Consider the following 56,189-nt stretch of genomic DNA (forward strand, 5'->3'; position numbering starts at 1 on the left):
TTGGGCGAGCGGCGTTGACCTGAAGACTGGCAAGCCGATCGAGACCGACGTTGTCAAGGATGCCCGCGACGGCAAGAAGGTCACCGTCTATCCGTCGATCCTCGGCGGCAAGAACTGGGAGCCGATGTCGTTCAACCCGCAGACCGGCCTTGCCTACGCCAACACGCTCGCCTTCGGCGGCAAGTACAAGTCGGAGCCAGCCACCTTCAAACAGGGTGAATGGTATCTCGGCATGGACCTGACCGATCCCTGGGAGTGGGGCACCGGACCGCGCGGCCATCTGAAGGCGATCGATCCGATGACCGGCAAGGCCAAGTGGGAAGCGGCCAGCGACATCCCGCGCTTCTCCGGCGTGCTGTCGACCGCGGGCGGCGTCGTCTTCACAGGCGCACTGACCGGCGAGTTCGAGGCCTTCGACGCCGACACCGGCAAGAAGCTCTGGCAGTTCCAGACCGGTTCCGGCATCGAGGGACAGCCGGTGACCTGGCAGCAGGACGGCGTGCAGTACGTCGCCGTCACGAGCGGCTATGGCGGCGTGTACTCGCTGTTCTCCGGCGACGAACGGCTGGCCAAGGTGCCGCCCGGCGGCTCGCTCTGGGTCTTTGCGGTGAAGCAGTAACGGCAAGACATTTTGAGGCACATATCTCACAAGACGGTGGCGATCCTCGCCACCGTCGCGGTGCTGACGGTCGCGCTTGCGGCGACCGTCCGTGCCGCGGATGATTCGAACGGCAATCCGTTGCAGGCGCAGATCGACCATGGCAAGTCGACCTATGCCGAAAAATGCTCGCACTGCCACGGCCCCAATTTGATGAACTCCGGCACCATCACGCCGGACCTGCGCGCCTTCCCTGACGACAGGACGCGTTTCGTCACCACCGTGAAGAACGGCAAGAACAACAAGATGCCGCCCTGGGGCGATGTTCTGAGCGACGATGACATCGGCAATCTCTGGGCCTTCATCTCGAGCCGGAGGAAGCCATGAAGGACCGGTTTGCGGCGGTCGCGCTGCTGACGATGCTCGCAGCTCCGGCGACGGCAGCCTGGACGTCGGCTTGGGCAGCCGATCCCCTCGCTATCTGTCTCGACGAGGACCGTCCGCCACTCTCGGCGCATCACAAGGGCAAGCCGGACTCGGGCTTCGACGTGCTGCTGGCGCAGGCGATCGCGGACCGGATGGGACGGCCGCTCAAAATCCAATGGTTTGAGAGCAAGCTGGATGAGGATTCGAGCCCGCAGCTCGAGGCCAATGCGCTGCTCTCCGATGGACGCTGCTCGCTGATCGGCGGCTACGCGCTGACGACGGATTCGCTCGTCAAGCCAGGCGTGCAAACGGCGCGGCTGCCGGATTTTGCCGGCGCCACGCGCGACGATCGGCGCCGCCGCGTTGCGCTCGGCATGCTCGCGCCGACCAGGCCTTACGTTTACTCACCGATGACCGTCGTCCTCGGCTCGAAGGCGCGCGAGCGCAGGATTGCCGATATCGGCGATCTCGCCGGGCTTCGCCTCGCGATCGAGAGCGGCTCTCTCGGCGACGCCATCCTCATGACCTTCGACAAGGGAAAGCTGATCGACAACATCACCCATCTCGTCCCCGGCCGCGACGATCTCCTCGGCGCGCTCAATCGCGGTGACTATGACGCGACCCTGATTGACCTTGCTCGCTACGACGCCCATCGCGCCGCGCATCCTGATACGGCCATCACCGCCTCCGGCTATTATTATCCGATCGGTGCCAACCGCGGCTACGTCGGACTCGGCAGCGATCCTGCCTTGATCGAGGCCGTCAACAAGGCGCTGGCGGATCTTGTCACCGAGGGCAGGATCGCCGAACTCGGCAAACAGGCCGGCCTCACCTATCTGCCGCCACGCGAGCCCGCGATCCTTGGCGATGTCTGGACGAAAATCATTCAGCGGTGACCAAGAACGTTCCTGTGTCCCGGACGGGCTGCAACGCCCCTTAGCGTTGTTGCGCGGAGCGCAGGGACCCATGCTGCGTCGTGCACCTCGCTGCGTGGGCCCCGGCTCTGCAGCGCACCGCTGAAGTAGCGCTCCGCTGCGTCCGGGGTACAAGCAAGGATCGCATCCGACCAACGCCTAGTGTTACAAGCACATGGGCCGGCTATAATCACGCGCTGTCGCCCCGGACGAGAAAGGCCGAGCGCATGAAACCCGATGCCGTCGCCGTCACAGCCCTGGTCATCCTGCTTTTTCCGATGGGCTATTTCCTGCTGGCCTCGCCCGCATTCCTGCTGGTGAAGCTGGACATTCCGCCCGTCACGCAATTGCTGCGCGGGATGTTCAACATCCAGTTCAGAATGATTGCCGTGACCGGTGTCCTTGCGACCATGGCTTTCCTCGTCGCAGGTCGGCCGCTTTTCGCCATGGGCATCGGCTTGATCGCGGCCCTCGCGATCCAGGGACGCGGCTGGTTCATGCAACGGATGGACGATGAGCTCAGCGCCAGGGATGCGGGTGACATTGATGCCGTGCGCCGGCTACGCCGGCTGCATTGGAGCGGAATGCTCTGCAACGCCACGCTGGTCGCGGCGCTGGTGACCAGCATTCCCTACGTCGCCACGTCGAATTGAGCGGGCCGGGCCTAGGTTTCGTCCACCGCGACGGCACCCTGCTGGGCCTTGTGGATCGAGGACGGCACCACGCCGAAATACTTCCGGAACACGCGGCTGAAATGCGATGAGCTGGAGAAGCCCCAGGAGAACGCGACATCGGTGATGGTCTTGCCACCGTGGGCCTCGAGCTCCTGGCGGCAGTTCTGCAGGCGCGCTTGCCAGATGTAGTCGCTCACCGTGGTGCCGCGCTCCGAGAACAGCATGTGCAGATAACGCTTGGAGCAGCCCAGCTCGGCGGAGATCTGGTCGATGCACAGATCCGGATCACGCAGATGTTCGCGGATGAAAAATTGTGCACGTACGTACATCGCCTCGGGCCCGACCCGATCGAACATCGTATCGGCCTCGCGCAGCGGCAGCAGCAACAGGTCGATCAGCGAATCGGCAACGCCGACCGCACTGTTGGCCGACAGCTTCGCCGCCTCGTCGAACGTGGCATGGACGAAATCATGGGCAATCCGCCCTGTTCCCGTCTTCGCCGACAGCTTGCAGGCCGGCATGCGCTGTGACGGGAAGCCGCGATCGCGCAAAAGCGCCTTCGGTACGATCACCACGTCGTGGCGCGTGAAGGCGGGGCTGACGATCAAGTGCGGACAGGAAACGTCATAGGCGATGATGTCGCCCGGATTCAGCTCGATGTGGCGGCCTTCCTGCTCGAAGTAAGACACGCCATAGGTCTGGAAGTGAATCTTGATGTACGGGTGTTCATTGGCCTTGGCGCGCGCGAGCGTGTGCGCGATGCGATGCTGGCTGACTTCGATCTGACAAAGCTTCAGCCGCGAGACCGTGGTGTAGTCGATGCGCCCTTCGAGCGAGGATGCCTCCAGCGGATCGACATCGAAGTGACCACACAGACTCGTCAGTCCGTCGACCCAGCTCTGGATCTGACGCTTGGGCGTCAGACCCGTCGTCGAGAGCGTGTGAATTGTGTCGGACATTAATCCAGCCACTGGTGATACCCGGAGATCCGACGCGAATCGCGGCCAGCGCCTGCTGAAGCCCTCAGCCATGATTGCGTGACGTTTACCTCAAATTTGGGCGGTCTTTTGAAACGAGCGCCAGCGTTCCATTGCCACCCTTGACGGTTAATCCTCCGCCTTAGTTGCACCGCCGTCAAGGGGAACCTGAGCGTTGAGCACGGCACCGCGCCGCGCCGAAGCCGCTGAATTCGCTACCGCAAAATCAAAAACTTTGCGTTCGTGCGCTGTCGAGCAAAGCGGGTTCACTCTTGGGCAAGTTTCCCGTTGGCGAAGTCGTTAGGGATTGCAGCAGGAACAAAAAGAACGGGCCGCTCCTGCACGTGGACCCGTAGCTCTCATCAGGAGGAGGAAACAGCACAGCATCGTTTCTGGTCCCCAAAGTGACCGCCCTGCACGAGCAGACGCCGGACGAGAAGCCCGGTGATTAAGCAATGCTTCGGAAATAATAAACGAGACCAACGGAGGAATGACTATGCGCAAGGTGCTACTGGCGACCTTTCTTGGCTCCGCGGCGGCTCTCGCCGTCGGGACCGCGTCGGCCAATGACGAGCTGAACAAGATGTCGCAGAACCCGAAAGATTGGGTGATGCCGACCGGCGACTACGCCAACAACCGCTACTCCAAGCTCAATCAGATCAACGCTCAAAATGTCGGCAAGCTCCAAGTTGCCTGGACCTTCTCGACCGGTGTGCTGCGCGGCCACGAAGGCGGCCCGCTGATCATCGGCAACATGATGTACGTCCATACGCCTTTCCCGAACAAGGTCTACGCCATTGACCTTTCAAACGAGAACAAGATCGTCTGGAAGTACGAGCCGAAGCAGGATCCGAACGTCATCCCAGTGATGTGCTGCGACACGGTTAACCGCGGCCTCGCATTCGGCGACGGCAAGATCTTCCTGCACCAGGCCGACACGACCCTCGTCGCGCTCGACGCCAAGACCGGTCAGGTCGCATGGACCGCCAAGAACGGCGATCCGAGCAAGGGCGAGACCGGCACCTCGGCACCGATGGTCGTCAAGGACAAGGTGCTGATCGGCATCTCCGGTGGCGAGTTCGGCGTTCAGGCCCATATGAGCGCCTACGACATCAAGACCGGCAAGCTGGCCTGGCGCGGCTACTCGGAAGGTCCGGATGACCAGATCCTGGTCAACGACAGCACCACCGCACTCGGCAAGCCGATCGGCAAGGATTCGAGCCTCAAGACCTGGCAAGGCGATCAGTGGAAGATCGGCGGCGGCGCCACCTGGGGCTGGATCTCCTACGATCCCGAGCTGAACCTGATCTACTACGGGTCGGGCAACCCCTCGACCTGGAATCCGAAGCAGCGTCCCGGCGACAACAAATGGTCGATGACGATCTGGGCACGTAACCCGGACACCGGCGCGGCCAAGTGGGTCTATCAGATGACGCCCCATGACGAATGGGACTATGACGGCGTCAACGAGATGATCCTCTCGGATCAGTCGATCAACGGCCAGGCACGCAAGCTGCTGACGCATTTCGATCGTAACGGTCTCGGCTATACGCTCGATCGCGCAACCGGCGAGCTTCTGGTCGCCGAGAAGTACGATCCGAAGGTGAACTGGACCTCCGGCGTCGACATGGACAAGAACTCGCCGACCTATGGTCGTCCGAAGGTGCTCGACGCAGCTTCGACCGACAAGGCGGGTGAAGACCACAACGTGAAGGGCATCTGCCCGGCCGCGCTCGGCACCAAGGACGAGCAGCCGGCAGCCTACTCGCCGGACACGCAGCTGTTCTACGTCCCGACCAACCACGTCTGCATGGACTACGAACCGTTCAAGGTGAGCTATACCGCGGGCCAGCCCTATGTGGGTGCGACGCTCTCGATGTATCCGCCGCAGGGCGATACCAACATGGGTAACTTCATCGCCTGGGACGGCAAGACCGGCAAGATCGTGTGGTCGAACAAGGAGCAGTTCTCGGTCTGGTCGGGTGCGCTCGCAACCGCCGGCGGCGTGGTGTTCTACGGCACGCTCGAAGGCTACCTGAAGGCGGTCGACGCCAAGACCGGCAAGGAGCTCTACAAGTTCAAGACTCCCTCCGGCATCATCGGCAACGTCACCACCTATGAGAACGGCGGCAAGCAGTATGTCGCAGTGCTCTCCGGCGTCGGCGGCTGGGCCGGTATCGGTCTGGCAGCAGGTCTGACTGATCCGACCGCGGGCCTCGGCGCGGTGGGTGGCTACGCGGCGCTCAGCAACTACACGGCCCTCGGCGGCACGCTGACCGTGTTCTCGCTGCCCAACTAGCCTCTGTTCAGAATCGCTCCGGCGCGTGGATCAGATCCACGCGCCGGCTCGTCTCCATCTGACGCCTTCGAGGAACAGCTCTTGCGTAAAATCTGCTCTGTCATTGCTACTATGATCTTCGTTGCGTCCGGGGGAATTGCTGTTGCGGACGGCTCGGGCGATCCGACTGCCGTCAAGCAGAACGAAACTGGCGAATGGCTCGATAAGGACGGAAATCCGACCTACAAGATCAACGGCGACTCCGTCGACTGGTATACCTATTCCGGATACCGCCGCTATCACTCGGACTGCCATGTCTGTCATGGCCCCGACGGCATGGGCTCGACCTATGCGCCCGCGTTGAAGGATTCGCTCAAGACGATGAGCTATGCCGACTTTCTCGGCGTCGTCGCCTCCGGTCGCAAGAACATCTCGACCGCCTCGGAGAACGTGATGCCGGCCTTCGGCGATAACCCGAACGTCGCCTGCTACATGGACGATCTCTACGTCTATCTGCGCGCCCGCTCCAACGAGGCCTGGGGCCGTGCCCGCCCGGGCAAGCACGAGGACAAGAACGACGCCTATACCAAGAATGAAGATTCGTGCATGGGCAAGAAGTGAACGTTTGCAGCCCGGCCGAGACTTACGTCTTGGCATCCTGCGAGAATTTGAGGAGTTACCGATGAAGACACGTGCCGCCGTCGCTTTCGAAGCCAAAAAACCGCTCGAAATCGTCGAAGTCGATCTGGAAGGACCGAAGGCCGGCGAGGTCCTGGTCGAGATCAAGGCGACCGGCATCTGCCATACCGACGCCTACACACTCGACGGTTTCGACAGCGAAGGAATCTTCCCGTCGATCCTCGGCCACGAGGGCGCCGGGATCATCCGCGAGATTGGCGCGGGCGTCACCTCGGTGAAGCCGGGCGATCACGTCATTCCGCTCTACACGCCGGAATGCCGGCAGTGCAAAAGCTGCCTGAGCCAGAAGACCAATCTCTGCACCGCGATCCGCGCGACGCAAGGAAAGGGCGTGATGCCCGACGGCACCAGCCGTTTCTCCTACAAGGGCAAGCCGATCTACCACTATATGGGCTGCTCGACCTTCTCCAACTTCACGGTGCTGCCGGAAATCGCGGTGGCGAAGATCCGCGAGGACGCCCCCTTCGACAAGAGCTGCTACATCGGCTGCGGCGTCACCACCGGCGTCGGCGCCGTCGTCAACACCGCGAAGGTTACGCCCGGCTCCAACGTCGTGGTGTTCGGTCTCGGCGGTATTGGGCTGAACGTGATCCAGGGCGCCAAGATGGCCGGCGCCGACAAGATCATCGGTGTCGACATCAACGACTCCAAGGAGGAATGGGGCCGCCGGTTCGGCATGACCGACTTCGTCAATCCCAAGAAACTCACCGGCGACATCGTCCCGCATCTCGTCACGCTGACCGACGGTGGCGCCGATTACACCTTCGACTGCACCGGCAACACCACGGTGATGCGCCAGGCACTGGAAGCCTGCCATCGCGGCTGGGGCACCTCGATCATCATTGGCGTTGCCGAAGCCGGCAAGGAAATCGCCACCCGTCCGTTCCAGCTCGTCACCGGCCGCAACTGGCGCGGCACCGCCTTCGGCGGGGCCCGCGGCCGCACCGACGTGCCGAAGATCGTCGACTGGTACATGAACGGAAAGATCCAGATCGATCCGATGATCACCCACACGCTCAAGCTCGAAGATATCAACAAGGGCTTCGACCTGATGCATGAGGGCAAATCAATTCGTTCAGTCGTCGTGTTCTAGCTCAAGCGTCACCCCCAAGGAGGATCGGCCATGACTGTTGCACTCCACCCATCGATCGATAACGGCCTCAAACAAGGTACCGGGCACTTTGCCGGCGGCACGCTCGCCTGCAAATGCAGGGATCATCAGGTCAAGGTCGGCATCAAGGGCGACGTGGCGCACAACCACGCCTGCGGCTGCACCAAGTGCTGGAAGCCGCAGGGCGCGACCTTCTCGGTCGTGGCCGTCGTCCCGCGCCAGAACCTCACCGTGCTCGAGAACGGCGACAAGCTCCAGATCGTCGATGCCTCCGCGGTGATCCAGCGCCACGCCTGCAAGGCCTGCGGCACCCACATGTTCGGCCGCATCGAGAACAAGAACCATCCGTTCTACGGTCTCGACTTCATCCATCCCGAGCTGTTCCAGGAACAGGGCTCGCAGGCGCCGCAATTCGCCGCCTTCGTTTCCTCTGTCATCGAATCCGGCGTGAAGCCCGAGCAGATGGCTGGCATCCGGTCGCGGCTGAAGGAAATCGGCCTCGAGCCCTATGACTGCCTGTCGCCCGCGCTGATGGATGCGATCGCGACCCACGTGGCGAAGGCCAAGGCCGCCTGAGCAACGTTGCCTGACAAGGCTGAGTGACAAGCCGCTTGACGATGTCCCGTCCGCTCGCTGGTTCGCCAGCGGGCAGGATGGGTGCGGCTCTCGAATGATCGCGGCCATCCTGCCGCCAGTGCACCATGCGTATGCGAGCGCGTTCCGCTCCCTCAGTCCTGGTCTTTGAATGACTGCGCAGTGTCGCCCTCTTCCGTCTTGAAGTCAGCGCGGCCTAGCGATTCTCCCTCCCTCGACTGAGGACTACTGCTTCGTCCGCTCAGTCCCTCTGGCGGACGAAGCTTTTTTGTCTTTCGATTTTACGACCGTCCGTCGCGCGACCTCATGCTGCGCCCTGCTTTTGACAAACCCAGGATGCAATCTGTTCACGTCAAGAACACCCGGCTGTGAACGCCGGTTCGACACGATCTCTGCTAGGGTCGCGTCGTCACGATGCCGCGCGAGTTCAATCAAATAAGAACAAAACGGGAGGTATCGAGCACATCCGGACATCACGATTCGCATTCCAGCTTCCTGCCGGGACCTGCCCGTGTGGGACGACGGGTTGGCGTGCGGTCACACGACGCTACGGACATTGCGCCGACCGAAATCGGCAATGTTGAAATCAGCAAGCTTATGAAGAGCGAGGGACGATCATGATCAAGGTGAAGATCAACGGCCAGGAACAGAGCTGGGATGGCGACCCGGATCTCCCGCTACTCTGGTTCCTGCGCGACGAAGCCGGGCTGACCGGCACAAAGTTCGGCTGCGGCCAGGCCCTGTGCGGTGCGTGCACCGTCATCGTCGACAAGGAGGCGGTGCGCTCCTGCATCACCTCGATCAACGACGTCGCGGGGCGCGAGGTTACCACGATCGAGGGGCTGCATCCGGACGGCGATCATCCGGTCCAGAAGGCCTGGCGCGAGGTCAACGTTCCCCAATGCGGCTTCTGCCAAGCCGGCCAGATCATGCAGGCGGCAGCGCTGCTGATGGACAATCCCAAGCCGTCACACGACCAGATCCGCGAGGCGATGTCCGGCAACATCTGCCGCTGCGGTTGCTACCAGCGCATCGAGAATGCCGTCCATCTCGCATCGACGGGAGTGTGACATGAATTTCATCGACAATCCCGGCAAGCTCCGTGGCTTCGAAAAGAACATTAAGGTCGAGAAGGTCTCGCGCCGCAGCATCCTGAAGGGGCTCGGCATCACCGGTGGCTTCGTGCTCGCGGCCCCCGTGATGACGCGCCAGGCCTTTGCCTATGAGACCGGCGCCGGCAAGATGCCGCATGGCGTCGTGGTTGATCCGCGCGTCTTCGTTGCGGTCGCGCCTGACGGCACCGTCACCATCCTCGCCCACCGCTCGGAGATGGGCACCGGCGTGCGCACCAGCCTGCCGCTCATCGTGGCCGAGGAGATGGAGGCCGACTGGTCCAAGGTCAAGGTCGAGCAAGCTCATGGCGACGAGGTCAAGTTCGGTAATCAAGACACCGACGGCTCGCGCAGTACGCGGCACTATCTGATTCCGATGCGCCAGATCGGCGCCTCCGCCCGCACCATGCTGGAGCAGGCCGCGGCCAAGCGCTGGAACGTGCCGGCGACCGAGGTGAAGGCGGTCAATCACGAGGTCGTCCACAGCACCAGCGGACGCAAGCTCGGCTTCGGCGAGTTGGCTGCCGATGCCGCCAAGGAATCGGTGCCTGCCATCGAAGGGCTCAAGCTGAAAGACCCCAAGGACTTCCGCTATCTCGGCAAGGGTCAGGTCAGCATCGTCGATCTCCACGACATTACCACCGGCAAGGCCCGCTACGGCGCCGACGTGCGCCTGCCGGGCATGAAATACGCCGTGATCGCGCGCCCGCCGGTGACCGGCGGCAAGCTCACCTCGTTCGATCCGGACGCGGCACTGAAAGTGCCCGGCGTCGAAAAGGTGATGAAAGTTCAAGGCTGGCCGTGGCCATCGAAATTCCAGCCGCTCGGCGGCGTTGCCGTGATCGCGCGCAACACCGGCGCAGCGATCAAGGGCCGCGACGCGCTGAAGCTGGTCTGGGACGACGGCGCCAACGGCAAATACGACTCGGTCGCCTACCGCAAGGACCTCGAGGAGGCCTCACGCAAGCCGGGCCTGGTCGTACGCCAGGAGGGCGATGCGGATGCTGCGCTCAAGACGGCCGCCAAGGTCGTCGTCGGCGAATATTATTTGCCGCATCTCGCCCATGTCAGCATGGAGCCGCCGGTCGCGGTGGCCGACGTCAAGGGCGACAAGGCTGAGATCTGGGCGCCTGTGCAGAGCCCCGGCGGCACGCGTGAGGACGTCGCCAAGACGCTCGGCATTCCCGAGGGCAATGTCACCGTCAATGTCACGCTGCTCGGCGGCGGCTTCGGCCGCAAATCGAAATGCGACTTTGCGCTGGAGGCTGCGCTGCTGTCGAAGGAGCTCGGCGTGCCCGTGAAGGTACAATGGACGCGCGAGGACGACCTCCACCACGACTTCCTGCATACCGTCTCGGTGGAACGGATCGAGGCTGGCCTCGACAAGGACGGCAAGGTGATCGCCTGGCGCCATCGCAGCGTGGCGCCGACCATCGCCTCGACTTTCGCGGCCGGTGCCAACCATGCGGCATCGTTCGAGCTCGGCATGGGGCTCGTCGACATGCCGTTCGAGATCGCCAACATCTCCTGCGAGAACCCCGAGGCCGCGGCGTTCACCCGCATCGGCTGGTTCCGCTCGGTCTCGAATATCCCGCGCGCCTTCGCGGTGCAGTCCATGGTCGGCGAAATCGCGAATGCGACCGGGCGCGACCAGAAGGAGACGCTGCTGGCGTTGATCGGCAGCCCACGCATCGTCAAGCCCAACGTCAAGGACCTCTGGAACTACGGCGAGCCCTATGACAGCTACCCGATCGACACCGCGCGCCTGCGCAAGGTGGTCGAGCTGGTCGCCGAGAAGGGCGAGTGGGGGCGGACGGTGCCGAAGGGCCACGGCCTCGGCATCGCCGTGCACCGCAGCTTCGTCAGCTATATCGCGACCATCGTCGAGGTGGCCGTGGACGAAAAGGGCAAGCTGACGGTGCCACGGGTCGACACCGCGATCGACTGCGGCACCTATGTCAACCCGGAGCGCATCGCCTCGCAGATCGAGGGCGCGGCGATCATGGGCCTGAGCCTCGCCAAATACGGCGAGATCAGCTTCAAGAACGGCAAGGTCGAGCAGAAGAATTTTGACGGCTTCCAGGTCGTCAGGATCGACGAGGCCCCGCTGGTGACCAATGTCCACATCGTGCCGCCCGGGCCTGATACGCCGCCGAGTGGCGTCGGCGAGCCCGGCGTGCCGCCCTTCGCGCCGGCACTGATGAACGCGATCTTCGCGGCGACCGGCAAGCGCATCCGCGCGCTTCCGATCGGGAAGCAATTGGAGGCGTAAAGGAACAGACGCGGCCTCGCGCCGTTTCTCTTCGATCTGACAGGAGCAGATCGATGACCAATATCTCAAGGGCGCTCGCAGTCTCGCTGCTGTCGAGCGCCTTTCTTTTGACTGTTACGGCCGCGTTCGCGCAAAGCAGCACCACCACGCCGCCGACCACGGCGACGCGCCCCACCACGCCGGACCAGAGCTCGCTTCCCAACACCAGCGCCCCGCCCGCCTCGACCACCCAGACAACCGGGCAGAGCAGCACCGATCCGAAGATTCGGGAGATGAATCAGACGGAGAAGGACAAGGTGGACAGGCAGGGGAAGTAGGTCCGGTCGCACACGCAAAATGCGGCGGACGTTGCCGTCCGCCGCATTTGCCCCCTGTCGCTCCGCCGTCTTCGATCCGCCTGCGGAGCTTATTTCTTCAGCGCGAACACCCAGACCACGCCGCCTTGCGGCACGTTGGACTCGATGCCGATATTGTTGGTCGCGAGCGCATCCTGGATGCGCTGCGCGTCGACGCCCCAGCCCGACTGGATCGCGATGTATTGCGTCCCGTCGATCTCATAGGACATCGGCATGCCCATGATGCCGGAGTTGGTCTTCTGCTGCCAGAGCAGCTCGCCGGTCTTGGCGTTGAAGGCGCGGAAGTTGCGGTCGTTGGTGCCGCCGGCGAAGACGAGATCGCCTGCGGTTGCCGTGACCGATCCAAACATCTGCGACTTCGGGAAGTCGTGCTGCCACACCTTCTTGCCGGTCGCGGGATCCCAAGCCTGGATCTCGCCGAAATGATCGGCGCCGGGCTTGGTCTTCAGGCCGATGTCCTCAGGCTTGGTGCCGAGCCAGAGCTCGCCTGGCTTGAGCGGGATCTTCTCGCCGGTGAAGCCGCCGCAGAAATTCTCGTTGGCGGGCACGTAGACGAGGCCGGTCTTCTGGCTGTAGGCCGCCGATGGCCAATCCTTTCCGCCCCATAGCGACGGGCAGAACTCCACGCGCTTGCCGACCGCAGGCTTGTGCGCGGGATCGACGATCGGCTTGCCGTTTTCGTCGATGCCCTTCCAGACATCGGTCGAGACGAACGGCCAGCCGGCGACGTAGTTGATCTTAGTCGGCGTGCGCTCGAGCACCCAGAAGATCGCATCGCGGCCGGGATGGACCAGGCTCTTGATGCTGCGGCCGTCACGCTGCAGGTCGATCAGCATCGGCGCGTCGACCTCGTCCCAGTCCCAGGAATCGTTCTGGTGATACTGGTGATAGGTCTTGATCTTGCCGTTGCCGGGATCGAGCGCGAGCACCGACGAGGTGTAGAGATTGTCGCCGGGATGCATCTCGCCGGGCCACGGCGCGGCGTTGCCGACGCCCCAATAGATCGTCTTGGTGTCCTTGTCGTAGGTGCCGGTCATCCAGGCCGAGCCGCCGCCGTTCTTCCAGTCGTCGCCCTGCCAGGTGTCGTGGCCGGGCTCACCCTCGCCGGGAATGGTGAAGGTGCGCCACAGCTCCTTGCCGTCCTTGGCATCGTAGGCGGCGACATAGCCGCGCACGCCGAACTCGCCGCCGGAGCCGCCGACGATGACCTTGCCATCGACGATCAGCGGCATCAGGGTCATGTACTGACCCTTCTTGTAATCCTGCACCTTGGTGTCCCACACCACCTTGCCGGTCTTGGCATCGAGCGCGACGACATGGTCGTCGGTGGTGGCGAGATAGAGCTTGTCTTCCCACAAGCCGACGCCGCGGCTGGTCGGATGCAGCTGGAACAGATCGTCGGGGAGCTGCCGCTTGTAGCGCCAATATTCGTCGCCGGTTTTCGCATTCAGCGCGATCACCTGCCCCATCGGTGTTGCCACGAACATCACGCCGTTATTGACGATCGGCGGCGCCTCATGGCCCTCGACGACGCCGGTGGCGAATGTCCAGACCGGCGTGAGGTCTTTCACATTCGCGGTGTTGATCTGGTCGAGCGGGCTGTAGCCCTGCCCGTCATAGGTGCGCCGATAGAGCATCCAATTGCCGGGTTCCGGATTCTCCAGGCGCTGCTGGGTAACGGGCGCGTAATTCTCGATCGGGCCGGCGATTGCGGCGGTCGAGACGACACATGTGAAGGCGACGAAGCCGGACAGCAGTAATTGCTTTCTGGTCATGTACGTTTTCATGGACGTTCCCCTTTTCATCCGATTGAATTCTTCTTTTGAATTCTTGTCGTTCGTCCCGAAATCCGCCCCTCGGCGGATGCGGCCTCTCGTGAGGCGGGCCCATCCCCGCACCGTCCGTCATCCCGGCTGCGCGCCACCTACCTTTCCGACGAAGCCGCCCGCGACGCTGAGCGAACCGTCAGCGAGTGCCAGCGGCAGCGCGGCGAGCCGCCGCGGCGCCGGGCCGTACACCACCTGCGCGCCTTCGCGCGGGTCGTATTCGGAGTTGTGGCACATGCATTTGAAAACATCTTTGTCGCCGACATCGCTCTTGACCCAGGCGGTGACGGGACAACCGGCATGGGCGCAGATCGCCGAATAAGCGAGGATGCCATCGACGGCACGCGCTTTGGTTTGCTCGTCGAGCTCGGCGGGATCGAGCTTGATGATCAGGAGCTCGTTGAGCCGCGAGGCGCTGCGCACCACCGATGTCTTGGGATCCTGCGGCCAGGCATGCACCGGCGGACCGCCGAGCGTCAGGTCAGCTGCCTTGATCAGCTTTCCTTCGCTGTCACCTTCGGAGAAGACGAGAAGGTCGCCCTTCTGCGGCCGCTCGTCCGAGCCGGGCGCATCTTCGCCCGCGCGCACCGGTGCGGAACAGCCGAGACACGCCGTGGTGGCGAGCGCACCGAGCAGCAGCGTTCGCCGCGTCTGCTCGGCGCAGGATTCGAGTTCCGCAATGTTGTCGGAGGATGACGATGCGATGTTGGTTGGTGCATTCGACATGCACAGTAGCAGGCGCTGGAACTCTGCCGAAATGAAGGCGAAGAATTGGCGCCGCAGTGCATCAATAAGGCTTTACTCGCTTTGATTGAACACGATTGCACGCATTCAAACGCGTTTTTGCCATTTCAACATCATGTCGCGCGATCGGCATGATGATTTTGCAGATCAGGTCGATGCTGTAAGAATTGGTGCAGCGCGTTTTCGCCACGCGATGCAACCGTGGAGCGATTCAACTGCACGTTATAAAGTCAGCTTCGCACGTTCAAGACCGTAGAACGTGGCGCGGCGACGCAATGCGACCAGCGATGGTGGCCGATGCCATCTCAAAACTGTCAGCGATGCGACGTGCCCTATCGATGAACAGGCTGGCCGCCGGCGGCGGGCAGACCTCGCGCGCAGTCTGTTCGAACAGGTCGAGCCAGCGGTCGAAATGATCGCCAATCAGGCTGAGCGGCATATGCGCTCGCATCGGCGAGCCGTGATAGCGGCCGCTCATCAACACCACCGAAGACCAGAAGTCTTTGAGCTTCGCCAGATGCTCGTCCCAATTCTGGACGATAGCAAAGACAGGCCCAAGCAGCGCGTCCTCGCGGACGCGGCCGTAGAAGCGGCTGACGAGTTCCCCGATCATCTCCTCGGTAATCCCGGTACGCTCGATCGCATCCTGGGTCAGCAGGTTCCGCCGCGCGGCCGCCGCCTCGCGCTCGGCCTTCAGTCGATCCGACATGTCCTTCGTTTTCCGTTTCGTTGTTCCCGCGAGCCGCCCGCTCAACACTGTCGGGCCAAATGCGCACGACGTCTTTGTCATGGCGCAAATTGCGGGATTGGGCGGGGCGGGCGTTTTAAGCCCGCCTGCCTGCCCTATGATCAGCATCATAGGGTGGCAAAGGCGCACTTGCGCCGTACCCACCATCTCTCTCGATCGCGACAAATGCGTGGGCACGCTCCGCTTTGCCCACCCTACGGCACCGTCATTGTAGCGATTACTGGATCAGGCGCCATAAGAGTAAAAGCCCTGCCCGGTCTTGCGGCCGAGATGGCCGGCATCGACCATTTCCTTGAGCAAGGGGGCTGGACGATATTTAGGATCGTTGAAGCCCTTATAAAAGACCTCCATCACCGACAGCATGGTGTCGAGACCGACCAGATCAGCCAGCGCCAGCGGCCCGATCGGATGGTTGCAGCCGAGCTTCATGCCGGCGTCGATTTCCTCGGCGGTCGCGATGCCCTCCTGGAGCGCGAAGATCGCCTCGTTGATCATCGGGCACAGGATGCGGTTGACCGCGAAGCCGGGGCTGTTCTTGGCCGTGATCGCCACCTTGCCGACGCGCTGGGCGAAATCGAGCGCCTTGGCGTGGGTCTCGTCGGACGTCTGCAGGCCGCGGATGAGTTCCAGCAGCTGCATGACCGGAACCGGGTTGAAGAAATGCATGCCGATGAATCGATCCGGGCGATCGGTCGCTGCGGCAAGCTTGGTGATCGAGATCGACGAGGTGTTGGTGGCAACCAGCGTGCGCGGCGACAGCGTGGCGCAGAGATCCTTCAGGATCTTGACCTTCAGCTCCTCGTTCTCGGTTGCGGCCTCGATGACGAGATCGCAGTCGGCAAGCTTCGCCCGATCAGTGGTGCCGGTGATGCGCTTGAGCGCCGCCTCGCGATCGGCCGCCGAGATCTTCTCCTTCTTGACCAGGCGCTCGAGGCTGCCGCCGACGGTCGAGATGCCGCGGTTCACCGCCGCATCGGAGATGTCGACCATCACGACCGACAGCCCGGCCGCGGCGCAGATCTGGGCGATGCCGTTGCCCATGGTCCCAGCTCCGATGATGCCAACGGTATTGATCATGGAATGACGTCCTTCTCGTTGAACGGGCCGGCCTTGAGCGGTAGCGTGCCCGGTTTGACCTGAATTTCGAGCCGCGGCGCCTTACGTGCTGCACCGCATCCAGGCTCTTCCTTAGCGCATCCGTGGCGAGAATAAAGCTGCCTTTCCGCTCGAAAAGGACATGATTTGGCGACCCCGCGGCCTGATCGGCCCGAGTTTTGCGGCTCTTTCCAGCCCCTGGAATGCCGAGATTAAAGTTGACGCGCCACCGTTATTTCAATAATCGTTGAAATATGGAAAAGACAGATGCCGTCACGGCGCTCGCCGCGCTGGCGCAGGACAATCGGCTCGACGTATTCCGCCTGCTGGTGCGGTCCGGCCCTGAAGGCATGACCGCAGGTGCGATCGCGGACGCGCTGGATCTGGCGCCAAACACGTTGACGTTTCACTTCGACCGGCTGCGGATGGCCGGGCTTGCCACTGTCCGGCGCGAGGGACGCTCGATGATCTATGCGGCGCGGTTCGAGACCATGAACTCGCTGGTCGGCTTCCTCACGGAAAACTGCTGCGGCGGCGTATCATGCGCACCCGCCTCGTCTTCGAAACCCGCGCGAAAGCGCAACAAGGCTCCAGCCTGAAAGGACAGACCATGAAACGCCTGCACGTTCATCTGTCCCTCCGAAAGTATCGGCCATGGACGTGATCATCTACCACAATCCCGCCTGCGGCACCTCGCGCAACACGCTCGCCCTGATCCGCAACGCCGGCATCGAGCCGCACGTGATCGAATATCTCAAGACGCCGCCATCGCGCGCGCTGCTCCAACAGCTTGCCGCACGCATGGGGCTTTCGGTGCGCGAATTGCTGCGCGAAAAGGGCACGCCCTATGCCGAGCTTGCGCTCGACAACGCCGAACTGACCGACAACCAACTGCTCGACGCCATGATGGCGCATCCGATCCTGATCAACAGGCCGATCGTGGTTACGCCAAAAGGCGTCAAGCTGTGCCGGCCCTCCGAAGAGGTGCTGGATCTTCTGCCTCCGCAGCAGGGTGAATTCGTCAAGGAAGACGGCGAGCGTATCAGGCTCGACCGCGGCGTCTGACGATGCCAAGCCTTGTACAGCCAAGCCTTGCAAAGCGCGCATTTGCCGAATGGCTCGGAACGGCGTTCCTCCTCGCCGCGGTGGTCGGCTCGGGGATCATGGCCCAGAAGCTCGCCGGTGGAAACATCGCGTTGGCGCTCCTTTGCAACACGCTTCCCACCGGCGCCATCCTCGTGGTGCTGATCCTGATGTTTGCTCCCATATCGGGTGCGCATTTCAATCCGGCGGTAACGCTGGCCTTTGCCCTGCGCGGCGAGACCGCCTGGATTGATGCGGCGATCTATATCGCAGCGCAGATTTCGGGTGCGATCATCGGCGTGTGGATTGCGCATCTGATGTTCGAGCTTCCCGTCCTCGAGGTCTCGCTGACCGAGCGCAGCGGCGCGGGACAATGGCTCGCCGAGGCCGTGGCTACCTTCGGCCTGCTGCTGACGATCTTTGGCGTCGCATCGAAAGCCTCGGCTGCCGTCCCCTACGCCGTCGGCCTGTACATCACATCGGCCTATTGGTTCACGGCCTCGACCTCGTTCGCCAATCCCGCCGTCACCATCGCCCGATCGCTGTCCGACACATTTGCAGGTATCGCGCCACACGGCGTGCCGGCCTTCATTGCCGCGCAGCTCATCGGGGCGATCGTTGCCCTTCCGCTTGCGAGCTGGCTGTGGGGCGGAGCAAGCCTGAAGCACGCTCCTGCCCACGAATGAAAGGAGTGCCCAAGCCGCTCCTCCCCTGTATTCTCCGACAGTCGTCACAACGGCAGGGGGCGGGTTTTGAAGCGAGATCGCGGCCACGACAGTGACCATCCCTTGACATCAGGCCTGGCGCTGAGACATCACGCCGGATGAACGATTTCGCGCGATCCATCGCTGCCGCATTCACGCTGATTGGCCAAGCCGATCCCGAACTTCTCGGCATCGTCGCGCTGTCGGTGCGCGTCAGCCTGACGGCCAGCATCATCGCGCTGCTGATCGGCGCGCCGTTCGGCGCTTTGCTGGCGATCACGCGCTTTCGCGCGCGACAGGTCATCATCGTGCTGACCAACGCGCTGCTCGGCCTGCCGCCGGTTGTGGTCGGACTCGCGCTTTATCTTTTGCTGTCGCGCTCCGGCCCGCTCGGCGCGGCCGGCCTGTTGTTCACGCCGGCGGCCATGGTGATCGCGCAGACGTTGCTGGCAACCCCGATCGTGGTTGCGCTGGTGCACCGGCCCGCAACCCTGTTGTGGGCCGAATATGGCGACCTTGCACGGATTGACGGACTATCGACGCTGCGCAGCATCGGCCTGTTGTTCGCGCTCGGCCGGACCTCGCTGCTGACGGCGTTCCTGGCCGCGTTCGGGCGCGCCATCGCCGAGGTCGGCGCCATCATCATCGTCGGTGGCAACATCCGCGGCTTTACCCGCACGATGACGACGGCCATTGCGCTGGAGACCAGCAAGGGCGACCTGCCGCTGGCGCTCGGCCTCGGCTTGATCCTGCTCGCACTCAGCGTCGCCGTGTCGACCGTCGCCTTCCTGCTAGTGGGACGCGTTGGGGAAAAATAGCTGCTCGCTGCCGACCTTGTAGCCGGCAATCGCATCCTGGCCCTTTGGCGAGATCAGCCAGTCGATGAAGGCCTGCCCGTCCCTGGCCTTCACGTTGGGATGCTTGTCCGGATTGACCAGCATGACGCCATATTGGTTGAACAGGCGCTTGTCGCCCTCGGTCAGGATCGCAAGCTCGCCCCGATTCCTAAACGACAGCCAGGTGCCGCGGTCCGACAACAAATACGCATTCGACGACGACGCCATGTTCAACGCCGGGCCCATGCCCTGGCCAATCTCGCGATACCAGCCGTCTTTGCCGTTGGCGGGCTCGATGCCTGCTTCTTTCCAGAGCCGCAGCTCGGCGGCATGTGTGCCGGACTTGTCGCCGCGCGAGATGAACGTCGCTTTTGCAGCAGAAATCTTGCGCAAGGCATCGGCGACGTCCTTGTCGCCCGCGATCTTTGCGGGGTCGCTCTTCGGGCCGACGATGATGAAGTCGTTGTACATGACGTCGAAGCGCTTCACGCCCTGCCCTTCCGACATGAACTTGTCCTCGGCCGGCCTGTCATGGACGAACACAACGTCGGCATCACCGCGCCGCCCGATGTCGAGCGCCTGGCCGGTGCCGACCGCGACGACCTTCACCTCGATCCCCTCCGCCTTCGTGAACAGCGGCAGCAGATAGCCGAACAGGCCGGACTGCTCCGTCGACGTCGTGGAAGCCACGGTGATGCTGCGATCCTGCGCCCATGCGCCCGTCGACAAGATTAGAACCGCTGCGATGGCGGCAAGCTTCTTCATGACATCTTCCTCATTCCCAGATGATTCAAATTAGGCGGAGACAATGACGTGGGAAAGCCCGACGTTGGGCGCGTTCGCCCCATAGGCGCCAGCGCTATCATGAAGGCGGAGTGCTTGGCAGCCGTGTTGGTGGGCGCTTCACGCCGGCCTCACGGCTATTGAACCTCGCGTGATCTGTCCCGCGATCACGTGGCGGCGCGGAATATCGCACGTTCCGATCGATCCCTAGGGATAGAACGGTTTGGAGCCTCCCATGACAAAAACGAACATCATCGCCACCTTGCGGATCGTGTTGTCGCTGGCGATTGCGGGCCCGGCGCGGGCCTGGCCGGGACAGTCCTCAAGCATCGACTGCGCCTGGGGCGGCGAAGCCGGGGACTGCGAAGCACTGACCATGGCGCTCCTCCGCAAGCACGCGCTGGCGCATGCGCGCAGCCACAAAGCAGAGCACTCCGTCGTGCCGTTTGCGTCGTCGCATCTGCCCGATCACGACGAGGATCCGCTTGCGTCGATGCATTTCGAATGAACGCAGTGGCGCGCAGGTCTGTGCAGATGTTCTGCAATTGGTCCCGCCTCAATTGACAGGGGCGTAACAGCCGGGGCAGTTTTTCACATTGCTGGCGAATCAGCGATTGCCCACGGCCCAGAGTACCTCTTGGACAACTCCCAGTGCTTTCGAGACTGATATCGTTGCTGAACCGCATTCCTGCGGTGAAATGGGCGTTCAATCGGCTTCGGCCCCTGCCGCACAGCGGCAGCATCGACGTGACGCCGAGCGCCGCGGATGAGCAGCCCGTCGTCGCAGCGATCACAGAAGCCGCTCCGACCGTCGATACGAGCGCCAGCGAGGATTCATTCCCGGAAACGTCGGCTGAAGCTGAGCCCGCCGCCGTCGAAGCGAGTTCAGTCCCTTCGGTTGAGGTCGCGAGCGAGCCGATTGCTGCGCCCGAACTCATCAGCAGCAATCCACCGGTGGAACTCTTGGCGAATGTTGAGCCCGACCTCGTGGAAGAGGTTCCGGTCTCTTCTGCCGAAGTCGAAGCGATCGAACCTCAAGAGCCTGTCATCAGCAGCGGTGCATCATCGGATGATGACGCGGAGGTTGCACCTGATGTTGCAGAGCAGGCCTTTGTTTCGCCGGTCGAGGTCGAGACCGTCGCGGTCTCCGAGTCCGCCATTGAAGACGAACCCGCCTCTATCGTTTCCGAGGAGATCGAAACTGTCGACGAGACGCCCGCTGTTGTGCACGACAACGACATCGCGGCGCCTGCGGTCGCCGAGGTCAAGATCGACAACGAGCCCGCGCCTGATGTCGTGATGGAGATCGAGCCGGTCGTCGCAAGCGATCCAGCGCCGGTCGCTGCCGACGTCGCTGAGGATACGATCACCGACGCACCTGTCGTCGCAGCAGAGATTGAGCCTCCGCCAGCGCCCGCGCCGAAGAAGATCCGCCCAAAGGTCGTCGAGCCTGCCGATCGCGCCGCGCTGATCCGGCAGCGCTGGGCCGAGACCGGGATCAGGATGTGGAATCCGCGGCTGCATGGCACCGGCGAAGCCACTCTGAACATCCAGGGCCGCATCGGGCTGCTGCCGCCCGAGCCCGGCGAGACCATGCCGCGCTACGACAAGCTGGAATTCAGGATGCTCGGCGGGCAAGTCGCCTGCGAAGGCGTCATCGTCGAGGCGCCCGTGCACGCCGGCCAGCGCAGCTTCACCCGGCTCGCCGAACCGCGCAGCGCCGATCGCAGCCGCGAGCCGGTGCGGGAACGCCAGGCCGCCCTCGCCTGATCCTTGTCCTCACGCGATGACGCAACGAGCCTGCGCGGCGCCATGCGCTCGACCGCCGCGATGACGATCGGGCGCCGAACATCTCTCGCACTCACGGAATTGGATAGCCCTTCCAGAGCCATTCCAGCGCAGCCGGCAGCGTTTGCGCGATGGTCGGGCGATCGACGTGCTTGGCGTTGCGCACGAACAGGAACTGATAGTGATAGCCCTTCTCGGCGAGCACCTTTGCCATCAACTCGTTCGATAAGGTCCAGTCGTGCATGCCATCTGGAATGGTGGGGTTGGGATAGTACAGATCCTGGTCGCCGCCAAAGTACCAGAAGCGGATCGGCTTGGTCGGCGCGGCGACGATCAGCGGCACGCCAGGTGGATCGGCCGGCGTCAACACACCCGCCTTTGAGATGAGATTGGGCGTGGCCGGCCCCGTCCATGCGCTGTGATATTCCCAGGCGCCGCCGCGCAGCGACGGATCGTGCGGCCATTGCTGATTGACCATGGTCGGCGAGAACGCCAGCACACGGTGATAGAGATCGGGATAGAACCAGGCCATGGTGAAGGCCGCAGCCCCGCTGGAACTCAGGCCCATGGTGGCGCGGCCCTCAGGATTTTTGGTCAGCTTGACGTCCGCATTCTTTTCGACCAGCGGCAGCACCTCGCGTTCGATGAAATCCGTATAGACCCCCGACACCGCATCATATTCGCGGCCACGCTGGCTGCCCTGCGCATCCTGCCCGCCATTGCCGACCTGGATCGCGATCATCGGCGGTACCCGGCGCTGCGCGATCAGATTGTCGAGCGTGGTGGCGATATCCTTGTATGCGTTGGAGCCGCCATCGCCGACCACGATGAACGGCGCCTCGGTGCCGCGCACATATTGCGCCGGCACGTAGACGTCGATGGTGCGCGACCAGATGCCGGGATGGCTGGTGGTGACGATCATGTTCGACTTGTCATCAGGCGCGGTCGCGGTCGTCATGATCGAGGAATTGGTGCAGCCGGCGACATCGTCGCGGATCAGGCCCGGATTGTAGATGGTGCTGTCGTTCGAGGAGAGCGTGAACGATTTTGTCGTGCCGCGCGGCACGCCCTCCTTCGCGATGGTCTCGGGCGCGGGATTGTGGGTCGGACCGACGATGAAATTGCCCTCGGCGCCGGGCGGCGGCAGCGTCCCATCAGGCAACTCGGTCGCGCGTGGATATGCGGGATTGGAGGGATCGCGCGTCGGCGGCGCCGTCTTGAAATCGAGGCCAGTGGTGTCGATGAAGAACGGCGCTGCTTTATCCGTGGTGTTGGCGCTTGGCGGCACGGCCATGTTCTGGGTCACGCAGGTCGGCTGGGCGAAGCCGATCGAAGCGAAGGAGACGACGGAAATCAGCGTCCCCGCGAGGACGGAGAATGATCTGGTCATGTGAGCTCCCGGTGCTGACGGGTCTTGCTGGCCCGTCTTGAAGCAAAAGTATGGCGGGCGCCTCGCGCATGGTCAAACGCGACGAACGCAGTGCAGCGGCAATCGCCATGCTCAAATCGGACAGCGATCATTATTCAGCGCATGGCGCGGAATTTTTCCAACCCCAGGCCGTTGCTGCCGGAGCGCGCAACATCTAGCGTGCGGCTGGGTGATCCGCGCAAAGAAGCGGTCGCGACGACAAAAACACATCGGGAGGACAATCCATGAGAAAGCTCGCGGCCGCGCTGTGTGCGCTGGCGCTCCTCGCACCTGGCGCACAGGCGCAGACCATCAAGGATTTTCTGGCGCAGGTCATGGTGAAATGGACCGCGCCATTCGAGCCGTTCCGCCTGATCGATAACATTTACTATGTCGGCACCGAGGGCATCGCCGTCTACGTCATCAGGACGTCGCAAGGCTTGATCCTGATCGACACCGCGATGCCGCAGTCGACCGGCACGATCAAGGACAACATCGCCAAGCTCGGCTTCAAGGTCGCCGACATCAAATACATCCTCAACTCGCACGCCCATCTCGACCACACCGGCGGCTTTGCCGAGATCAAGCAGGAGAGCGGCGCGCAACTGGTCGCGGGCGAGCGCGACAAGCCGCTGCTCGAAGGCGGCTATTATCCGGGCGACGAGAAGAACGCGGACCTCACCTTTCCGCCTGTCAAGGTCGATCGTGCGGTGAGGGAAGGCGACAAGGTCACGCTCGGCGACACCACGCTGATGGCGCACGCGACGCCCGGTCACTCGCCCGGCTGCACCAGCTGGGAGATGACGGTGAAGGACGGCGGCCAGGACCGCCAGGTGCTGTTCTTCTGCAGCGGAACCGTGGCGCTGAACCGGCTGGTCGGCCAGCCGACCTATCCCGGCATCGTCGACGACTATCGTGCGACCTTCGCCAAGGCCAAGGCCATGAAGGTCGACGTCCTGCTCGGGCCGCATCCGGAGGTCTATGGCATGCAGGACAAGCGCGCCCAGCAGATCAAGAGCGAGACGCCCAACCCGTTCGTCAAGCCGGGCGAGCTTACGACCTACGCCACGGGTCTGTCGGAAGATTTCGACAAGGCGCTCGCCAAGCAGACGGCCGCGCTCCAGGCCGCGAAATAAACGACAGCGCGCGGCGGTCATCAGCGATGACCGCCGCGACATCAGGCCGCGCCATGCGGCGGAGGAAGCTATGGTTAGCGGAACGTAGCCGCGATCGATTTCGGACGATCTGCCGCGCCAGAAGCGGCTTCCTTCCGCCTCCCATCCTTAACATCGCCTCACCAATGCACGCGGGTGGAAAATCATGCGGTAGCGCGCAACCTGCGCTAGCGCATCCGCGTCAACTGCATCTAACGCGGTCTTTACTCCCGCCGTGCAAGATCGTCTTCGTTTTTGAAGGGATTTGGGGCGCGTATTGCAATGCCTGCCGTCAATTTGAAAGCCTACCTCGTCGCAGCGATAGAGCTGTTTCGCGTGTCTGACGACGCGGACCTGACGCGCGCCCAGTTCGACGCTTTCTCCAAGCAGATCCCGCTGCTCTACTTCATCCTGATCAGCAACACGATCGCGGTGGCGTATACCTACGTCAACGTCGCGCCGGACTGGTTGGCGATGATCGTGCCGAGCGTGCTCACGGCGCTCGCCGCGCTTCGGACCTTCTGGTGGTTGCGCCAGCGCCATCTCGTGCGCAGCGATGCCGACATCCTGCGCAATCTGCGCGCGACCAACTGGATGACGCTGCCGATCGCCGCCGGCTTCACCGCCTGGTCGTTCGCGCTCTACCCCTATGGCGATCCCTTCGCCAAGAGCCAGGTCGCGTTCTACATGGCCGTGACCGTGATCGGCTGCATCTTTTCGCTGATGCATCTGCGTTCGGCGGCGCTGATCGTGACGCTGATCGTCGACGTGCCCTATGTGCTGTTCTTCTGGGCCACGGGCGAACCGACGCTGAAGGCGATCGCGGTCAACAACCTCCTGGTCTCCGGCGCGATGGTAACGGTGCTGTTCATCTATTACCGCGACTTCGCCGATCTCGTCGCCAGCCGCAAATCGCTGCTGGTGCAGCAGGCGGCGACGCAGGCGCTGTCGGACGAGAACTTCCGTCTCGCCAATCTGGATTCCCTCACCGAGCTGCCGAACCGCCGCCGCTTCTTTGCCGAGCTGTCGAGCGCCTTCAACGACGCCGAGCGCAGGCATGTGCGCGTCGCAGTCGGCATCATCGACCTCGACGGCTTCAAGCCGATCAACGACAATTACGGCCATTCGGTCGGCGACCGCGTCCTGATCGAGGCCGGCCGTCGCATTCGCGAGGTCTGCGAAGGCTTCGGTCCGCAGCGTGTAGAGTTCGCCCGCCTCGGCGGCGACGAGTTCGGTCTCGTCGTCTGCGGTGATCCCGAGGATGCCGACCTTGAGCGGCTCGGCGAACGCATCTGCGAGCAGGTCAAGCTGCCCTACCAGCTCGACACCGCCCATACCGGCCTGTCGTGCTCGATCGGCTTTGCCCTTTATCCAGACTCGGCAACGACATCGGAAGCGCTATACGAGTGCGCCGACTATTCGTTGTACCACGCCAAGCGCCAAAAGCGCGGCCGCACCGTAATTTTCTCGAGCGAGCTAGAAGCCGAAATCCGCAGCCGCGGCGTGATCGAGACCCTGCTGCGCACTGCCGATTTCAGCACGGAGATGGACCTGATGTTCCAGCCGATCGTCGATGCCATGAGCGAGCATACCGCGGGCTTCGAGGCGCTGGCGCGCTGGCAAAGCCCCCGCCTCGGCTGGGTTTCGCCGGCCGACTTCATTCCCGCTGCCGAGCGCATCGGCCTGATCCGCCCGCTGACGCAAGCGTTGCTGGTACGCGCGCTCGCGGCTGCCAGGACCTGGCCGGATCACACCCGCCTGTCGTTCAACCTCTCGGCCCACGACATCTGCTCGTCCGACGGAATCCTGCCGCTGATCGGCATCATCGAGAAGAGCGGCGTGCCGCCGCGCCGACTCGACTTCGAGATCACCGAGACCGCCGTCACCTTCGACTTCGCGCGCGCGCAGCAGTCGATCGCGGCGCTGAAGGCCATGGGCTGCGGCATTTCGCTGGACGATTTCGGCACCGGCTATTCGTCGCTGAGCCACGTGCATCGCCTGCCGCTGGACAAGCTCAAGATCGACCGCAGCTTCGTCGCCGACATCAACGATAATCCCGTGAGCCACAAGATCATCAAGTCGCTCACCGGCCTTTGCGACGACATGGAGATTGCCTGCGTGGTCGAGGGCGTGGAGACGCGGGCCCAGCTCGATACGCTGCGCCGGCTCGGCTGCGACTTCATCCAGGGCTATTATTTCGCAAAGCCCATGCGCGGCTCGGCGATCGACGAGTATCTGACGACGGAACGTCAGCGCCTTGCCGGCGCTGAAGCCAAAGTCGTGGCCTAAGGCCTAGCTACTTCACAAGGCTCGGCAGATCGAGCCCCTTGTCGCGGGCGCACTCGATCGCGATGTCGTAGCCCGCATCCGCATGGCGCATGACGCCGCTGGCCGGATCGTTCCAGAGCACGCGCTCGATGCGCTTGGCCGCTTCCGGCGTACCGTCGGCCACGATCACCATGCCGGCGTGCTGCGAATAGCCAATGCCGACGCCGCCGCCATGATGCAGCGAGACCCAGGTCGCACCGCTGGCGCAATTGAGCAGCGCGTTAAGCAGCGGCCAGTCGGACACGGCATCCGAGCCGTCCTTCATCGCCTCGGTCTCGCGGTTCGGGCTTGCCACCGAACCGCTGTCGAGATGATCGCGGCCGATCACGACAGGCGCCTTCAACTCGCCGCGCGCCACCATCTCGTTGAAAGCAAGGCCCAGGCGATGGCGATCGCCAAGCCCGACCCAGCAGATCCGCGCCGGCAGGCCCTGAAACTTGATGCGCGCCTTGGCCATGTCGAGCCAATTGTGCAGATGCTTGTCGCTGGGCATCAGCTCTTTCACCTTGGCATCTGTCTTGAAGATGTCCTCCGGATCACCTGACAGCGCAGCCCAGCGGAACGGTCCGACGCCGCGGCAGAACAGCGGGCGGATATAGGCGGGAACGAAGCCCGGGAAATCGAACGCGTTCTTCAGGCCCATGTCCTGCGCCATCTGGCGGATGTTGTTGCCATAGTCGAGCGTCGGAATGCCCTGCGCGTGGAAATCCAGCATGGCCTGGACATGCTCGACCATCGAGGTCTTCGAGGCGCGCTCCACAGCCTTTGGATCGGAGGCACGCTTGGCCTCCCAATCGGCCAACGTCCAGCCCTTTGGCAAATAGCCGTTGATCGGATCGTGCGCGCTCGTCTGGTCGGTGACGATGTCGGGCTTGACGCCGCGGCGGACCAGCTCAGGGAAAATCTCTGCGGCATTGCCGAGCAGGCCGACCGAGACTGCCTTCTTCGTCTTCGCGGCCTCCGCCATGATCGCCAGCGCCTCGTTGAGCGTTGCCGCCTGGCGATCGAGATAGCCGGTGCGCAGGCGCATCTCGATGCGGCTGGGCTGGCATTCGACCGCCAGCATCGAGGCGCCCGCCATGGTCGCGGCCAGCGGCTGCGCGCCGCCCATGCCGCCGAGACCCGCCGTGAGAATCCATTTTCCGGCAAGGCTGCCGCCATAATGGCGACGGCCGACCTCGACGAAGGTCTCGTAAGTGCCCTGCACGATGCCTTGGCTGCCGATATAGATCCACGAGCCCGCTGTCATCTGGCCGTACATCATCAGACCCTGGCGATCGAGCTCGTTGAAGTGATCGAGCGTCGCCCAATGCGGCACGATATTGGAGTTCGCGATCAGCACGCGCGGCGCATCGGCATGGGTGCGGAAGATGCCGACCGGCTTGCCGGATTGCACCAGCAGCGTCTGGTCGGCTTCCAGCTTGCGCAACGCCGTCGTGATCCGATCAAAACTCTCCCAGTCGCGCGCGGCGCGGCCGATGCCGCCATAGACCACGAGCTCGCTCGGCCGCTCGGCGACATCAGGATCGAGATTGTTCATGAGCATGCGCAGCGGCGCTTCCGTCAGCCAGCTCTTGGCGCTGATCTCGCTACCACGTGGCGCGCGGATGGTACGATCATTATCCAGTCGGCGGTTCATGCGAAAACCCCTTAGTCGAGCCTTGTTCAGTCAAGTTTTGGAAACGGATCGGATGATAGCGCAGTGAGCGCGACGGCCGGCAGCGCGTCGGCCTCGACCAACGCGGCGGCCTTGGCGAGATCGCCGGCCATGTAGCGATCAGCGCCTAGCGCCGGCACCTGCTCGCGCAGCTTAGCGATCACCGCGACAAGCGGCGCGCTGGTGGCGTGCGGCGCACGTAGCGTGATGCCTTGGGCGGCAACCAGAAGCTCAATGCCCAGAATGGACGCGAGATTCTCGGCCATGTCAGACAGGCGTCGTGCGGCATGCGCGGCCATGGAGACATGGTCTTCCTGATTGGCGCTGGTCGGCGTCGAATCGATCGAGCAGGCTGCGGCGCGCTGCTTATTCTCGGCGTAGAGCGCAGCCGCCGTCACCTCGGCGATCATGAAGCCGGAATTGATGCCGGGATCTGGCGTCAGGAACGGCGGCAGGCCGAAATTGAGCGCGGGATCGACCAGCGTCGCAATGCGCCGTTCACTGATCGCGCCGATCTCCGACAAGGCGAGTGCGATCGTATCGGCGGCGAAGGCGACCGGCTCGGCATGGAAGTTTCCGCCGGAGACGATCTCGCCCGTTTCGACCAGCACCAGCGGATTGTCGGTGACGGCATTGGCCTCGACGGTCAGCGTGCGCGCGGCCTGCGTGATCAAATCAAGCACAGCGCCCGCGACCTGCGGCTGGCAGCGCAGGCAATAGGGATCCTGTACGCGCTCGTCGCCCTCGAGATGCGACAGGCGGATATCGCTGCCATCAAGTAGCGCGGTCAACGCCGCGGCCGCGGCGACTTGCCCGGGAAGACCGCGCAGGGCCTGAATCTCGGGGCGGAACGGCGCGGTCGAGGCCATGGCGGCATCGACCGACAGCGCACCGGTGACCAGTGCCGCACGGGCGAGACGAAATGCACGCAGCACGCCGGAGATAGCATAGGCGGTCGAGAACTGCGTGCCGTTGATCAGCGCGAGCCCCTCCTTTGGACCCAGCGTCAGCGGAACAAGGCCAGCAGCCGCCAGCGCCTCGGCACCGGACACGGTTTTCCCGTCGAGGATCGCCTGCCCTTCGCCGATCATCACCGCGGTCATATGCGCGAGCGGCGCGAGATCGCCGGACGCGCCGACCGAGCCCTGCTGCGGCACTAGCGGATAAACGTGTCGCGCCAGCATGGCCTGCAATTGCTCGATCACCGCGCCGCGGACGCCCGAGGCACCCCGCCCAAGCGAGATGATTTTCAGCGCCATCATCAACCGCACGATCGGCTCGGGCGTGGCCGGCCCGACGCCGCAGCAGTGGGAGACGATGAGGTTGCGCTGAAGCAGCGCGGTCTGATCGGGCGGAATGCGTTTCGAGGCCAGCTTGCCGAAGCCGGTGTTGATGCCGTAGACCGGCGCGGCGCCGAACGCCGCCTTCGCAACGATCTCCGCAGCCGCCTCGACGCGCGGCCAGAACGATGGATCGAGTTCGACAGCAGCACCCGCCAGCACGCATGCGAGATCGTCAAGGCTCACCCTTCCGGGCTTGACGACGATCGCTGTGCCCTGCCCAGTCACTGGCCCCTCCACACCCGTCGATGCAGCGGATTGAAGCCAATGCGGTAGACCAGCTCGGCGGGGCGCTCGATGTCCCAGATCGCGAGGTCGCACCATTTTCCGGCCTCGAGCGTGCCGGTCTCATCGAGCACGCCGAGCGCCCGCGCGCCTTCGCGGGTAATCCCCGCGAGGCATTCGACGACAGTCATCCGGAACAGCGTCGCGCCCATATTCATCGTTAGCAGCAGCGAGGTCAGCGGCGAGCTGCCGGGATTGCAGTCGGTCGCGAGCGCCATGGCAACGGCGTGGTTGCGGAACGCCTCGACCGGCGGCTTTTGCGTTTCACGGATGAAGTAGAAGGCGCCGGGCAGAAGGACGGCCACTGTGCCGGCCTTTGCCATCGCGGCGGCGCCGGCTTCGTCGGTATGTTCGAGATGGTCGGCCGAAAGCGCGGAGAATTGTGCGGCGAGCGCGGCGCCGCCAAGGTTCGACAGCTGGTCGGCATGCAGCTTGACCGGCAGCCCGAGTGCCCTCGCCGCCGTGAACACCCGTGCCGTCTGCTCGGCCGAGAATGCGATGCCCTCCATGAAGGCGTCGACCGCATCGGCAAGGCCTGCCTTTGCGACGGCCGGCAGCATCTCCTTACATACGAGATCGATGTAGCGATCCTTGTCCCCACCGGCTTCCACCGGCAGTGCGTGCGCGCCGAGGAAAGAGGTGCGGATCGCAACCTTTCGCTGACGGCCAAGGCTGCGGGCGGCAGAAAGCTGCCGCATCTCGGTCTCGGTATCGAGACCATAGCCGGACTTGATCTCGACCGTGGTTGCGCCCTCGCCGATCAACGCATCCAGCCGCGGCAGTGCGCTCGCGATCAACTCGGCCTGACTCGCCTTGCGCGTCGCGGCGACCGTCGAGACAATGCCGCCGCCGGCACGCGCGATCTCCTCGTAGCTTGCGCCCTTCAGGCGCAGCTCGAACTCGCGCGCGCGGTTGCCGCCATAGACAAGATGAGTGTGGCAATCGACGAGGCCTGGCGTGATCCAGCGTCCCTCGCAATCGATCCACTGAATGGCGTCGGCATCGCCAGGAAAATCGGCCGCGGCGCCGGCATAGATGATGTGGCCGCCGCGCGCGGCAATCACACCGCGTTCGATCTCGCCGAGATCGGGACGATCGGCCCGCATGGTGGCGAGCCGGGCGTTATGCCAGATCCGGTCGAAGCGCTCTGCCATGCCACTGTCCCTTCGCGAAGTCCCTGCGCCCTGGGATGCTTGACTTATATGTCTAGACATATAATCGTACGGCGGTTCTGTCCAGCCGGCGTGTAATCAATCATGACCCGACTGCATTTCGCCTCCGCGCTCCTGCCCTCGGGCTGGGCCAATGACGTGCAGGTGGTGATCACCGCCGGTGCGATCGCGGCGGTGACGCCCGATGTGGCGCCTGCTGCCGACGACGAGCGCCACGCCATCGCGCTTCCGGGGCTTGCGAGCCTGCACAGCCACGCGTTTCAACGCGGCATGGCGGGACTTGCGGAGCTGCGCGGCGACAGCACCGACACGTTCTGGACCTGGCGCGAGACGATGTATCGCTTCGCGCTGGCGATGACGCCTGACGATGTCGCCGCCGTTGCGACGCTGCTTTATGTCGAGATGCTGGAGCAGGGTTTTACCCGCGTCGGCGAATTCCATTATCTGCATCACGACCGCGACGGCTCGCATTACGCCGATCCCGCCGAGATGGCAGGGCGTATCGCGCAGGCTGCCGATGCCTCAGGTATCGGCCTGACGCTGCTGCCGAGCTTCTATGCGCACGGCTCTTTCGGCGGCGCGGCACCGCATGACGGCCAGCGCCGCTTCATCAACTCGGTCGATCAGTTCGCCACGCTGATGACTGCCTCGCGCAAGGCGATCGCTACCTTGCCGGGCGCCAACATCGGTATCGCCCCGCACAGTCTCCGCGCGGTGGCGCCCGATGAGCTCGCGGCGATCATTTCGCTTGCCGAAGGCGGGCCGGTGCACATTCATGCCGCCGAGCAGGTCAAGGAAGTCGAGGACTGTCTGGCCTGGTCGGGGCAGCGTCCGGTGCAATGGCTGCTGGAGCACGCGCCGGTCGATCGGCGCTGGTGTCTCATCCACGCGACGCACATGACCGATGAGGAAGTCAGTGCGTTCGCGAACACCGGCGCGGTGGCGGGCCTCTGCCCTGTCACCGAAGCGAGCCTCGGCGACGGGATTTTCCCGGCGCGCGAGTTCCTCGATGCAGGCGGCATGTTCGGCGTCGGCACTGATTCCAATGTGCTCGTCGGCGTTGCTGACGAGCTGCGCCAGCTTGAATACGGCCAACGGCTCAAGCATCGCGCACGCAACGTGCTCTCGGGCGGCGCCGGCCGTTCCACCGGTCGCACGCTGTTCGACGACGCCCTTGCCGGCGGCGCCCAGGCGCTGGCGCAGCCGACAGGCGGCCTCATTCCTGGCGCGCGTGCCGATATCGTCACGCTCGATGCCGCGCATCCGTCGCTGGCGGGACGCGCGCGCGACGCCGTGATCGACGGCTGGATCTTTGCAGCGGGCAACGGCGCGATCGATTGTGTCTGGGCCGGCGGCCACAAGGTGGTCGAGCGCGGGCAGCATAAGCTGCGCCGCTCCGCACGCGAGCGGTTCAACGCAGCCGTGCGGAGGCTCGTCGCATGAGCCTCGCCACGGACGCGGCCGACAAGCCGACGCTCTACAAGCGCATCCGCGCCGATATCGAAAAGCGCATCCTGACCGGCGAATGGCCGCCGGGGCATCGCATTCCGTTCGAGCACGAGCTGGTCGCGCGTTACGGCTGCTCGCGCATGACGGTGAACAAGGCGCTGTCCGAGCTCGCACAGGCCGATCTGATCGAACGGCGGCGCCGCGCCGGCTCGTTCGTGCGTCGGCCGCAGCATCAATCGGCGGTGCTCAAGATCGCCGATATCCGCGCCGAGATCAACGCGCTGGGCCGCACTTACGGCTACGAGCTGATCGGCCGCAAGCTGCGTGCGGCAACCGCCGCCGACCGCGAGCGGCTCGGCGTCAAGAAAGCAGGCAAGGTAGTCGCAATCTCCTGCCGTCACAGCGCCGACAACGTGCCGTTCGCCGTCGAGGACAGGCTGATCGATCTGTCATCCGTGCCATCTGCGGCGAACGCGGATTTCTCGAGCGAGCCGCCCGGTTCGTGGCTGCTTCATCATGTTCCATGGACGGAGGCCGAGCATACGATCAGCGCCATCGTTGCGGACGATCGCACGGCCGAGGCCCTCGACATCGCGGTCGGCGCGCCATGCCTCGTGATCGACCGCTACACCTGGCGCAGCGCCCGCACGATCACCGCGGTGCGCCTGCTTTATCCCGGTGACTCTCACCGCCTTGTCGCGCGATTCAAGGGAGGTTGAGAGAACGATGTCGGCACAAATCGTGCAACGCTTCCCCCAACGGTCCATAGGGGCCGACAGAGATCAACTGGACGTCAAACCATCTGGGCAAGAGGACGACAATCATGCGTAGTTCGACAGTATTCGCGACAATCATTGCGCTCGCGGCCACGGCTCCCGCGCTTGCCGACGACGTCAAGGTCGGCATCGGCATCTCCGGATGGACCGGATTTGCGCCGCTGACGCTGGCGAAGGAAGCCGGCATTTTCAAGAAGAACGGCCTCGACGTCACCATCAAGAAGATTCCGCAGAAGGACCGCCACCTCGCCATCGCCTCCGGCGACGTGCAGTGCGCGGCGACCACCGTCGAGACCTGGATCTCCTGGAACGCCAACGGCGTCGCGACCAAGCAGATCTTCCAGCTCGACAAGAGCTACGGCGCCGACGGCATGGCCGTGCGCAACGACGTCGCCTCGATCAAGGAGCTGAAGGGCAAGACGGTGGCGGCCTCCGCGCCCGGCACCTCGCCCTATTTCGCGCTCGCCTGGATGCTGAAGAAGAACGGGCTCACCGTGAAGGACGTCACCGTCGTGAACCTCGAGCCGGCCGCCGCCGCGCAGGCCTTCGTCTCCGGCCAGAACGATGCCGCGATGACCTATGAGCCCTATCTGTCGACCGTGCGCGCCGCCCCCGACAAGGGCAAGATCATCGCGACCACGCTGGACTATCCGATCGTGATGGACACGTTCGGCTGCACACCCAAATTCCTCAGCGAGAACCCGAAGGCGGCGCAGGCGCTGGCCGACAGCTATTTCGAATCGCTCGAGATGATCGCCAAGGACCAGGCCAAGTCCTATGAGATCATGGGCGCCGACGTGAAGCAGACCGGCGAGCAGTTCGGCAATTCGGCCAAGTATCTGCGCTGGCAGGACAAGGCCGCGAACCAGAAGTTCTTCACGGGCGACTTCCTCGCTTTCAACAAGGACGCCACCGAGCTGCTGCTCGAGATCGGCATCATCAAATCAGCGCCGAAGGTCGAAGACCTCTTCGACGCGAGCTTCATCAAGTAAGACTCTCACGATCGCCGGTCCCGCGGAGACGCGGGACCAGCTCGACCATTCGGATCAATGATCGATGCGTCCCCTGGATTCCGTGACATCGAAGCAGCGCGTGACCTATGGCCTCGCCTTCTTCATACTGTTCGTCGCCCTCTGGTCCTGGGCGACCTTCGGTGGCCATGTGTCGAAGACCTTTCTCGCCAACCCGCTGACCATGGTGCAGGAAGGCTATGACCTGCTGGTCAAGCAAGGTTTTGTGTTCGACATCGGCATGACGATCTGGCGTGTCGTGGGCGGCTTTGCGCTCGCGGCCATCATCGCCGTGCCGCTCGGCGTGCTGATGGGCGCCTACAAGCCGATCGAGGCGTTCCTCGAGCCGTTCGTCTCCTTCGCGCGCTATCTGCCCGCTTCGGCCTTCATCCCGCTGCTGATCCTGTGGGCTGGCATCGGCGAGTTGCAGAAGCTGCTGGTCATCTTCATCGGCTCGGTGTTCCAGGTCATCCTGATGGTTGCGGTGACTGTCGGCGCGACGCGGCGCGATCTGGTGGAGGCCGCCTACACGCTTGGGGCCAGTGACCGCGGCATCATCCGCCGCGTGCTGCTGCCTTCCTCCGCGCCCGAGATCGCGGAAATCCTGCGGCTGGTGCTCGGTTGGGCCTGGACCTACGTCATCGTCGCCGAGCTGATCGGCTCGTCCTCCGGCATCGGGCACATGATCACCGACAGCCAGGCGCTGCTCAACACCGGACAGATCATCTTCGGCATCATCGTGATCGGCCTGATCGGCCTGCTCTCGGACTTCATGTTCAAGGCCTTCAACGCCTGGCTGTTTCCGTGGAGGCTCGCATGACGGTCCTCAGGATCGAGCAGGTCTCGCGCACCTTCCCGGCGCGCCACGGCAATGCACCGACACGCGCGCTGGAGCCGACCGACCTCACCATCGGCAACAACGACTTCGTCACCATCCTCGGCCCGTCCGGCTGCGGCAAGTCTACCTTGCTGCGCATCGTCGCCGGCCTCGACCGTCCGACCAGCGGACGCGTCACGCTCGACGGTCGCGAAGTTACCGGACCCGGCGCCGATCGCGGCATGGTGTTCCAGTCCTACACGCTGTTTCCCTGGCTGACCGTGCGCGAGAACATCGCCTTCGGCCTGCGCGAACGCGGCGTGCCGGAGGCGGAGCGCAACAAGGTCGCCGACGCCTTCATCCGCCAGGTCGGACTTGCCGGCTTCGAGAACCACTGGCCGAAGCAGCTCTCCGGCGGCATGCAGCAGCGCACGGCGATTGCGCGTGCGCTCGCCAATGATCCAAAGATCCTGCTGCTCGACGAGCCCTTCGGCGCGCTCGATAATCAGACCCGCGCCCTGATGCAGGAGATGCTGCTCGGCATCTGGGAGCGCGACCAGAAGACTGTGCTGTTCGTCACCCACGACATCGAGGAAGCGATCTTCCTCGGCAGCCGCGTCATCGTCATGAGCGCCCGTCCCGGCCGTATCAAGGCCGAGATCGCCGTGGACCTGCCGCATCCGCGCTCCTACAAGATCAAGACCACGCCCGAATTCGTTCAGCTCAAGGAACGGCTGGTCGAAGAAATCCGCACCGAGGCGCTGAAGGTTGCTGAACATGCCTGACACCAAGCCGCACGCCAATGGGACGCGCGTTCTCGCCGATCTCAATGCTCTCCGCGCGCTCGGGACCTACAAGACTGGCGTGCACAAGCCGACCTTCTCGGAACCGCACAAGCAGTCGCTGGACTGGTTGCTGCAGAAGCTGCCTGACGCCGGACTCACCGGCGCGATCGACGGCATCGGCAATATCATTGGCACCAGTGCGAAGACGGGACCAAAGCTGCTCGCAGGCTCGCACCTGGAAAGTCAGAACTATGCCGGCTGGCTCGATGGGCCGCTCGGCGTCGTCTATGCGCTCGAGGCCGCGCGCGTGCTCAATGCCGATCCCACCGTGAAAGGCGCGGTCGAGGTGGCCGCGTGGGTCGACGAGGAAGGTCACTTCGGCAGCTTTCTCGGCTCGCGCTCTTATGTCAGTCAGGTAAGCGAGGCCGAGATCGACGCGGCGCGCGACCGCACCAATGGACGCCCCATGCGAGATGCACTCGGCGGCATGGGACTTACTGGACGTCCGCGCGTCGCCGCTGAGCCAGGACGGCACATCGGCTACCTCGAGGCGCATATCGAGCAGGGCGACACGCTCGAAAGCGGCAAACTCGCGATCGGCGTCGTGACCTCCATCGTCGGCATCTGGCAATACCGCATCACCTTCACCGGCGAGCAGAATCACGCCGGCACCACGCGCATGGCCGTGCGAAAGGATGCAGGGCTGGCGCTCGCAAAATTTTGCGTGGAGATCGACGAACGTTTCCCCGCCGCGTGCGGCCCGCGCACGGTGTGGACCACGGGCCGTATCGCGCTCGATCCGGGCGCACCGAGCATCATTCCCGGCAGCGCGGAGATGCTGTTCCAGATCCGCGACGACGATCCTTCCGTCATCGCGCGGCTGGAAGGATTGCTGCGGACCATGGCGGATGAGGCTGGCACGAAGGGCCCCTGCACCGTCGCCGTGGAAAAGATCCGCACCGGCGCCCCCGCGATGATGAACGCCGGCTTCCAGGATGCGATCGAGGCCGCGAGCAAGGCCCTTGCCGGGGGACGATCGCTGCGCATGCCGAGCGGTGCCGGCCATGATGCGCAGATGCTCGCGACCATCATGCCCGCGGGCATGCTGTTCGTCCCGTCGATCGGCGGCATCAGCCATCACTGGACCGAGAACACGGCGGACGCGGATATCGTCACCGGCGCGCAAGTCTTCGTCGACGCCTGCCGGCGGATTCTCGCCGACGGCACAGCCTAGTCGAGCCACAGCAGGCCGAACGGCGAGGCCCAGATCAGGCCGACTTCTGTGAACAAAAGGTAGAGCGGCGGACGCTCCTCCGCTCACCCGCTATCCACCACGCACTCAGCACCATCGATGACATACGCCGCGTGACGAAAATCCCTGATGGTGGCGAGCCTCTCGGCAGACCAATTCAGCAGCACGAAATATTTCGGCCGCCCGTTCAGCTCATTGGGATCGAACACCAGGATCGCGGGACGCCCATCGACCTGCCCGGCCACCAGGTGCCAGTCGCTGATCTTCGAATAATTGCCGAAGTAAGTCGACACCTCGGCCTTGCCTTTCAGCCTGGTGCGGTTGACGAGCTCGAGCCTGACGTCGTCGGCGATCATGGCGCGGATCGCGTCGAAGTCGCGAGCATTGAAATGGCCGACATAGGCGTTGAGCCGCATCCGATCGGCGTCCGACAGGCCCGGCCGCGGCGCGTCGTCCGGCTCCTCACCGAACTCACGCAGCTGCGTGCGCCCGCGGTGCAGTGCGGCCTTCACCGCAGGCATGCTGAAATCCATGATGTCGCAGACCTCGGCAAGCGAGCAGCCGAGCACGTCCATCAGGATCACACTGGAGCGCTGCGCCACCGGCAACCGCATGAAGGTGCGCAGGCTGGTCGCGGCAATCTGGCGGCTTTCCACCTCATCGAGCTGGCCGGCGATCATGTCCACCTCCTCAGCCGAATGCAGTGCCTCCTGCCGGTTGCGGCGACGCAGGAAATCCAGCGCGGTGTTGTGCGCGATGCGGAACAGCCAGCCTTGCGGATTGACGACAGGCGAGACTGACGGCAGCGCGTCCATCGCCTTGATCAGCGCATCCTGCAGCACATCCTCACCATCGATGACCGAGCCGACCATGCGGGCACAGTAGCGATGCAGCTTCGGCCGAATCCGCGCCAGCAGGGCCTCGATGTCGACGGTAGCCAGCGGGTCTGGCGCCATTGCTCCTCCATCTCGCCTGGTCAGGACTCGTCCAGCATACGATAATTGCCGACGATCTTCACATCACGAACCAGCGGCGGCTCCGCGCAGCGGTCACGGATGCCGTCCTGGAACGCCTGAAACGCTTTCAGCTTCGGGATCGGGCTCGAGCCGTCTTCGGCTGCGGCCTCGACAAGATGGATGAAGGTGTCATCCTCCAGCCGCAGCGTCAGATAGCGCACGCCGGCGGGCCCCGCCGCCTTCAATTCCGCGAATACGGCGGCAACCAGCTCGGCGTTCCGATCGGCCAGCTCCGGCTTGGCCTTGTATCTGATCAACGTCCTTCTCATTACGCGCTCCTCAGCTCATGTTGCGACCCAGTTGCTCGTCACGCGCCATCGTCGACTTTAGCACGACCTTCCCGGAAGTCCGGGCCGCGATTTTCCCGGATCAAGCTCGCGTCAATGGCCGCGTCACCCCAAAGACGTTTGCCCGTTACCAAAGGATTCGGTCCGCAAAAGATTATTTCCGGGCGCACCCTTTGCCTCGTTGGCCGCGTCTCACCCGCAGAACGCGCCGCGACAGGGCGGCGCGAGACACGGAGAGTGGGCAATGCAGACCCCAACCGATCGCGCCGAGAAGAATTGGGTGCTTGGCGTCACCGCGCTGGCATCCTTCATGATGGCGCTGGACGCCATGATCATTACGACGGCGTTCGCGGCCATCCGCGCCGATTTCGGCAGCCCGGTCGAGACGCTGCAATGGACCGTCAACGCCTTCAACTTGATCTTCGCGGTGCTGCTCCTGACCGGCGCCGCTCTCGGCGATCGCTTCGGTCGCCGCCGCATGTTCGCCGCCGGGATCGCCCTGTTCGTCGTTGCATCGGCCGCCTGTGCGCTGGCGGGCAACGCCGCCGCGCTGATCGCTGCCCGTGCGCTGCAAGGCGCCGGCGCCGCGCTGGTGATGCCGCTTGCGATGGCAATCCTGAGCGGCACGTTCGGCCGGGAGGAGCGCGCCCGCGCGCTCGGCATTTTCGGCAGCCTCACCGGCTGCGCGCTGATCATCGGCCCGGCCATCGGCGGCTTCATCACCGAACATTTCGGCTGGCGCTGGGTGTTCTGGATCAACCTGCCGATCGGCCTGATCGCGATCGCCCTGGTGCGGACACGCTTGCGCGAAAGCTTCGGACCTACTGCCGCGTTGGACATTCCCGGACTACTGCTCGTTGCCCTTTCGGCGCTCGCGCTGGTCTGGAGCCTGTTGCGCGGCAATGCCGTGGGATGGACGAGCGCCGAGGTCATGGGCACGCTGATGTCAGGCCTGGTGTTCACGGCGGGCTTCGTACTCTGGGAATTGCGCGCGGCCGCGCCGATGGTGCCGATGCGACTGTTTGCGTCGCGCGCCCTCGCCTCGGGCATGGCGGCAAGCGTGCTGTTCTACGCTGCGATGTACGGCGTCTTGTTCCTGCTGCCGCAGTTCCTGCAGACCACGCTGGGCTTCGACGCCTTCAGCGCCGGACTTCGCCTGCTGCCCTGGACGGCGACGCTGTTCGTCACCTCCCCGATCGCCGGCGCAGTCGTCAACAGGCTCGGCGAGCGGCCGCTGGTGGTGATGGGATTGTTGATGCAGGCGATCGGCCTCGGCTGGATCGCTGAGATCGCGAGTCCCGCGGTGACCTACTCCGCTCTGGTGGCACCGCTGGTGCTGGCCGGCATCGGCGTCTCGATGGCGATGCCAGCCGCGCAGAACGCCATTCTAAGCTCGGTCGCGGTGGCCGAAATGGGCAAGGCGTCCGGCGTCTTCAACATGGGCCGCTTCCTCGGCGGCATGTTCGGCATCGCAGCGCTGGTGGCCAGCTTCTCGGCCCACGGCGGGGCCTACTCGGCCGCGCATTTCGATAGCGGATTCGCCGCGGCGATGCGGCTTGCCGCAACGCTATCACTGGCCGGCGCGATTGCGGGATGTTTCCTGCCGGCACGGCGACGGGCCGCTGTCGCCGCCGCGCCGCAAGACGCGTGACGCTTACAATGATGGAGTTTTGCGATCAAGGCGTCCCGCTGACGCGCTTTTCAAGCTGCAACGTTCGCGCGACCAGGTCATCCAATTCAAAAGACTGGGAGTCGAGAAATGCGACGGACCCATTGCCGGGATCAGCAGCCAGACGGCGGGTCTTGGTCAAATGGTGTTTGAGCCAAGTCCTCTGCTCCTGCTGCAATTGCGCCCGCGTCTTGTCCGCGGACCTATGCATAAGGGTCTGATAGGCGGCATTCAGCCTCACGTCCCACTTATCGATGTCGGCTTTGCCGCAATCCAACATTTTGGAGGAAACGCCGTCGGCCTGGGCCACGCACGCATCGAACTCCGCATTCTGCTGCGCGCTTGCAGAAAATGCGGCGACATAGAGCGCTGCTGCCAAAACAAGAGATGATTTCCAGAGCATCGTAACGGTCTCATGCGTCTGTCTGCCGAAACCTGGCCCGCGTGTTATGGCTATTTCGCGACGACTTTGAAAGGCAACGACATTGGCATCGAGAGTCAAAGTGCCGCCACGATGGCAAAGCCGTGCTCTGCACGGCGCAGCCAATCGGCGCCGGTAACAGCTGCCAGGGCACGACCATTGGCGATCGCCTTGCTCCAGGCGGACAGGTCGGGCCGAACACCAAGCCCTTCCCGGCTACCCGCGGCATTCAGGCGGAAGCCGCTGCGACTTCGATCGGTGCCCGAGCGCCGGTCATGAAGGCGACCGCATCCGACATTGTGTAGGCCTTGGGATCGATCACCGTGAGCCGGCGACCGAGACGGTGGATATGGATGCGATCGGCGATCTCGAACACATGCGGCATGTTGTGGCTGATCAGGACGACCGAAACGCCTCGCCGCCGCACATCGAGGATCAATTCCAACACGCGACGCGATTCCTTGACCCCGAGCGCTGCGGTCGGTTCGTCCATGATGACAACGCGCGAGCCGAAGGCCGCCGCCCTTGCCACCGCCACGCCCTGGCGCTGACCGCCCGACAAGGTCTCGACGCGCTGGTTGATGCTCTGCACGGTCATGAGACCAAGCTCGGTGAGTTTCTCGCGGGCGATGCGTTGCATGGCCTTGCGATCGAGCATGCGGCAGATCGTGCCGAGCGGCCCGGCCCGGCGCAATTCGCGGCCGAGGAACATATTGTCGGCGATCGATAGGCTCGGCGACAGAGCAAGCGTCTGGTAAACGGTCTCGATGCCGGCCGCCTGAGCGTCAAGCGGCGAACGAAATGCGACCGTCTTGCCGGCGAGCTTGATCTCGCCTGAATCAGGAACGAGTGCGCCTGAGAGCGCGCGGATCAGCGATGATTTTCCGGCACCATTGTCTCCGATCACAGCCAGGATTTCGCCTGGATAGAGATCGAAATCGGCATGATCGAGCGCCGTCACGCGGCCATAGCGCTTGTTGAGGCCGCGCGCCTGCAGGAGTGGCAATGCTCCGGGAACGTTCGATCCTGTGCTCATGCAGACACCTTGCGAATCCATTGATCAAGCGCCACTGCGATGATGATCAGCCAGCCGACGGCAAATTCCTGCCAGAGCACGTCGACATCGGACAACGCGAGCCCGTTGCGAAATACGCCGACGATCAGAGCGCCGATCAGCGTGCCGATAATCGAACCACGCCCGCCGAACAGACTAGCGCCACCGACGACCACCGCAGTGATGCTGTCCAGGTTGGCTGTCTGCCCGGCCTGCGGGCTGATCGAGCCAATGCGCCCGATCAATGCCCATGCGCCAAGTGCGCAAATCACACCGGCGATCACGTAGACACTAAAGAGAATGCGGTCCGTCCGGATGCCGGAAAGCCGCGCCGCATCAGGATCGTCGCCCACCGCGTAGAGATGGCGTCCGAAGGCCGTGCGATTCAGCACGAACCAGATCAACGCCACGAGCCCGACCATGAAGAAGGAGCCGTAGGTGAAACGGGCGCCAAGAACGTTGACCGGCGTTCCCAATGCTTGCAGCAACGGGGCGATTTTCGCGACCTCCTGCGAGCGGATGGTCTCAGACGCCGAATACCAAAGGTTGAGAGCAAAAAAGATCGACCACGTCCCGAGCGTGACGATGAACGGCGGCAGCTTGAGCCGGGTCACCAGCGTACCGTTGAGCACGCCGCAGCCGGCACCCGCGGCAACGCCGACAACGAGCGCGATGGGAGCTGGCAATCCCACGGTGACCGCGAGCTTGCCCATGATGACGGAGCACAGCACCATGATGGCCCCAACAGAGAGATCGATGCCGGCGGTGATCACGATCAACGTCTGTGCCGCCCCGATCACGCCGATGATCGTGACCTGCTGGATGATCAGCGACAGGTTGAACATCGACAGAAAACGCGAGCCGACGGTGAAGCCGAATGCTGCGACGCTGAGCAGGAGCACGATTGCCGGCACCGCCGTCGGATTGGCGTGCAGGAAGTGCTGAAGCTTCTGCAGCGGCGATCTCGCACGAACCTCGAATTCGGCCACGCGACTCTCGCCCTTGTCGAGCACGAGCTCGAAGGCCTGGGCGGCCGGGCGGCTACTGCCGATATCGGTCATGGCCATTTTCCTCGTTGCATGCAGAGATCTGCCCGTCCAATCGCGGAACGGTTTCCGGCTTTGGCGCCCGGCTCGCGGGCGCCAATTCTTGCCGTTGGCTACAAGTCGAAGCTGCGATCAGCCCCAGCACTTCTTCAAGGCGGCAGCGCTGTCGATCGACGGCATTTCGCCGACCGGCTTGTCGGTAACGAGCTCGACGCCGGTGTTGACGAAGTCGAGACCGGGCGACGCTTTCGGCTTGCCGCCGCCGGCGGCAAAAGTCTTCACCGCCTCGACCCCCTTCGCCGCCATCAGCAGTGGGAACTGCATCGAGGTGGCACCGATGACGCCGTCCTTCACGTTGCGCACGCCGGGGCAACCGCCGTCGACGGAAACGATCAGCACATCCTTGTCGCGGCCGACCGAGCGCAGGGCCTCGTAGGCTCCCGCCGCCGCAGGCTCGTTGATTGTATAGACGAGCGAGATGTCGGGATTCTTCTGGAGCAGGTTCTCCATTGCCTTGCGGCCACCCTCCTCGCTGCCGAGCGTCACATCGTGACCGACGATACGCGTATCCTTCTCGTCACCGATCTTGGCGGGGTTGCCGAGATTGATGCCAAAACCTTTCAGAAAGCCCTGATCGCGGGCAACATCAACCGAGATCTGGTTCACGTTGAGGTCGAGCAGCGCAATCTTCGCCGATGCCGCCTTGGCGCCCAGCGTCTTGGCGGCCCATTGGCCGATCATTTCACCTGCCAGAAAATTGTCGGTGGCAAACGTCGCATCCGCCGCATTGGCCGGATCAAGCGGCGTGTCGAGGGCGATGACCAGAATGCCCGCCGCCCGCGCCTTCTCGACAGCCGGGACGATCGCACGGGAGTCGTTCGGCGTGATCAGGATGCCCTTGGCACCGGCGGCGATCAGGTTCTCGATGGCCGCGACCTGGCTCTCGTTGTCGCCATCGACCTTTCCGGCAAACGAGCGCAGCTCGACATCATTCGCCTTCGCCGCCTCGTCGGCGCCGGCCTTCATCTTCACGAAGAACGGATTGGTGTTGGTCTTGGTGATGAGACCCACGATCGGCTTGTCGGCCGCGAAACTGCTCGTGCCGCCCAGAGCCAGCGCGAATGCTGTGAATAGTCCGAGTGACTGACGCATCTATTCCCTCCTCGTTTGACGCCTTGTTGGCCTGCACGGTTTCGACCGCGTGTTGGGGCATCCTAGAGAGCGCCAAACGACCTTGTCAATAAATAAATCATCCCGACTTATTAATTGACAGGCATCGCTGATTGCGTTCATTGTTGCGGCCGACTGCCGGGAATGGGCCAATCGACCTGTCACAAGGACAGATTCCCCATTGTGAGGAGCCGAGAATGGAAGAAACAGCACCGGTTGCTGGAGCTACGGTGGCCTTCCCGGGCGACAGCCGCGGCACCACTCAAAGCGGCGTGCGACTGTACAACGAGCGCCTGATCCTTTCCCTCATTCGGCGCCATCGTAGTCTCGCCAAGGTCGAGATCGCGCGCCTCACTGGCCTTTCGACCCAAACCACGACCGTGATCATCAATCGGCTGGAAGCCGATGGACTGCTCCTACCGGGCGAGCCGCAGCGAGGCCGCATCGGCCAGCCTTCGGTCCCCTATTCGCTCAATCCGGACGGCGCATTCGGATTGGGTTTGATGATCGGCCGGCGCAGCTCGGATCTGGTGTTGATGGACTTCACCGCCGGCATCCGTGCCAGGCGACGCATGATCTATTCCTACCCCGCGCCCGAAGAGATCATGGCCTTTGCCGAACGCGAGATGCCGGGCCTTCTCGCCGAATTGCCCGACGCCCAGCGTGGCAGGATCAGCGGCATCGGCGTCGCAATGCGGTTCGAGTTGTGGAACTGGGAAGCTGATCTGCAGACACCACCCGGCGCGCTCGGCAAATGGCGTGACTTCAACGTCGGCGCCGAACTGTCGCGCCGTTTCGCTCCTTGGCCGGTGCGCGTCTGCAACGACGCGACTTCGGCATGCGCAGCCGAACTCACCTTCGGTGCCGGCGCGGCGTATCGGGATTTCGCCTATTTGTACATTGGCACCTTCATCGGCGGCGGCATCGTTCTGAACGGCAGCCTCTTCCCGGGCCGCAGCAGCAATGCCGGCGCGCTCGGCTCCATGCCGATCATGCGACGGGAGGAAAACGGCGAGGCAAGCCTTCAGCAGCTGATCCGCACCGCTTCCATCTATCAGCTCGAGCGCCGGCTGATCGCCGCCGGCCGACCCGGCACCGATATCTGGCTCTCGCCCAACGACTGGTCGAGCTTCGAGGAGCCGCTCGAAGCGTGGCTTTCCGAGGCTGCCGCGGCGCTGGCGCAGGCGATCACCGCCCTGCTCGCAGTGATCGACTTTGAAGCCGTCATTATCGACGGGGCCTTTCCGGTCGATGTGCGCCGTCGTCTCGTCGAGCGCACAAACGAACATTGGACCCGCATGGACCGGCAAGGCCTCACCGACGCTGTGGTGGTGGAAGGCTCGATCGGGCGCGATGCGCGCGCGATCGGCGGCGCGGCGCTGCCGTTGCTCGCGGCGTTCGCTCGCGACCACGACGTGCTCTTCAAGGATTGAGCATGGTCATCCTGATGAACGTGGGTCGCACATCATGATTCTTGTCTGCGGCGAAGCCGTGATCGATCTATTTGTGAGGGCGCACGGCGGGTCCAACATGACGACCCATGCCGTTGCCGGCGGCTCCCCCTTCAATGTTGCTGTTGGCCTCGCCCGGCTCGGGGTTCGAACGGCCCTCCTGAGTGGCATTTCGCGCGATCACTTCGGCGCGTTTCTCGCAGACAGGCTCGCTCGCGAGGACGTCGATGGGCGTTTTGTTGTGCGCACCGATCGGCCGTCCCCGATCTCGATCGTGGTGACGACCGACGATGGCCAGCCGAACTACACTTTCCACGGCGATGGGGCGGCAGACCGCTCGCTAGGGCTTGCCCACCTGCCCCGCACGCTGCCGGACGATATTCAGGCTCTGACCTTTGGCTCCTATTCCATGGCTGTCGAGCCGGTCGGCACCACGTTCGCCGCGCTCGCCGAGCGCGAGCATGGCCGCCGCGTCATCAGCGTCGATCCAAACGTGCGACCGACCGTCGTCGGCAACATGAAAGGCTGGGCCGACGCCGCGGAACGCTTCTACCGAACCGCCACAATGATCAAGGCGAGCGACGAGGATGTCCGCATTGCGTGGGGCGGTCGCGCCTCGATAGCCGATGCGGCCGCCTACTGGCTCGCGTGCGGTGCGCAGCTGGTGGTCGTGACTGAAGGAGCAAAGGGAGCAACCGCCTTTTCGACCACTGGCAGCGTCTCGGTGCCCGGTCGTTCCGCGATCGTGCGCGACACCGTGGGCGCCGGCGACACATTCCACGCCGCGCTGCTTGCGCAGCTTGCGAAAACCGGCCGGCTCCGTCCTGAAGCCATCGCGGCGCTCGACCTGCCGGCAATCCGCGAGTTGCTCGCTTACGCGACGGCTGCCGCGGCCATCACGGTATCCCGCGATGGAGCCGACATGCCCACCGCCGCCGATATCGATGCGAGTACGGAGCCATGCCATGCTTGACAGAGTGACGGACACAACGGGGCACATCAAAGGGGTTCGAATTGAAAAGGCGGTGGGCATGACAAGCCGCGTCATCCCGGTGGCCCCCTTCGTCCTGACCGTTTTCGGCGTGACAGGTGATCTCGCACGCCGAAAGCTGTTGCCGGCGCTGTTTCGCCGCGATTTTGCGGGTCAGTTGCCGGATGAAGCAACCATTCTCGGCGTCGCGCGCGGTGCAATGCCGCAGGATGACTTCCTCGCGATGGTGCGCGAGGCGATCGTCAAACATGTGCCGGCATCGGAGACGACGGGACCCGAACTCGATCGCTTCCTGGCCCGCATCTCCTACATGGCTGCCGATGCGGAAGGCGAGAACGGCTGGACCGAACTCGCGGGCCTTCTATCAGCCTATGCCGACCGCATCCAGGTCCACTATCTGGCGACGGCACCGCATCTGTTCGGACCGATCTGCGAAAGGCTCGGTCACTACGGTCTTTCAACAGGCGATTCCCGCATCGTCATCGAGAAGCCGATCGGCAAGGATCTCGAATCCGCGATCCGGCTCAATCAAGCCGTCGGGATGATCTTCCCGGAGAAGCGCGTCTACCGGATCGATCACTATCTAGGCAAGGAGACCGTGCAAAATCTGATGGCGCTGCGCTTTGCCAATGCGCTGTTCGAACCGCTGTGGAATGCAGCCCACATCGACCATGTGCAGATCACGGTCGCCGAGTCCATCGGCGTGGAGGAACGCGGCCCCTACTACGACAAATCCGGCGCGCTGCGCGACATGGTTCAGAACCACCTTCTGCAGCTGCTCTGTCTGGTGGCGATGGAGCCGCCACATTCGCTCGAAGCCGATGCCGTACGCGACGAGAAACTCAAGATCCTGAAATCGCTCGAGCGGATCGACGAGACAAACGCGGCGTCCCTGACCGTGCCGGGTCAATACCGCCCGGGCGCATGCAACGGCATCGCCGTCCCCGGTTACGCGGAAGAGATCGATGATCGCCAAAGCTCGACCGAGACTTTCGTCGCGCTCAAGGCTGCCGTTGCGAATTGGCGCTGGACCGGCGTTCCCTTCTATCTGCGCACGGGAAAGCGGCTGCAGCAGCGCAGTTCCGAGATCGTCGTGACCTTCAGAAAGGTTCCGCATTCGATCTTCAATTTGAATTCGGGAAAGGCGGTGCAGACGAGGCTCGCCATCCGCCTGCAGCCTGACGAGGGAATCAAGCTCTGGCTCATGATCAAGGAGCCCGGACCGGGCGGCATGCGATTGCAGTATGTCCCTCTCGACATGAGCTTTGCGGAAGCGTTCGACGTCTCGGTACCGGACGCTTACGAACGGCTATTGATGGACGTGGTCCGCGGAGACGCGACCCTGTTCATGCGCCGGGACGAAGTCGAGGCGGCTTGGCGCTGGATCGACCCGATCCGTCAGGCGTGGAGCCAGACGAATGAAATCCCGCGCCCCTATGTTGCCGGCAGCTGGGGTCCCTCCGCTGCCGTCGCACTGATCGAACGCGACGGTCGAACATGGATGGAGGACGGTCCGTGACCACGGGGCAGTGCATCGCCAATGCCAAACCCGCAAACAGGAGGCCAGTATGACGATCGCAGCAAGGGTCAATGCGCGGGTCGGCGAGGTGACGGATCGCATCATCAGGCGCAGCCGTGATAGCCGACAACGGTATCTCGACCGCGTTGCGAACGCGGCGAGCGCGCCGGTACGCCGGCGGCTGGGATGCGCCAACCAGGCCCATGCCTTCGCGGCTTGCGGCGCGCACGACAAAACCCTGATGCAGGATGGTCGCGTCCCCAGTCTCGGAATTGTCACGGCCTACAACGATATGCTGTCGGCGCATCAGCCCTACGAACGTTTCCCTGAGCTCATCCGACGGAGCGCGCGCGAAGCCGGTGGCGTTGCCCAGGTCGCAGGCGGAGTTCCGGCCATGTGCGACGGCATCACCCAGGGCGAAGCGGGAATGGAGCTCTCGCTGTTCTCGCGCGAGGTCATAGCCTTGTCCACCGCGGTCGCGCTGTCACACCAGACTTTCGACGCCGCGGTATTTCTCGGTATTTGCGACAAGATCGTGCCGGGCCTCGTGATCGGCGCCCTCTCGTTCGGGCATCTCCCTGCAGTCTTCATTCCTTCAGGTCCGATGACGTCGGGCCTGGCCAATGACGCAAAAGCAAAGATCCGGCAGGCTTACGCGGAAGGAAAGGTCGGCCGCGACGCTTTGCTGCAAGCCGAGGCGCAGGCCTATCACGGCGCGGGGACCTGTACTTTCTACGGGACCGCCAATACCAACCAGATGCTGATGGAGATCATGGGCCTGCAGCTGCCGGGCGCATCCTTCGTGAATCCGAACACGCCCTTGCGCGATGCGCTCACCTGTGCCGCGACCGAGCGCGCATTGGACATCACTTCGCTCGGCAATCAATACATCCCGATCGGTCGCGTACTCGACGAGCGCGCCTTCGTCAACGGCATCGTCGGACTGCATGCCACCGGCGGTTCGACCAATCTGACGCTGCATCTGGTTGCCATGGCCGCGGCGGCCGGCCTCACTTTGACCTGGGACGATTTCGCCGACCTTGCCGAGGTGACGCCGCTGATCGCGCGCATCTATCCCAACGGCTCCGCAGACGTGAACCATTTTCATGCCGCCGGCGGGATGAGCTTCCTGATCCGGCAGTTGCTTGCTGCCGGGCTCCTGCACAGCGACGCCCTGACCGTCTGCGGCGCCGGGCTTGATGCGTACCTGCAAGAGCCGCGGCTCGATGCCGAGGGAGCGCTGACGTGGCACGATGGGCCGGCTGCAAGCGGCGATTCTGCCGTGCTCCGAGAGATCGGTGACCCGTTCCAGGCATCAGGCGGCCTTCGGGTTCTGAACGGCAATCTCGGACGCGCCGTCGTCAAGACATCCGCGGTCGCGCCGCAGCGCCATGTGATCGAAGCGCCGGCTCGTGTCTTCCATTCCCAGGAGGATCTGCAACGGAGCTTCGCTGCAGGCGAGCTCACGAATGATCTGATTGCCGTCGTGCGCTTCCAGGGTCCCAAGGCAAACGGAATGCCGGAGCTGCACAAGCTGATGCCGCTCCTCGGCGTCCTTCAGGACCGCGGGCTGAGAGTGGCACTCGTGACCGATGGGCGGCTTTCGGGCGCCTCGGGTAAGGTCCCCACGGCCATACACGTCACGCCTGAAGCGGCTGACGGCGGTGAGATTGCGCGGATTCGCGATGGCGACGTCATCAGGCTCGACGCCAAAACCGGTCGGCTTGACGTGCTCGTCGCCCCGAGCGACTGGGCCACGCGAACCTGCGCGCAAGCCGATCTCTCCGCGGCGCATACAGGGATTGGCCGCGAGCTCTTCGGCTTCTTCCGCGAGCGCGTCAGCTGCGCAGATCGCGGCGCAAGCGTTTTTGTGGCGTAAATGCAATAGGCGGCCAGCGGAGTTGAGATTTCGATACGTCTACGGACCGCCGCGCGCCGTAGAGGAGGTGTCTTGCTTGCGGAGGAGACGATCAGTCAGCATTGCACGGGAATACGCAACCAACGCAATACCGGCATTCGGCTTGAGCTACGATTTGATTGGTGCGCGCCGTACGATCGTTTGGGGGCTGACGTGGTCAGCCCCCAAACGCATCTTGAGACAAGCGAACTCGTTCGATCTCAATGCGCCATAGCGGCACCCGCTATCAGATTTGACTGGCTGGGATTACCGCCGCCCGGCTGGACTTTCACGCCACCCATCGAAGTGCCACCCTCACGCGTGTCCGAGCTGCCGCCGTCGCCATTCTCCTTGCGCGCGAGGATCGATCCCGCCGCCAGCGTGCCGTCGTTACCGGCATGATTATTGTCGCCACGACCGTCATTGCCGTCTCCATTGCCGGTGCGGCCGGACGTTGTGCCAGGCGCAAGCTGGCTGGCTTGGCTGCTCGCGGACTCGGTGCCGTTGTTGTCCGTGCCGCCACCCTGGCCCATTCTGCCGAGCGAGCTGCCGGCCGCGATGCCGCCGATGTCATGGCTGTTGCTGGAGTCGTCGTTGGGCGTGTTGTTCTTGCCGTCGCCGCCGGTCGTCGTCGTGTTGGTCCAGATGACTGTCCCGGTATTGGGGACGTAACTGGTGGTCTTCGTCGTCGTCTTGCCATCCTTGGTGGTGTGCACGATCGTCGTCTGGTCGAGCGTGTCGCTGCTCGCGTTGGTTACGACGACCGTGCCGCCGTTCCCGTCCGATCCCTTCGACGTCCAGACCTTCATCGGCTTTCCCGTGTTGACGACGGGATCGACCGGCTTGCCGGTGTTGACGAAGTTCGCGCCTGCAGCGCCGCTACCCGTTTCGGCACCATGCTTGTCCGATTCCCGTTCGCCGGGTGTGAGGCCGGCCGACGTATTGAGCGAATTGACGCCGCCCTTGGTGGCTTGATTCAACAGTTGCTGGTCCGCTTTCTCCAACTCGGAGAGTTTCTTGTTGGCGTCGTCGACGCCATGCTGGTCCATCGACCCTGGCACATTCAAATGCCCGGCGCCTCCGGTGCCATCGCCAAAGCCCGGCACTTCACGCGGCCCGTGCTGGTTGAATTGCGAGCCGGGAAGATTGACGTCCGGTCCGTCCGGATTCTTCACGCCGGGCACTTTCGGAATGCCACCCGACTGGTACTGTCCCACGACGAGTCCATCCGCTCCGGCCACGTTGGGCACGTTGTTCGTCGTGCCAGGCCTCGGCAGCCTGCCGCGCAGTTCTTCGGCATTCCTGATCGCGGCGATGGAATCGTTCGACCTGACAATCCCGGCGGCATCGATGAATGGACGCTGGATGCCGGTGGCGGCCGAAGCGGCGGGATTGATCATGACGCGCGAGCCCGGTTGAAAGATGGTGCCGCCACCGGTCGTTTGTTGCTCGACCCTCGGCGGCAGTGGTTGCGGGTTGATCGAGCTTTTCGCGCCCGGTGCCACGCTCTGCCCGCCATTCAGAATTATTTTTCCCCGTTCGGATACAGCTGTGGTCGAACTGACCGAAGCAGGTCGATCGAACCGGCCGCCGTTGAAGCTGTTCATCGATCGCGCGGGAGCCTGTGGCACGGCGGCGACCATAGGCGGTCTGGATGCAAACGCGGCGCCGCCGCCAAATCCGCCGAAGCCGTGGGCAGACGCCGGGCCAACGGCCGTCAGCGAACCGACAGCGATGAAGATGGTGGTTGCAAGCAACATCGAACGACGAGACATGATAGGCTCCTATTTTGACAGGATGTGACTATTCACACCTTGCCTTTCAGTCGCCGCAGCCACTTCGCGCGTTTTTTGGATTCAGATGCATTTACAGGCGTTTACATCCGGTTCACCGCCCATTAATCGCGCCGCATCCAGATTTGGCGGATTTTTCGGCGTGCGCTGTGCGAGGTGATGATCTTGCGGCCCGCGCGCCATCGCCGCGCCGAACCGCTTTCAAGAGTTTTTGCTATAGTTGCCCGTGAGGGGGAGCCGATGAGCATGTCGCCTAAGAGGGGATCCGATCGCCGAGAAGAGTCCGTGTCAGCGGATCTTGTTGGCGCATGGTGAAACCGGGAATCCTGATCGTTGCAGACGATGCCTCGCTTCGCGCGACGGTTGCCCGCTGGCTGATTCAGGCCGGCTACGCCGTCGAACTCGCCGAGAGCCCGAAGCGTGCGCACGAGGTCGTTGCAAAAGCCACCATCGCCCTGGCGATTGTGGCACCGCAGGGCTCGGGTATCGAACTCGCACACAAGCTTGAGGACGCGGTCGAGCACGTCATGTTTTTCGGGACGCCCGACAACATCGCTGCGGCCGGTGAACCGCCAGTCTCGTCGGATCTCTGCATCACGCTGCCATTGAGCGAGCAGGACGTGCTGGCCAAGGTCAAGTCCGTGCTGCGTCCGGTCGCGGCCCGCGAAGCGCCTTCCACCCCGCAGCTCCTCCGCTTCGAGGGTTATACGCTCGACGCCGGTGCACGCACCTGCCTCGACGCGCGGGGCAAGGAAATGACGCTGACCCGCGCGGAGTTTTCCCTGTTGCTGGCGTTCGCGCAAAACCCGGGCCGCGTGCTCTCGCGCGACGAACTCACGCGCGTCGTGACCGGTCGCGGCGCGGAGCCCGAAGACCGCAGTGTCGACGTGCTGATCTCGCGCCTGCGGCGCAAGATCGAGACGGACCCAAAAACACCGCGGCTCGTCGTGACCGTACCCGGCGAGGGTTACAGGTTCACCGCCCGACCGCAGGCCATCATCGCGCCCGATCAGCCTGCAACGGCCCAGTCGGCAGCGGTCCAGGCATCGAATGCACCTGCCCCGCCTTCCGATCGACAACGATCGAACAGATTGCCGGTGTTCGCTGTGGCTGCTGCGCTCGCCGTCGTACTGGTCATGACCGTCGTTGGGTGGAAGGAGTGGAGCAATCGGGAGGCCCTGAAACGAGATGCCCAGTCGCCGACGCTCGCGGCCTCGCCAGACTTGCGGCCTTCGCCAACGCCCTCGCAATCAACGACCTCGCGCGAAGAGCAGCGCGCGACCGTCTACAAGCGCATGGTCGCGGCGCTGCAGGACAATCAATACACTTGGCGCACGGTCGAGCGACTGGCGATCCTGTCCGGCGTCGACGAGAGCGAGGCGCACGAAATATTGGCGGAACATCCGAACGAGGTCGTGCTCGGAAAATCGCAGGAGGGCAAGCTACTTGCTAAATTGGCCGGGCGCTCAGGCGCGGCGTCCGACTTGAAGTGACAGACGTCGCGCGCTTTGCCGGCGGCGTCATTGATGATCGGTACATGGTATTCAAAGGAAATCGGAGGCAACACGTTGGCGCGTTGCCTCCGCCTGCACAAGTCCCCGCGGCTTCATTTGGACTGATCCGCGGTCCGAACCGCGTCATTGTAGACGACCGGCGCCCAGGCGAAGGTGCCCAGCCCGCATTGGAGCCAGATCTTCTGGTAGCCGAGATAGAACATGGCAACTTCTTCGACGTTGCGCGCGGCGGCCACTTTTCCGTCCGTCGCCAGATCCTGAATCATCTGCCGAAGCTCGGCGACCTTTGCGCGGTCATCGTTCGAGAGTTGGGCGTTGGGCAGCAATTCGTCGATTCCCGCTGCGAGTGCAGGAATGGCATCGGCCTGGCACTGCGGAGCAGCGGGCTGTGCACTGACAGCGGGTCTCGTTTGCGCGGTGACGCCGGCGCTGCTTGCATTGGCCACGTGCACCGGGAGATCGGCGGGGACGGCTACCGGCACCGGAACGGCGACCGGGGGCGTCAGGATCACGATCGGACCGTGGCCCTTATCTGAATCATCATCGTCCTTCTTCTGCTTCGGCGGACACTTGTACGGATTGAGCGGGCAGACATTGTCGACGCCGGGACCAGGCTTGTGGGGCGGCGGCGGCAATTCCGAGACCGGGATCTGCGGCGGCTTCATCGTCGGGCTCCCGACGGGAAGCTTCGACACCGGGATCTCGGCCCTACCGTCGAGTGAAGTCTTCGCGTGGCCCGGCGGAATTTTCATCGGCACCTCGGGCGCAGGGGGGGTGGGTTTCTTGGGGGCCAACACATGAACAGCGTCCTGGCTCGCCTGCACGCCGGTTGTTGGGTGAAGTTGCCCGGCGATGTGCGGGCTGACGCCACCAAAGACCTGCGACGGCAAGGCCGCTGCCGGGGTGGCGGCGGAAGCGATGGTGGTGACACCGAGGGCAATCGCCATAAGGGTCGAAGTGCGTAACATGACTGTCTCCAGGGTTGGTTCGCGGCGGTTGAACATCCGGAGCTCACCGCCGTCGGGATGGGATGTGACCATTCACACCTGCACATCTGTATTCCCGCCACATCACGCCGTTCACGAGATTCCCAAGCGTTTACAGGTGTTTACACCATGTTAACCGGCCGTTTACGCACCAGCTCGCCGCTTTGGCTCACGGCCGCGGAGGCGGGCTGCGTCCTGCCCTCTGAATGCTCTCCATGTCGTGAGGCGCAGATCGTCGTGTGGTGTCCGCCGGCAGGATCGGAGGCACGAAAAGAAACAGGCCGCCCAATGAGGCGGCCTGTTCTCTGCCGATGATGATCTGATCCAGCGCCCGAACGAGCGACACGTGCCAACACGCTGCCGTTACCCGTTGGGCCAGCAGTACTTGCCCTCGTAGCCCAGATGGGTTCCGGCCGGACAAGCACGCGGACGATTGGGCCAGCAATATTTGCCCTCGTAGCCGGCATGCGTGCCCGGAGGACACGACAGCGCAGCCTCGATGATGTTCGCCCCGATCGACAGCGAAACGCCGTCGAACGGGGAAGCGGTGGCAACTCCGGTCGAGATGGCGAGAGCCAGAGCGCTTCCAGCGAGAAGCAACTTCGCGTTCGAGAGGATTGATTTGCGGGACATGACGATCTCCTTTGGTTGGTTCGAGATGGGTTGAGCATCCGGGGCTCGCGGCCCGTTGGAATGGATGTGAACATTCACACCATGCCCGTCTGTCATCGGGCCCGGCTTCGAAGTTCGCCAGATTTGCGAGCTTTTACTGCCGTTTACATGCGGTTCACTGGCCATTAACGCGCCCCGCGAAACCACCGTCGGCCTGGAATGACTACCGCCTGCGCAAGACCCGTGCACAATGCGGCCGTGCCACGTGGACCTTTGCAGAAGGACAACGCCGTGATGGGTGCCCGCCTTGCGATCCTGCTTGCGACGTTCGTCTGCATGGCGGCCTCGCCCGCATGGTCCGACGATATCACGGAGACGCCTGTGTCGTTTCCCGTCACCATCGGGGCGAATACGGTTCGTCTGGAGGGGCTCGTCGTGAAAGGGTCCGACGCCCAGGGCCGGTTACCGATCGCCCTCTTTACCAACGGCGGCGCAGCAACCGCGACGGCCGGAGCGACCGTGACCACGGCAACCTACGCACATAACGCGCGGGACATGGCGCGACGTGGGTGGCTGGCGGTCGTCTTGATAAGGCGCGGCTTTGGCAGCTCCGAAGGCCCGAAACCGACACCGGTCGCGTGCCAGCCAGCTTCATTCGACGCATGGGCGACCACGGCGGCGGACGATCTGCAGTCAACCATCGGTGACATTTCGCAACGGCCCGACGCCGACGCTAGCAGAGTGATTGTAATCGGATCCGAAATAGCGGGCGTCGCGGCCGTGGCGCTGTCCGCGCGCAACCCGCGCGGACTCCTTGGAGTCGTTTCAATCTCGGGCGGGCTTCAGTCTGAATCGAACTGCCCGATGAATGACGTCCTGATCGACGGATACAGGAAATTCGGGAGCACGAGCCGCGTACCGAACCTCTGGATCTATTCCAAGAGCGACAAGATATTCGGCCCCGATCTTGCCGAGCGTTTGCACACCGCATTTCTCGACGCCGGCGGCGATGTCAAATTCGTCATGTTCTTCCACGACGGCGACGTGGGCACCCCCATCTTCGGCCAGGCGACCCGGGCCTGGTATGTGCAAATGGATGGCTTCCTGCGGGCAAGAAACCTGCCGACCTGGGGAATGACGGACGTGAAGGATGTGATCGACAGACTGAAAATTACGGACAGGATCGAACGAGAGAATCTTCAAGGGTTTCTCGTGCAATATTATTCGGCACCGGGCGAAAAGGCGCTCGCCTTCTCGCCTACCTTGCAAGCGGCATGGGTCCGTCCCCAAAACAAGCTCGGCGCTGAGCCGCGCCTGCCGGTGACCTATCAAATCAGCTCCAAAAGCCTGGACGACGCTCGCAGCGGCGCCCTGGCGACTTGCCAGAAAGCCGCACAGGACTGCGCCATCGTCATGGAGAACTTTCATTGGATCGGGGAAGAACGATGATTGGCGAGCGAAAGTCCGAGCGGGCCGCAACATCGCAGCTCTGCGCCAAGGCAATTACCGTAGCGATCGCCCTGTCGATCGGGATGGTGACATCGGCGATATCAGGTGACCTGGTTCAGGAACGGCAATATCTGCGCGTCAATATCGGAGGCAAGGACGTCCGTCTGGAAGCGCTGTTTGTCAAACGCGCCGATGCCAGGGGACGATTGCCGATTGTCTTCTTCAATCACGGCAGGCCCGCCTATCGTGAAATGACGTTGGAT

Annotated in this window: 53 protein-coding genes (2 of these 53 only partly in view); 34 read left to right on the forward strand and 19 right to left on the reverse strand. The window is 63.6% G+C overall.

Annotated features, from left to right (window positions below; genetic code table 11):
* The 4 genes from L6639_RS27525 to L6639_RS27540 all read left to right on the forward strand — a co-directional run.
* Positions 1-619, forward strand: the end of a protein-coding gene (locus L6639_RS27525) for a methanol/ethanol family PQQ-dependent dehydrogenase (protein ID WP_237864763.1). 1,046 nt of this gene lie to the left of the window's left edge; only the last 619 of its 1,665 coding nucleotides appear in the window; the start codon falls outside the window, past its left edge; it ends in the stop codon at positions 617-619.
* A gap of 9 nt (positions 620-628) precedes the next feature.
* The gene (locus L6639_RS27530) at positions 629-985 is read left to right on the forward strand and encodes a c-type cytochrome (protein WP_237864922.1); all 357 of its coding nucleotides are present in this window, start codon (positions 629-631) and stop codon (positions 983-985) included.
* Complete coding sequence (locus L6639_RS27535) at positions 982-1,920, forward strand: substrate-binding periplasmic protein (protein ID WP_237864764.1); 939 nt, start codon at positions 982-984, stop codon at positions 1,918-1,920. Before L6639_RS27530 ends, L6639_RS27535 begins: the two co-directional genes overlap by 4 nt.
* Before the next feature lie 245 nt (positions 1,921-2,165).
* A complete protein-coding gene (locus L6639_RS27540; protein ID WP_237864765.1) occupies positions 2,166-2,591 on the forward strand; it encodes a hypothetical protein in 426 nt (141 codons plus the stop codon).
* Positions 2,592-2,602: 11 nt separating this feature from the next.
* Here L6639_RS27540 and L6639_RS27545 read toward each other — a convergent pair whose 3' ends face one another.
* A complete protein-coding gene (locus L6639_RS27545) occupies positions 2,603-3,571 on the reverse strand; it encodes a helix-turn-helix domain-containing protein (protein ID WP_237864766.1) in 969 nt (322 codons plus the stop codon).
* A 514-nt stretch (positions 3,572-4,085) separates the two neighbouring features.
* Here L6639_RS27545 and xoxF5 point away from each other — a divergent pair.
* From xoxF5 to L6639_RS27580, 7 genes are all read left to right on the forward strand, one after another.
* Positions 4,086-5,888, forward strand: coding sequence for a lanthanide-dependent methanol dehydrogenase XoxF5 (gene xoxF5 / locus L6639_RS27550; protein ID WP_237864767.1), 1,803 nt, complete (start codon positions 4,086-4,088; stop codon positions 5,886-5,888).
* 111 nt (positions 5,889-5,999) lie between these two features.
* Positions 6,000-6,488 carry a c-type cytochrome, methanol metabolism-related gene (locus L6639_RS27555; RefSeq protein WP_237864923.1) on the forward strand — a complete coding sequence of 163 codons (489 nt, stop codon included), beginning with the start codon at positions 6,000-6,002 and terminating at the stop codon, positions 6,486-6,488.
* Between the two features lie 61 nt (positions 6,489-6,549).
* A complete protein-coding gene (locus L6639_RS27560; protein WP_237864768.1) occupies positions 6,550-7,659 on the forward strand; it encodes an S-(hydroxymethyl)glutathione dehydrogenase/class III alcohol dehydrogenase in 1,110 nt (369 codons plus the stop codon).
* 30 nt (positions 7,660-7,689) lie between these two features.
* Positions 7,690-8,253 (forward strand): S-(hydroxymethyl)glutathione synthase, encoded by a 564-nt coding sequence (gene gfa / locus L6639_RS27565; RefSeq protein WP_237864769.1) that lies wholly within the window; start codon positions 7,690-7,692, stop codon positions 8,251-8,253.
* Between the two features lie 635 nt (positions 8,254-8,888).
* Complete coding sequence (locus tag L6639_RS27570) at positions 8,889-9,341, forward strand: (2Fe-2S)-binding protein (RefSeq protein WP_237864770.1); 453 nt, start codon at positions 8,889-8,891, stop codon at positions 9,339-9,341.
* Position 9,342: 1 nt separating this feature from the next.
* A complete protein-coding gene (locus L6639_RS27575) occupies positions 9,343-11,655 on the forward strand; it encodes a xanthine dehydrogenase family protein molybdopterin-binding subunit (RefSeq protein WP_237864771.1) in 2,313 nt (770 codons plus the stop codon).
* Positions 11,656-11,708: 53 nt separating this feature from the next.
* Positions 11,709-11,972 (forward strand): hypothetical protein, encoded by a 264-nt coding sequence (locus tag L6639_RS27580; protein ID WP_237864772.1) that lies wholly within the window; start codon positions 11,709-11,711, stop codon positions 11,970-11,972.
* 89 nt (positions 11,973-12,061) lie between these two features.
* On the opposite strand, the gene L6639_RS27585 is transcribed toward L6639_RS27580, so the two are convergent.
* From L6639_RS27585 to L6639_RS27600, 4 genes are all read right to left on the reverse strand, one after another.
* Positions 12,062-13,786 (reverse strand): methanol/ethanol family PQQ-dependent dehydrogenase, encoded by a 1,725-nt coding sequence (locus L6639_RS27585; protein ID WP_237864924.1) that lies wholly within the window; start codon positions 13,784-13,786, stop codon positions 12,062-12,064.
* Between the two features lie 129 nt (positions 13,787-13,915).
* Positions 13,916-14,563: a Rieske 2Fe-2S domain-containing protein gene (locus L6639_RS27590; RefSeq protein WP_237864773.1), complete on the reverse strand. Its 648-nt coding sequence runs from the start codon at positions 14,561-14,563 to the stop codon at positions 13,916-13,918.
* A 262-nt stretch (positions 14,564-14,825) separates the two neighbouring features.
* A complete protein-coding gene (locus tag L6639_RS27595; RefSeq protein WP_237864925.1) occupies positions 14,826-15,290 on the reverse strand; it encodes a group III truncated hemoglobin in 465 nt (154 codons plus the stop codon).
* Between the two features lie 264 nt (positions 15,291-15,554).
* Entirely contained in the window at positions 15,555-16,406 is an 852-nt protein-coding gene (locus tag L6639_RS27600; protein WP_237864774.1) for a 3-hydroxybutyryl-CoA dehydrogenase, read from the reverse strand.
* A 272-nt stretch (positions 16,407-16,678) separates the two neighbouring features.
* Here L6639_RS27600 and L6639_RS27605 point away from each other — a divergent pair, with 272 nt between their 5' ends.
* The 4 genes from L6639_RS27605 (at position 16,679) to L6639_RS27620 (ending at position 19,029) form a co-directional block, all read left to right on the forward strand.
* Positions 16,679-17,023, forward strand: coding sequence for an ArsR/SmtB family transcription factor (locus L6639_RS27605; protein ID WP_237864775.1), 345 nt, complete (start codon positions 16,679-16,681; stop codon positions 17,021-17,023).
* A gap of 55 nt (positions 17,024-17,078) precedes the next feature.
* Complete coding sequence (arsC, locus tag L6639_RS27610; RefSeq protein WP_237864776.1) at positions 17,079-17,489, forward strand: arsenate reductase (glutaredoxin); 411 nt, start codon at positions 17,079-17,081, stop codon at positions 17,487-17,489.
* Between the two features lie 2 nt (positions 17,490-17,491).
* Positions 17,492-18,193 (forward strand): aquaporin, encoded by a 702-nt coding sequence (locus tag L6639_RS27615; RefSeq protein ID WP_237864777.1) that lies wholly within the window; start codon positions 17,492-17,494, stop codon positions 18,191-18,193.
* Positions 18,194-18,330: 137 nt separating this feature from the next.
* Positions 18,331-19,029 (forward strand): ABC transporter permease, encoded by a 699-nt coding sequence (locus tag L6639_RS27620; protein ID WP_237864778.1) that lies wholly within the window; start codon positions 18,331-18,333, stop codon positions 19,027-19,029.
* Here the strand turns inward: L6639_RS27620 and L6639_RS27625 are convergent.
* Entirely contained in the window at positions 19,003-19,812 is an 810-nt protein-coding gene (locus L6639_RS27625) for an ABC transporter substrate-binding protein (RefSeq protein ID WP_237864779.1), read from the reverse strand. The two genes, L6639_RS27620 and L6639_RS27625, sit on opposite strands and share 27 nt — an antisense overlap.
* A 253-nt stretch (positions 19,813-20,065) precedes the next feature.
* Here L6639_RS27625 and L6639_RS27630 point away from each other — a divergent pair, with 253 nt between their 5' ends.
* A complete protein-coding gene (locus L6639_RS27630; RefSeq protein ID WP_237864780.1) occupies positions 20,066-20,338 on the forward strand; it encodes a hypothetical protein in 273 nt (90 codons plus the stop codon).
* Positions 20,339-20,502: 164 nt separating this feature from the next.
* Positions 20,503-21,600 carry a hypothetical protein gene (locus L6639_RS27635; protein WP_237864781.1) on the forward strand — a complete coding sequence of 366 codons (1,098 nt, stop codon included), beginning with the start codon at positions 20,503-20,505 and terminating at the stop codon, positions 21,598-21,600.
* Positions 21,601-21,691: 91 nt separating this feature from the next.
* Here L6639_RS27635 and L6639_RS27640 read toward each other — a convergent pair whose 3' ends face one another.
* Positions 21,692-23,008 carry an alpha/beta hydrolase gene (locus L6639_RS27640; protein ID WP_237864782.1) on the reverse strand — a complete coding sequence of 439 codons (1,317 nt, stop codon included), beginning with the start codon at positions 23,006-23,008 and terminating at the stop codon, positions 21,692-21,694.
* A 68-nt stretch (positions 23,009-23,076) separates the two neighbouring features.
* Here L6639_RS27640 and L6639_RS43110 point away from each other — a divergent pair, with 68 nt between their 5' ends.
* The 3 genes from L6639_RS43110 (at position 23,077) to L6639_RS27650 (ending at position 26,469) form a co-directional block, all read left to right on the forward strand.
* Entirely contained in the window at positions 23,077-23,205 is a 129-nt protein-coding gene (locus L6639_RS43110; protein WP_271607164.1) for a hypothetical protein, read from the forward strand.
* Positions 23,206-23,271: 66 nt separating this feature from the next.
* Entirely contained in the window at positions 23,272-24,162 is an 891-nt protein-coding gene (gene blaBJP / locus L6639_RS27645) for a BJP family subclass B3 metallo-beta-lactamase (protein ID WP_237864783.1), read from the forward strand.
* A 300-nt stretch (positions 24,163-24,462) separates the two neighbouring features.
* Positions 24,463-26,469 (forward strand): putative bifunctional diguanylate cyclase/phosphodiesterase, encoded by a 2,007-nt coding sequence (locus L6639_RS27650; RefSeq protein WP_237864784.1) that lies wholly within the window; start codon positions 24,463-24,465, stop codon positions 26,467-26,469.
* A 7-nt stretch (positions 26,470-26,476) separates the two neighbouring features.
* Here L6639_RS27650 and hutU read toward each other — a convergent pair whose 3' ends face one another.
* From hutU to hutI, 3 genes are read right to left on the reverse strand one after another with little or no spacing between them, the layout of a single operon-like run.
* Positions 26,477-28,147 carry a urocanate hydratase gene (hutU, locus tag L6639_RS27655; protein WP_237864785.1) on the reverse strand — a complete coding sequence of 557 codons (1,671 nt, stop codon included), beginning with the start codon at positions 28,145-28,147 and terminating at the stop codon, positions 26,477-26,479.
* Positions 28,148-28,173: 26 nt separating this feature from the next.
* Positions 28,174-29,733, reverse strand: coding sequence for a histidine ammonia-lyase (hutH, locus tag L6639_RS27660; protein WP_237864786.1), 1,560 nt, complete (start codon positions 29,731-29,733; stop codon positions 28,174-28,176).
* Positions 29,730-30,944, reverse strand: a complete 1,215-nt coding sequence (gene hutI, locus L6639_RS27665) for an imidazolonepropionase (protein WP_237864787.1) — start codon at positions 30,942-30,944, stop codon at positions 29,730-29,732. Before hutI ends, hutH begins: the two co-directional genes overlap by 4 nt.
* 102 nt (positions 30,945-31,046) lie before the next feature.
* Between hutI and L6639_RS27670 the strand changes: the two genes are divergently transcribed.
* From L6639_RS27670 to L6639_RS27695, 6 genes are all read left to right on the forward strand, one after another.
* Complete coding sequence (locus L6639_RS27670) at positions 31,047-32,405, forward strand: formimidoylglutamate deiminase (RefSeq protein ID WP_237864788.1); 1,359 nt, start codon at positions 31,047-31,049, stop codon at positions 32,403-32,405.
* A complete protein-coding gene (gene hutC, locus L6639_RS27675; protein WP_237864789.1) occupies positions 32,402-33,130 on the forward strand; it encodes a histidine utilization repressor in 729 nt (242 codons plus the stop codon). Before L6639_RS27670 ends, hutC begins: the two co-directional genes overlap by 4 nt.
* Positions 33,131-33,234: 104 nt before the next feature.
* On the forward strand, positions 33,235-34,179 hold the full coding sequence (locus L6639_RS27680) for an ABC transporter substrate-binding protein (RefSeq protein WP_237864790.1): 945 nt from the start codon (positions 33,235-33,237) through the stop codon (positions 34,177-34,179).
* A gap of 64 nt (positions 34,180-34,243) precedes the next feature.
* The gene (locus L6639_RS27685) at positions 34,244-35,017 is read left to right on the forward strand and encodes an ABC transporter permease (RefSeq protein WP_237864791.1); all 774 of its coding nucleotides are present in this window, start codon (positions 34,244-34,246) and stop codon (positions 35,015-35,017) included.
* On the forward strand, positions 35,014-35,799 hold the full coding sequence (locus L6639_RS27690) for an ABC transporter ATP-binding protein (protein WP_237864792.1): 786 nt from the start codon (positions 35,014-35,016) through the stop codon (positions 35,797-35,799). The genes L6639_RS27685 and L6639_RS27690 overlap by 4 nt, the downstream gene beginning before the upstream one ends.
* The gene (locus L6639_RS27695) at positions 35,792-37,033 is read left to right on the forward strand and encodes a Zn-dependent hydrolase (protein WP_237864793.1); all 1,242 of its coding nucleotides are present in this window, start codon (positions 35,792-35,794) and stop codon (positions 37,031-37,033) included. The genes L6639_RS27690 and L6639_RS27695 overlap by 8 nt, the downstream gene beginning before the upstream one ends.
* A gap of 83 nt (positions 37,034-37,116) precedes the next feature.
* On the opposite strand, the gene L6639_RS27700 is transcribed toward L6639_RS27695, so the two are convergent.
* Both L6639_RS27700 and L6639_RS27705 read right to left on the reverse strand, forming a co-directional pair.
* Positions 37,117-38,007, reverse strand: coding sequence for an RNA polymerase sigma factor (locus L6639_RS27700; protein ID WP_237864794.1), 891 nt, complete (start codon positions 38,005-38,007; stop codon positions 37,117-37,119).
* Positions 38,008-38,027: 20 nt separating this feature from the next.
* Positions 38,028-38,336, reverse strand: coding sequence for a hypothetical protein (locus L6639_RS27705; RefSeq protein ID WP_237864795.1), 309 nt, complete (start codon positions 38,334-38,336; stop codon positions 38,028-38,030).
* Between the two features lie 262 nt (positions 38,337-38,598).
* Here L6639_RS27705 and L6639_RS27710 point away from each other — a divergent pair, with 262 nt between their 5' ends.
* Complete coding sequence (locus tag L6639_RS27710; RefSeq protein WP_237864796.1) at positions 38,599-40,005, forward strand: DHA2 family efflux MFS transporter permease subunit; 1,407 nt, start codon at positions 38,599-38,601, stop codon at positions 40,003-40,005.
* Between the two features lie 25 nt (positions 40,006-40,030).
* On the opposite strand, the gene L6639_RS27715 is transcribed toward L6639_RS27710, so the two are convergent.
* The 4 genes from L6639_RS27715 to L6639_RS27735 form a co-directional block, all read right to left on the reverse strand.
* Positions 40,031-40,426, reverse strand: coding sequence for a lysozyme inhibitor LprI family protein (locus tag L6639_RS27715; protein ID WP_237864797.1), 396 nt, complete (start codon positions 40,424-40,426; stop codon positions 40,031-40,033).
* 247 nt (positions 40,427-40,673) lie between these two features.
* Complete coding sequence (locus tag L6639_RS27725) at positions 40,674-41,480, reverse strand: ATP-binding cassette domain-containing protein (protein ID WP_237864798.1); 807 nt, start codon at positions 41,478-41,480, stop codon at positions 40,674-40,676.
* Complete coding sequence (locus tag L6639_RS27730) at positions 41,477-42,559, reverse strand: ABC transporter permease (protein ID WP_237864799.1); 1,083 nt, start codon at positions 42,557-42,559, stop codon at positions 41,477-41,479. Before L6639_RS27730 ends, L6639_RS27725 begins: the two co-directional genes overlap by 4 nt.
* 117 nt (positions 42,560-42,676) lie before the next feature.
* The gene (locus L6639_RS27735) at positions 42,677-43,696 is read right to left on the reverse strand and encodes a sugar ABC transporter substrate-binding protein (RefSeq protein WP_237864800.1); all 1,020 of its coding nucleotides are present in this window, start codon (positions 43,694-43,696) and stop codon (positions 42,677-42,679) included.
* A 215-nt stretch (positions 43,697-43,911) separates the two neighbouring features.
* On the opposite strand from L6639_RS27735, the gene L6639_RS27740 reads away from it, so the two are divergent.
* Genes L6639_RS27740 through edd form a run of 4 tightly spaced genes read left to right on the forward strand, consistent with a single transcriptional unit; the run spans position 43,912 to position 49,554 of the window.
* Positions 43,912-45,147 carry an ROK family transcriptional regulator gene (locus L6639_RS27740; protein WP_377818954.1) on the forward strand — a complete coding sequence of 412 codons (1,236 nt, stop codon included), beginning with the start codon at positions 43,912-43,914 and terminating at the stop codon, positions 45,145-45,147.
* Entirely contained in the window at positions 45,068-46,138 is a 1,071-nt protein-coding gene (locus L6639_RS27745) for a carbohydrate kinase family protein (RefSeq protein WP_237864802.1), read from the forward strand. The genes L6639_RS27740 and L6639_RS27745 overlap by 80 nt, the downstream gene beginning before the upstream one ends.
* 58 nt (positions 46,139-46,196) lie before the next feature.
* Positions 46,197-47,675, forward strand: coding sequence for a glucose-6-phosphate dehydrogenase (gene zwf / locus L6639_RS27750; RefSeq protein WP_237864803.1), 1,479 nt, complete (start codon positions 46,197-46,199; stop codon positions 47,673-47,675).
* Positions 47,676-47,724: 49 nt separating this feature from the next.
* Positions 47,725-49,554, forward strand: a complete 1,830-nt coding sequence (gene edd / locus L6639_RS27755) for a phosphogluconate dehydratase (RefSeq protein WP_237864804.1) — start codon at positions 47,725-47,727, stop codon at positions 49,552-49,554.
* Positions 49,555-49,793: 239 nt separating this feature from the next.
* Here the strand turns inward: edd and L6639_RS27760 are convergent, their stop codons facing one another.
* Positions 49,794-51,179, reverse strand: a complete 1,386-nt coding sequence (locus tag L6639_RS27760; RefSeq protein WP_237864805.1) for a hypothetical protein — start codon at positions 51,177-51,179, stop codon at positions 49,794-49,796.
* A 494-nt stretch (positions 51,180-51,673) separates the two neighbouring features.
* Here L6639_RS27760 and L6639_RS27765 point away from each other — a divergent pair, with 494 nt between their 5' ends.
* Complete coding sequence (locus L6639_RS27765; protein ID WP_237864806.1) at positions 51,674-52,858, forward strand: response regulator transcription factor; 1,185 nt, start codon at positions 51,674-51,676, stop codon at positions 52,856-52,858.
* 113 nt (positions 52,859-52,971) lie between these two features.
* Here the strand turns inward: L6639_RS27765 and L6639_RS27770 are convergent, their stop codons facing one another.
* Positions 52,972-53,883, reverse strand: a complete 912-nt coding sequence (locus tag L6639_RS27770; RefSeq protein WP_237864807.1) for a hypothetical protein — start codon at positions 53,881-53,883, stop codon at positions 52,972-52,974.
* Positions 53,884-54,228: 345 nt separating this feature from the next.
* Positions 54,229-54,498 (reverse strand): hypothetical protein, encoded by a 270-nt coding sequence (locus tag L6639_RS27775; RefSeq protein ID WP_237864808.1) that lies wholly within the window; start codon positions 54,496-54,498, stop codon positions 54,229-54,231.
* 252 nt (positions 54,499-54,750) lie between these two features.
* Here L6639_RS27775 and L6639_RS27780 point away from each other — a divergent pair, with 252 nt between their 5' ends.
* Entirely contained in the window at positions 54,751-55,926 is a 1,176-nt protein-coding gene (locus L6639_RS27780) for an alpha/beta hydrolase family protein (protein WP_237864809.1), read from the forward strand.
* Positions 55,923-56,189 carry the start of a dienelactone hydrolase family protein gene (locus tag L6639_RS27785; protein WP_237864810.1) on the forward strand. The gene runs 876 nt beyond the window's last position, so only the first 267 of its 1,143 coding nucleotides appear in the window; its start codon is at positions 55,923-55,925; its stop codon lies off the right edge, out of view. Before L6639_RS27780 ends, L6639_RS27785 begins: the two co-directional genes overlap by 4 nt.

It is taken from the genome of Bradyrhizobium zhengyangense, from assembly GCF_022012555.1.
In the GTDB taxonomy this organism is placed as follows: domain Bacteria; phylum Pseudomonadota; class Alphaproteobacteria; order Rhizobiales; family Xanthobacteraceae; genus Bradyrhizobium; species Bradyrhizobium zhengyangense.

What these genes read in the sequence shown, in the direction of transcription:
- L6639_RS27760 (WP_237864805.1), bottom strand. Translation starts at nt 51,179, where the DNA reads ATGAACAGCTTCAACGGCGGCCGGTTCGATCGACCTGCTTCGGTCAGT.
- L6639_RS27640 (WP_237864782.1), bottom strand. Translation starts at nt 23,008, where the DNA reads ATGACCAGATCATTCTCCGTCCTCGCGGGGACGCTGATTTCCGTCGTC.
- L6639_RS43110 (WP_271607164.1), top strand. Translation starts at nt 23,077, where the DNA reads ATGGTCAAACGCGACGAACGCAGTGCAGCGGCAATCGCCATGCTCAAA.
- L6639_RS27625 (WP_237864779.1), bottom strand. Translation starts at nt 19,812, where the DNA reads ATGAAGAAGCTTGCCGCCATCGCAGCGGTTCTAATCTTGTCGACGGGC.
- L6639_RS27560 (WP_237864768.1), top strand. Translation starts at nt 6,550, where the DNA reads ATGAAGACACGTGCCGCCGTCGCTTTCGAAGCCAAAAAACCGCTCGAA.
- L6639_RS27620 (WP_237864778.1), top strand. Translation starts at nt 18,331, where the DNA reads ATGAACGATTTCGCGCGATCCATCGCTGCCGCATTCACGCTGATTGGC.
- L6639_RS27735 (WP_237864800.1), bottom strand. Translation starts at nt 43,696, where the DNA reads ATGCGTCAGTCACTCGGACTATTCACAGCATTCGCGCTGGCTCTGGGC.
- L6639_RS27570 (WP_237864770.1), top strand. Translation starts at nt 8,889, where the DNA reads ATGATCAAGGTGAAGATCAACGGCCAGGAACAGAGCTGGGATGGCGAC.
- L6639_RS27770 (WP_237864807.1), bottom strand. Translation starts at nt 53,883, where the DNA reads ATGTTCAACCGCCGCGAACCAACCCTGGAGACAGTCATGTTACGCACT.
- L6639_RS27680 (WP_237864790.1), top strand. Translation starts at nt 33,235, where the DNA reads ATGCGTAGTTCGACAGTATTCGCGACAATCATTGCGCTCGCGGCCACG.
- L6639_RS27575 (WP_237864771.1), top strand. Translation starts at nt 9,343, where the DNA reads ATGAATTTCATCGACAATCCCGGCAAGCTCCGTGGCTTCGAAAAGAAC.
- L6639_RS27710 (WP_237864796.1), top strand. Translation starts at nt 38,599, where the DNA reads ATGCAGACCCCAACCGATCGCGCCGAGAAGAATTGGGTGCTTGGCGTC.
- L6639_RS27705 (WP_237864795.1), bottom strand. Translation starts at nt 38,336, where the DNA reads ATGAGAAGGACGTTGATCAGATACAAGGCCAAGCCGGAGCTGGCCGAT.
- L6639_RS27725 (WP_237864798.1), bottom strand. Translation starts at nt 41,480, where the DNA reads ATGAGCACAGGATCGAACGTTCCCGGAGCATTGCCACTCCTGCAGGCG.
- L6639_RS27585 (WP_237864924.1), bottom strand. Translation starts at nt 13,786, where the DNA reads ATGACCAGAAAGCAATTACTGCTGTCCGGCTTCGTCGCCTTCACATGT.
- gfa (WP_237864769.1), top strand. Translation starts at nt 7,690, where the DNA reads ATGACTGTTGCACTCCACCCATCGATCGATAACGGCCTCAAACAAGGT.
- hutU (WP_237864785.1), bottom strand. Translation starts at nt 28,147, where the DNA reads ATGAACCGCCGACTGGATAATGATCGTACCATCCGCGCGCCACGTGGT.
- L6639_RS27555 (WP_237864923.1), top strand. Translation starts at nt 6,000, where the DNA reads ATGATCTTCGTTGCGTCCGGGGGAATTGCTGTTGCGGACGGCTCGGGC.
- L6639_RS27595 (WP_237864925.1), bottom strand. Translation starts at nt 15,290, where the DNA reads ATGTCGGATCGACTGAAGGCCGAGCGCGAGGCGGCGGCCGCGCGGCGG.
- zwf (WP_237864803.1), top strand. Translation starts at nt 46,197, where the DNA reads ATGACAAGCCGCGTCATCCCGGTGGCCCCCTTCGTCCTGACCGTTTTC.
- L6639_RS27715 (WP_237864797.1), bottom strand. Translation starts at nt 40,426, where the DNA reads ATGCTCTGGAAATCATCTCTTGTTTTGGCAGCAGCGCTCTATGTCGCC.
- L6639_RS27740 (WP_377818954.1), top strand. Translation starts at nt 43,912, where the DNA reads ATGGAAGAAACAGCACCGGTTGCTGGAGCTACGGTGGCCTTCCCGGGC.
- L6639_RS27605 (WP_237864775.1), top strand. Translation starts at nt 16,679, where the DNA reads ATGGAAAAGACAGATGCCGTCACGGCGCTCGCCGCGCTGGCGCAGGAC.
- L6639_RS27730 (WP_237864799.1), bottom strand. Translation starts at nt 42,559, where the DNA reads ATGACCGATATCGGCAGTAGCCGCCCGGCCGCCCAGGCCTTCGAGCTC.
- hutC (WP_237864789.1), top strand. Translation starts at nt 32,402, where the DNA reads ATGAGCCTCGCCACGGACGCGGCCGACAAGCCGACGCTCTACAAGCGC.
- L6639_RS27615 (WP_237864777.1), top strand. Translation starts at nt 17,492, where the DNA reads ATGCCAAGCCTTGTACAGCCAAGCCTTGCAAAGCGCGCATTTGCCGAA.
- hutI (WP_237864787.1), bottom strand. Translation starts at nt 30,944, where the DNA reads ATGGCAGAGCGCTTCGACCGGATCTGGCATAACGCCCGGCTCGCCACC.
- L6639_RS27700 (WP_237864794.1), bottom strand. Translation starts at nt 38,007, where the DNA reads ATGGCGCCAGACCCGCTGGCTACCGTCGACATCGAGGCCCTGCTGGCG.
- L6639_RS27650 (WP_237864784.1), top strand. Translation starts at nt 24,463, where the DNA reads ATGCCTGCCGTCAATTTGAAAGCCTACCTCGTCGCAGCGATAGAGCTG.
- xoxF5 (WP_237864767.1), top strand. Translation starts at nt 4,086, where the DNA reads ATGCGCAAGGTGCTACTGGCGACCTTTCTTGGCTCCGCGGCGGCTCTC.
- L6639_RS27545 (WP_237864766.1), bottom strand. Translation starts at nt 3,571, where the DNA reads ATGTCCGACACAATTCACACGCTCTCGACGACGGGTCTGACGCCCAAG.
- L6639_RS27695 (WP_237864793.1), top strand. Translation starts at nt 35,792, where the DNA reads ATGCCTGACACCAAGCCGCACGCCAATGGGACGCGCGTTCTCGCCGAT.
- arsC (WP_237864776.1), top strand. Translation starts at nt 17,079, where the DNA reads ATGGACGTGATCATCTACCACAATCCCGCCTGCGGCACCTCGCGCAAC.
- L6639_RS27540 (WP_237864765.1), top strand. Translation starts at nt 2,166, where the DNA reads ATGAAACCCGATGCCGTCGCCGTCACAGCCCTGGTCATCCTGCTTTTT.
- L6639_RS27690 (WP_237864792.1), top strand. Translation starts at nt 35,014, where the DNA reads ATGACGGTCCTCAGGATCGAGCAGGTCTCGCGCACCTTCCCGGCGCGC.
- L6639_RS27670 (WP_237864788.1), top strand. Translation starts at nt 31,047, where the DNA reads ATGACCCGACTGCATTTCGCCTCCGCGCTCCTGCCCTCGGGCTGGGCC.
- L6639_RS27600 (WP_237864774.1), bottom strand. Translation starts at nt 16,406, where the DNA reads ATGATCAATACCGTTGGCATCATCGGAGCTGGGACCATGGGCAACGGC.
- L6639_RS27535 (WP_237864764.1), top strand. Translation starts at nt 982, where the DNA reads ATGAAGGACCGGTTTGCGGCGGTCGCGCTGCTGACGATGCTCGCAGCT.
- L6639_RS27630 (WP_237864780.1), top strand. Translation starts at nt 20,066, where the DNA reads ATGACAAAAACGAACATCATCGCCACCTTGCGGATCGTGTTGTCGCTG.
- L6639_RS27775 (WP_237864808.1), bottom strand. Translation starts at nt 54,498, where the DNA reads ATGTCCCGCAAATCAATCCTCTCGAACGCGAAGTTGCTTCTCGCTGGA.
- edd (WP_237864804.1), top strand. Translation starts at nt 47,725, where the DNA reads ATGACGATCGCAGCAAGGGTCAATGCGCGGGTCGGCGAGGTGACGGAT.
- L6639_RS27590 (WP_237864773.1), bottom strand. Translation starts at nt 14,563, where the DNA reads ATGTCGAATGCACCAACCAACATCGCATCGTCATCCTCCGACAACATT.
- L6639_RS27580 (WP_237864772.1), top strand. Translation starts at nt 11,709, where the DNA reads ATGACCAATATCTCAAGGGCGCTCGCAGTCTCGCTGCTGTCGAGCGCC.
- blaBJP (WP_237864783.1), top strand. Translation starts at nt 23,272, where the DNA reads ATGAGAAAGCTCGCGGCCGCGCTGTGTGCGCTGGCGCTCCTCGCACCT.
- L6639_RS27765 (WP_237864806.1), top strand. Translation starts at nt 51,674, where the DNA reads ATGGTGAAACCGGGAATCCTGATCGTTGCAGACGATGCCTCGCTTCGC.
- L6639_RS27685 (WP_237864791.1), top strand. Translation starts at nt 34,244, where the DNA reads ATGCGTCCCCTGGATTCCGTGACATCGAAGCAGCGCGTGACCTATGGC.
- L6639_RS27745 (WP_237864802.1), top strand. Translation starts at nt 45,068, where the DNA reads ATGCGCGCGCGATCGGCGGCGCGGCGCTGCCGTTGCTCGCGGCGTTCG.